Source organism: Cyanobacteria bacterium GSL.Bin1 (genome assembly GCA_009909085.1).
Classification (GTDB): Bacteria; Cyanobacteriota; Cyanobacteriia; order Cyanobacteriales; family Rubidibacteraceae; genus Halothece.
This window is the reverse complement of sequence record JAAANX010000037.1, coordinates 1-52401: the sequence shown is the minus strand read 5'-3', so window position 1 is coordinate 52401 and position 52401 is coordinate 1. Positions and strand designations below refer to the sequence as shown.

The 52401-nt window shown below is 43.6% G+C and carries 50 protein-coding genes and 2 pseudogenes; 31 read left to right on the top strand and 21 right to left on the bottom strand.

The genetic code is table 11. The features are described 5' to 3' along the window. Window positions 1-184: 184 nt before the first annotated feature. The gene (locus GVY04_03445; GenBank protein ID NBD15215.1) at window positions 185-634 is read right to left on the bottom strand and encodes a hypothetical protein; all 450 of its coding nucleotides are present in this window, start codon (window positions 632-634) and stop codon (window positions 185-187) included. 332 nt (window positions 635-966) lie between these two features. Here GVY04_03445 and GVY04_03440 point away from each other — a divergent pair. The 3 genes and pseudogenes from GVY04_03440 (at window position 967) to GVY04_03430 (ending at window position 4018) form a co-directional block, all read left to right on the top strand. Beyond that, window positions 967-2371 (top strand): annotated as a pseudogene (locus GVY04_03440) (IS701 family transposase). Window positions 2372-2391: 20 nt separating this feature from the next. After that, window positions 2392-2556: a hypothetical protein gene (locus GVY04_03435; protein NBD15214.1), complete on the top strand. Its 165-nt coding sequence runs from the start codon at window positions 2392-2394 to the stop codon at window positions 2554-2556. A gap of 61 nt (window positions 2557-2617) precedes the next feature. Continuing rightward, window positions 2618-4018: a cytochrome P450 gene (locus GVY04_03430; GenBank protein ID NBD15213.1), complete on the top strand. Its 1401-nt coding sequence runs from the start codon at window positions 2618-2620 to the stop codon at window positions 4016-4018. 38 nt (window positions 4019-4056) lie between these two features. On the opposite strand, the gene GVY04_03425 is transcribed toward GVY04_03430, so the two are convergent. From GVY04_03425 to GVY04_03410, 4 genes are all read right to left on the bottom strand, one after another. Beyond that, window positions 4057-5778, bottom strand: coding sequence for a DUF87 domain-containing protein (locus GVY04_03425; GenBank protein NBD15212.1), 1722 nt, complete (start codon window positions 5776-5778; stop codon window positions 4057-4059). 220 nt (window positions 5779-5998) lie between these two features. Then, on the bottom strand, window positions 5999-6706 hold the full coding sequence (locus GVY04_03420; GenBank protein NBD15211.1) for a hypothetical protein: 708 nt from the start codon (window positions 6704-6706) through the stop codon (window positions 5999-6001). A 368-nt stretch (window positions 6707-7074) separates the two neighbouring features. Beyond that, a complete protein-coding gene (locus GVY04_03415) occupies window positions 7075-8682 on the bottom strand; it encodes a 2-isopropylmalate synthase (protein ID NBD15210.1) in 1608 nt (535 codons plus the stop codon). A 43-nt stretch (window positions 8683-8725) separates the two neighbouring features. Beyond that, entirely contained in the window at window positions 8726-9241 is a 516-nt protein-coding gene (locus GVY04_03410) for an NYN domain-containing protein (protein ID NBD15209.1), read from the bottom strand. 450 nt (window positions 9242-9691) lie between these two features. Between GVY04_03410 and lnt the strand changes: the two genes are divergently transcribed. Both lnt and GVY04_03400 read left to right on the top strand, forming a co-directional pair. Beyond that, complete coding sequence (lnt, locus tag GVY04_03405; protein ID NBD15208.1) at window positions 9692-11299, top strand: apolipoprotein N-acyltransferase; 1608 nt, start codon at window positions 9692-9694, stop codon at window positions 11297-11299. A gap of 144 nt (window positions 11300-11443) precedes the next feature. Then, window positions 11444-11695 (top strand): annotated as a pseudogene (locus tag GVY04_03400) (ADP-ribosylglycohydrolase family protein). Between the two features lie 34 nt (window positions 11696-11729). On the opposite strand, the gene GVY04_03395 reads toward GVY04_03400, so the two are convergent. After that, the gene (locus GVY04_03395) at window positions 11730-12935 is read right to left on the bottom strand and encodes a transporter substrate-binding domain-containing protein (protein NBD15207.1); all 1206 of its coding nucleotides are present in this window, start codon (window positions 12933-12935) and stop codon (window positions 11730-11732) included. 238 nt (window positions 12936-13173) lie between these two features. On the opposite strand from GVY04_03395, the gene GVY04_03390 reads away from it, so the two are divergent. The 4 genes from GVY04_03390 (at window position 13174) to GVY04_03375 (ending at window position 15192) form a co-directional block, all read left to right on the top strand. Then, entirely contained in the window at window positions 13174-13590 is a 417-nt protein-coding gene (locus tag GVY04_03390; GenBank protein ID NBD15206.1) for a hypothetical protein, read from the top strand. Window positions 13591-13869: 279 nt separating this feature from the next. Beyond that, on the top strand, window positions 13870-14070 hold the full coding sequence (locus GVY04_03385; protein ID NBD15205.1) for a hypothetical protein: 201 nt from the start codon (window positions 13870-13872) through the stop codon (window positions 14068-14070). 200 nt (window positions 14071-14270) lie between these two features. Further along, window positions 14271-14507 carry a DUF4351 domain-containing protein gene (locus tag GVY04_03380; protein ID NBD15204.1) on the top strand — a complete coding sequence of 79 codons (237 nt, stop codon included), beginning with the start codon at window positions 14271-14273 and terminating at the stop codon, window positions 14505-14507. Between the two features lie 88 nt (window positions 14508-14595). Then, window positions 14596-15192: a Uma2 family endonuclease gene (locus tag GVY04_03375; protein ID NBD15203.1), complete on the top strand. Its 597-nt coding sequence runs from the start codon at window positions 14596-14598 to the stop codon at window positions 15190-15192. Here GVY04_03375 and GVY04_03370 read toward each other — a convergent pair. From GVY04_03370 to GVY04_03360, 3 genes are all read right to left on the bottom strand, one after another. Beyond that, window positions 15177-16469 (bottom strand): O-antigen ligase domain-containing protein, encoded by a 1293-nt coding sequence (locus tag GVY04_03370; GenBank protein ID NBD15202.1) that lies wholly within the window; start codon window positions 16467-16469, stop codon window positions 15177-15179. The genes GVY04_03375 and GVY04_03370 overlap by 16 nt on opposite strands. Then, on the bottom strand, window positions 16424-17827 hold the full coding sequence (locus GVY04_03365) for a hypothetical protein (GenBank protein NBD15201.1): 1404 nt from the start codon (window positions 17825-17827) through the stop codon (window positions 16424-16426). The genes GVY04_03370 and GVY04_03365 overlap by 46 nt, the downstream gene beginning before the upstream one ends. A gap of 78 nt (window positions 17828-17905) precedes the next feature. Then, window positions 17906-18886: a glycosyltransferase gene (locus GVY04_03360; GenBank protein ID NBD15200.1), complete on the bottom strand. Its 981-nt coding sequence runs from the start codon at window positions 18884-18886 to the stop codon at window positions 17906-17908. An 89-nt stretch (window positions 18887-18975) separates the two neighbouring features. On the opposite strand from GVY04_03360, the gene GVY04_03355 reads away from it, so the two are divergent. The 4 genes from GVY04_03355 (at window position 18976) to GVY04_03340 (ending at window position 23917) form a co-directional block, all read left to right on the top strand. After that, on the top strand, window positions 18976-22287 hold the full coding sequence (locus GVY04_03355) for a response regulator (GenBank protein NBD15199.1): 3312 nt from the start codon (window positions 18976-18978) through the stop codon (window positions 22285-22287). Further along, window positions 22280-23149 (top strand): response regulator, encoded by an 870-nt coding sequence (locus GVY04_03350; GenBank protein ID NBD15198.1) that lies wholly within the window; start codon window positions 22280-22282, stop codon window positions 23147-23149. The genes GVY04_03355 and GVY04_03350 overlap by 8 nt, the downstream gene beginning before the upstream one ends. Before the next feature lie 75 nt (window positions 23150-23224). Beyond that, the gene (locus tag GVY04_03345; GenBank protein ID NBD15197.1) at window positions 23225-23518 is read left to right on the top strand and encodes a hypothetical protein; all 294 of its coding nucleotides are present in this window, start codon (window positions 23225-23227) and stop codon (window positions 23516-23518) included. After that, a complete protein-coding gene (locus tag GVY04_03340) occupies window positions 23519-23917 on the top strand; it encodes a PIN domain-containing protein (protein NBD15196.1) in 399 nt (132 codons plus the stop codon). On the opposite strand, the gene GVY04_03335 is transcribed toward GVY04_03340, so the two are convergent. The 8 genes from GVY04_03335 to GVY04_03300 form a co-directional block, all read right to left on the bottom strand. Further along, window positions 23906-26266: an NACHT domain-containing protein gene (locus GVY04_03335; protein NBD15195.1), complete on the bottom strand. Its 2361-nt coding sequence runs from the start codon at window positions 26264-26266 to the stop codon at window positions 23906-23908. The genes GVY04_03340 and GVY04_03335 overlap by 12 nt on opposite strands. 66 nt (window positions 26267-26332) lie before the next feature. Continuing rightward, window positions 26333-27091 (bottom strand): Uma2 family endonuclease, encoded by a 759-nt coding sequence (locus GVY04_03330; GenBank protein NBD15194.1) that lies wholly within the window; start codon window positions 27089-27091, stop codon window positions 26333-26335. A gap of 199 nt (window positions 27092-27290) precedes the next feature. Further along, window positions 27291-28025: a Uma2 family endonuclease gene (locus GVY04_03325; GenBank protein NBD15193.1), complete on the bottom strand. Its 735-nt coding sequence runs from the start codon at window positions 28023-28025 to the stop codon at window positions 27291-27293. A 41-nt stretch (window positions 28026-28066) separates the two neighbouring features. After that, a complete protein-coding gene (locus GVY04_03320) occupies window positions 28067-29116 on the bottom strand; it encodes a polysaccharide export protein (GenBank protein NBD15192.1) in 1050 nt (349 codons plus the stop codon). Beyond that, a complete protein-coding gene (locus GVY04_03315) occupies window positions 29116-29943 on the bottom strand; it encodes an ion transporter (GenBank protein ID NBD15191.1) in 828 nt (275 codons plus the stop codon). The genes GVY04_03320 and GVY04_03315 overlap by 1 nt, the downstream gene beginning before the upstream one ends. Window positions 29944-29961: 18 nt before the next feature. Further along, window positions 29962-30990 (bottom strand): AI-2E family transporter, encoded by a 1029-nt coding sequence (locus GVY04_03310; protein NBD15190.1) that lies wholly within the window; start codon window positions 30988-30990, stop codon window positions 29962-29964. A gap of 12 nt (window positions 30991-31002) precedes the next feature. After that, window positions 31003-31185 carry a hypothetical protein gene (locus GVY04_03305; protein NBD15189.1) on the bottom strand — a complete coding sequence of 61 codons (183 nt, stop codon included), beginning with the start codon at window positions 31183-31185 and terminating at the stop codon, window positions 31003-31005. An 86-nt stretch (window positions 31186-31271) separates the two neighbouring features. Further along, on the bottom strand, window positions 31272-31826 hold the full coding sequence (locus GVY04_03300) for a response regulator (protein ID NBD15188.1): 555 nt from the start codon (window positions 31824-31826) through the stop codon (window positions 31272-31274). Between the two features lie 418 nt (window positions 31827-32244). On the opposite strand from GVY04_03300, the gene dnaK reads away from it, so the two are divergent. The 13 genes from dnaK to GVY04_03235 all read left to right on the top strand — a co-directional run bounded on the left by dnaK (window position 32245) and on the right by GVY04_03235 (window position 43369). Next, entirely contained in the window at window positions 32245-34173 is a 1929-nt protein-coding gene (dnaK, locus tag GVY04_03295; protein ID NBD15187.1) for a molecular chaperone DnaK, read from the top strand. Window positions 34174-34278: 105 nt separating this feature from the next. Next, window positions 34279-34416: a 50S ribosomal protein L34 gene (rpmH, locus tag GVY04_03290; protein ID NBD15186.1), complete on the top strand. Its 138-nt coding sequence runs from the start codon at window positions 34279-34281 to the stop codon at window positions 34414-34416. 20 nt (window positions 34417-34436) lie between these two features. Next, on the top strand, window positions 34437-34811 hold the full coding sequence (locus GVY04_03285) for a ribonuclease P protein component (protein NBD15185.1): 375 nt from the start codon (window positions 34437-34439) through the stop codon (window positions 34809-34811). After that, the gene (locus tag GVY04_03280) at window positions 34801-35196 is read left to right on the top strand and encodes a PH domain-containing protein (protein ID NBD15184.1); all 396 of its coding nucleotides are present in this window, start codon (window positions 34801-34803) and stop codon (window positions 35194-35196) included. Before GVY04_03285 ends, GVY04_03280 begins: the two co-directional genes overlap by 11 nt. Window positions 35197-35283: 87 nt before the next feature. Continuing rightward, window positions 35284-36444 (top strand): membrane protein insertase YidC, encoded by a 1161-nt coding sequence (gene yidC, locus GVY04_03275; protein ID NBD15183.1) that lies wholly within the window; start codon window positions 35284-35286, stop codon window positions 36442-36444. A gap of 2 nt (window positions 36445-36446) precedes the next feature. Next, window positions 36447-36947, top strand: a complete 501-nt coding sequence (locus GVY04_03270) for an RNA-binding protein (GenBank protein ID NBD15182.1) — start codon at window positions 36447-36449, stop codon at window positions 36945-36947. 24 nt (window positions 36948-36971) lie between these two features. Next, the gene (locus tag GVY04_03265; GenBank protein ID NBD15181.1) at window positions 36972-37493 is read left to right on the top strand and encodes a DUF177 domain-containing protein; all 522 of its coding nucleotides are present in this window, start codon (window positions 36972-36974) and stop codon (window positions 37491-37493) included. Further along, the gene (locus GVY04_03260; protein NBD15180.1) at window positions 37490-38983 is read left to right on the top strand and encodes an AAA family ATPase; all 1494 of its coding nucleotides are present in this window, start codon (window positions 37490-37492) and stop codon (window positions 38981-38983) included. Before GVY04_03265 ends, GVY04_03260 begins: the two co-directional genes overlap by 4 nt. Window positions 38984-39008: 25 nt before the next feature. Next, the gene (locus GVY04_03255) at window positions 39009-39530 is read left to right on the top strand and encodes an SH3 domain-containing protein (protein ID NBD15179.1); all 522 of its coding nucleotides are present in this window, start codon (window positions 39009-39011) and stop codon (window positions 39528-39530) included. A gap of 132 nt (window positions 39531-39662) precedes the next feature. Then, window positions 39663-40208, top strand: a complete 546-nt coding sequence (locus tag GVY04_03250) for a hypothetical protein (GenBank protein ID NBD15178.1) — start codon at window positions 39663-39665, stop codon at window positions 40206-40208. 106 nt (window positions 40209-40314) lie between these two features. Then, window positions 40315-41394, top strand: coding sequence for a 3-isopropylmalate dehydrogenase (leuB, locus tag GVY04_03245; protein NBD15177.1), 1080 nt, complete (start codon window positions 40315-40317; stop codon window positions 41392-41394). 250 nt (window positions 41395-41644) lie between these two features. Then, window positions 41645-42553, top strand: coding sequence for a tRNA (adenosine(37)-N6)-dimethylallyltransferase MiaA (miaA, locus tag GVY04_03240; GenBank protein ID NBD15176.1), 909 nt, complete (start codon window positions 41645-41647; stop codon window positions 42551-42553). A gap of 87 nt (window positions 42554-42640) precedes the next feature. Next, complete coding sequence (locus GVY04_03235) at window positions 42641-43369, top strand: hypothetical protein (GenBank protein ID NBD15175.1); 729 nt, start codon at window positions 42641-42643, stop codon at window positions 43367-43369. On the opposite strand, the gene GVY04_03230 is transcribed toward GVY04_03235, so the two are convergent. Beyond that, entirely contained in the window at window positions 43366-43683 is a 318-nt protein-coding gene (locus GVY04_03230; protein ID NBD15174.1) for a hypothetical protein, read from the bottom strand. The two genes, GVY04_03235 and GVY04_03230, sit on opposite strands and share 4 nt — an antisense overlap. 168 nt (window positions 43684-43851) lie before the next feature. Between GVY04_03230 and GVY04_03225 the strand changes: the two genes are divergently transcribed. From GVY04_03225 to GVY04_03215, 3 genes are read left to right on the top strand one after another with little or no spacing between them, the layout of a single operon-like run. Beyond that, complete coding sequence (locus GVY04_03225; GenBank protein ID NBD15173.1) at window positions 43852-44391, top strand: GIY-YIG nuclease family protein; 540 nt, start codon at window positions 43852-43854, stop codon at window positions 44389-44391. A 24-nt stretch (window positions 44392-44415) separates the two neighbouring features. Then, on the top strand, window positions 44416-46092 hold the full coding sequence (locus tag GVY04_03220; protein NBD15172.1) for a protein kinase: 1677 nt from the start codon (window positions 44416-44418) through the stop codon (window positions 46090-46092). 44 nt (window positions 46093-46136) lie between these two features. Continuing rightward, window positions 46137-46742: a precorrin-8X methylmutase gene (locus GVY04_03215; GenBank protein ID NBD15171.1), complete on the top strand. Its 606-nt coding sequence runs from the start codon at window positions 46137-46139 to the stop codon at window positions 46740-46742. An 82-nt stretch (window positions 46743-46824) separates the two neighbouring features. Here GVY04_03215 and GVY04_03210 read toward each other — a convergent pair whose 3' ends face one another. Further along, complete coding sequence (locus GVY04_03210) at window positions 46825-47142, bottom strand: hypothetical protein (protein NBD15170.1); 318 nt, start codon at window positions 47140-47142, stop codon at window positions 46825-46827. Window positions 47143-47344: 202 nt separating this feature from the next. Beyond that, a complete protein-coding gene (locus GVY04_03205; GenBank protein ID NBD15169.1) occupies window positions 47345-49273 on the bottom strand; it encodes an ATP-binding cassette domain-containing protein in 1929 nt (642 codons plus the stop codon). A 113-nt stretch (window positions 49274-49386) separates the two neighbouring features. Between GVY04_03205 and GVY04_03200 the strand changes: the two genes are divergently transcribed. Together GVY04_03200 and GVY04_03195 are read left to right on the top strand one after the other, a co-directional pair. Continuing rightward, window positions 49387-50277, top strand: a complete 891-nt coding sequence (locus GVY04_03200; GenBank protein NBD15168.1) for an alpha/beta fold hydrolase — start codon at window positions 49387-49389, stop codon at window positions 50275-50277. A gap of 108 nt (window positions 50278-50385) precedes the next feature. Beyond that, window positions 50386-50946 (top strand): DUF3727 domain-containing protein, encoded by a 561-nt coding sequence (locus tag GVY04_03195; GenBank protein ID NBD15167.1) that lies wholly within the window; start codon window positions 50386-50388, stop codon window positions 50944-50946. Window positions 50947-51044: 98 nt separating this feature from the next. Here the strand turns inward: GVY04_03195 and GVY04_03190 are convergent, their stop codons facing one another. Next, window positions 51045-52247, bottom strand: a complete 1203-nt coding sequence (locus GVY04_03190; protein ID NBD15166.1) for a methyltransferase domain-containing protein — start codon at window positions 52245-52247, stop codon at window positions 51045-51047. Between the last annotated feature and the right edge of the window lie 154 nt (window positions 52248-52401).

Sequence of the window (52401 nt, the reverse complement as noted above, 5' to 3'; positions counted from 1 at the left end):
AGAGAAACATCTGGAAGTGTTTACTCGCTAACCGCTCATGGCTCTATTCGCAGCTACGGGGAGGTTATCTCTCCCCAATCCCCCACCTCACGAAGTAGGTGGGGGTCATTGAAGCGCTGACCAACGGTCAAAGCAGGCGCCTTCCGTTTAGGAAGGCGTAATCTTTGACTACTCCTCAATCAATTTACTCAAAAGTAGCCACTTGCTCTGATTCGGATTCTACCCGACGAGAAACAGGGGGCATTAGTCCAACACTAATCAGTAATACTGTAATAGCCAGTGGATTAAAGAAGAACCAAATCAGTTTAATTCCCATTGGTGCGGGATTGGTGACAATCGGATTGTCTGGAGTCCCAAACGTGTTGACGCTGGCAATGAGATTAACCACTGAGAAAATGACTGCCAACCAAGCCGCGGGTTTGCGATAAAACTCGAAAATAATTGCTAGCGCGATCGCGATTTGAACAATTCCGAGTAGATAGACGAGTAACACAGCATTAAACGGTAAGGCACCGTAAAATGCGTTTTCATAAGGATCCACCCAATCGTTAACAAACAGTAACTTCGATAATCCCCAGAAACCAACTGCTAAACCTGCAGCCAGGCGCAGTGTAATGATGAAAGCTCGTTCCATAGTTTAGCTCCTTTTCAAAGCTATGTAATATTTTCATCGTGCAAACAATTAATTTTTGTCCTGAAAATGTTCATACTTAACAGAAATCTTTATAGTATTTATAATAACTCGCTCGCGAAAGAAACTAGAGCATCGGTTCAGTAGAAGGGGTTGACAAAAAATAGTGTTTGTGAGTAGGGAAAATCTAGGGTTTAAGAGACTTGTGATTGACCTTTCCAGAAATCGGAACGCATCACCACATGAAGATTATGAACGATCACCATTCTATCTCTCTTTTATCACTCTAGGGAAAGTAGAATAAGGAAAATCCTCCTCAAAGCTAGAACAAGACTATGGTAGAGCCAAGAGCTGCGAGTCCGACCGTAAGATTTGTGGATACTTATTGCCAGCTATATAAAGATTTATTTTCAGAAGTCCGAGCCGACGAGAGCTTTAAATATCTTCATGTCGGTCTAATCAGTGAAATCAAAAGAAAAAGTTTGCCAGCAATCGCGAAAATAGTAGGATTAGAAAATCATCAAGGATTACACCATTTCCTAACCGAGTCACCTTGGTCAGGGAAAGAACTCGAAGCCAGAAGATTGTCCATTCTTCTTCAAGTATTAGAAGGAAGAAAAATACAAGTTATTATTGATGAAACAGGAGATAAAAAGAAGCGATGCGACCCCGCGCCTTTGTAAGGCGCAAGGGAACGCGCATCAAGACGGGAAAACTACTGACTATGTCAAGCGACAATATATTGGAAATTTGGGAAAAATAGAGAAGGGAATTGTTTCGGTAAATGCCTATGGTTATTATGAAGGGATAACGTTTCCTCTGATCTTTAAAGTTTTCAAGCCCAAAGAAAGATTAAAGGAAGGAGATCATTATCAAACCAAGCCAGTTTTAGCAGCTGAGATCATTAAAGAACTCAGAGAAAAGGGGTTTCAGATTCAACGAGTCTTAGCAGATAGTCTGTATGGAGAAAGTGAAAGCAATTTCCTCTCTGTAATTGAGGAGTTCAACTTAGAATATGCAGTGGCAATTCGGAGTAATCATGGAGTCTGGCTACCGAAAGGACAAAAAGTAAGAACCAATAAATGGAGAAAATTTGAACATCAAAATTGGGATGGGACCACTAAAACGAGATATATTAGAGAAATTATTTTTGGCAAGAAAAGAGCCAGACAATATTGGGAAATTACTACTGATCCAGAGCAAGTGCCGGAAGAATCAACTTGGTTAGTCATGACTAAAATTCCCAATCTAACCTATAAAGATGTCGGAAAAATTTATCAAATCCGAACTTGGGTTGAGTATGGCTTTAAACAAAGTAAAAGTGAATTAGGTTGGGCTGATTATCGGGTCACTGATTATTCTTATATTGAAAAGTGGTGGCAACTCGTTATGTCGGCTTACCTGATGATATCTCTCCATAGTGAAATTTTGAACCCCTTGGTTTCTCCTGTGGAAGAGAAGTTCCAAAATCATGATTGGTGGGATGAAGAAAAAGGTTGGAAAAGCGCACCGCCCGCGAGTCAAGTTTCCTCAGCGTAAGGACGGAGCAAGTGGCTCAATAACCTTCGTTTAATTCTACAACCATTGATTAGTTTTAATTTAATTTTACGATGGCTTGAAGTTTTTCCAATTCCACAACTTTCTTTAGGTTTCCCCAGATTAATTGCAATCATGAATGAGTTCGATTGTTTAAGCAGTTTAGTTGATTGTTGGGATAGTTTTCATTATTCTTCTGCCTAGAGTGATAAAAGAGAGATAGTGTGGGATTTTTTCTTGGCGCGATCGGGATTTTTTACTCTGTTACGAAGGTTGTACAATATTCCCTTGCGTCTTGCACCGACGCGGGGTCGCTTGCCAATATTGGGGACTTTATCTTTCCCGCGATCGCGCATAGCAGTCGAAATAGTAAAAAAGATTTTCAATAGTAAAGCAATTTTCCTAATTCAGAACTGCTATAGATTGATAATGATGACAAAGTTTGTAAAGATGGCTACCCAAATCAATCACTCCGAACATCAAGAAATTGACGGTCCGAAAGGGAAAGGTCTACGACGGACATTGCGACTGTTGCGCCTGATTCTTCAGCCAACGGCTTACATGGAGGACAATGTTCGGCGATATGGTCCCGTGTTTAAAATTGGCGGGGAGACTTCGCCACCACTAGTTTATGTGGGCGACCCCAATTTGGTGCAAGAAATCTTTGCTTTAGATTCCACTCAAGTGATAACGGGGCAAAACAATGGTATCCTGCGGGCAATGGTCGGCGATCGCTCCATCTTACTGCTTGATGGTCAGCCTCATCAGCGACAACGCAAACTCTTGATGCCTTCGTTCCATGGTGAACGCCTGCGGGCTTACGGGCAGCTCATCTGTGACATTACCCGAAAAGTAAGTGCGACCTGGCAACCCGGTCAGTCGATTGTGGCGCGTCCTCCAATGCAAGACCTAACCTTAGGTGTGATGCTGCAAGCTGTTTTCGGTCTGCGGGAAGGGGAGCGATTATCGCAAATTCAACATCGGATGAGCACGATGCTGGACGCCTTTGCTTATCCAATTAGTTCCAGCTTTTTGTTTTTCCCCTTTCTCCAGAAAGATTGGGGGGCTTGGAGTCCTTGGGGAAGATTTATCCGCTTACGGGAACAGTTACGACAGTTAATTTACGAGGAAATTCGTGATCGCCGTCAATTTTTGGAGCAACCAGACGCTAACCCCGAGGAAAAAACTGATATCTTGACGCTCCTCCTCCAAACCAGAGATGAAAATGGGGAAGGGATGAGTGATGCAGAACTCCATGATGAGCTGGTCACCTTACTCTTAGCCGGACATGAAACAACGACTTCCGCCTTGGTTTGGATGCTGTACTGGATTCATTACATACCGGAAGTGGAAACCCAACTCCGGGCGGAATTGGCAACGCTCGGATCGGCACCCGATCCAATTGCGATTACCCAACTGCCTTATTTAACAGCGGTTTGTCAAGAAACACTGCGGATTTATCCGATTACACCAACAACATTTGTGCGAGTGTTGCACGAACCCATGTCAATCGCTGGATATTCCTTTGTTGCCGGTACGGCGCTCATGCCAGCCACTTACATTATTCACCAACGGTCCGATCTCTATCCTGATCCCAAGCAATTTCGCCCAGAGCGGTTTTTGAACCATCAATATGCCCCTCATGAATACTTGCCGTTTGGTGGGGGTCATCGGCGCTGTATTGGCTCAGCCCTGGCAATGATGGAACTCAAGCTAGGCGTTGCAACGCTATTACACAACTTTGAGTTTACCTTAACCCGTTCCCGTCCTCTCCAACCGACTCGGCGGGGTTTAACGATGGCACCACCCGCTTCCATGAAACTTAAGGTCAAAGATTACGCCTTCCGTTGAGGAAGGCGCCTGCTTTGACCGTTGGTCAAAGCAAAACTTTAAAACCCTAAATCGGCTTTTGCTGCGTCGGCGGCTTCAAATAATTCCTGATTATCCATTTCTTGCCAATCGGGATCGGCAATTTCTGCGTAGAAGATTTGATCAAAGGCACGGGTTCGCACAACCACTGGCATGGGGACAGCGTGACCTAAAATTAAGGCTTGTTGTTTGGAATCCAATTTCGCTAGAACAGATCGCAGGTTAGCCCCACCCGAAACGCCGGTAAAAATGGCATCAATATCTTTTTCATCGTTAAGTAAACAGGTGACACGGGTTCCCACTTGTGACATCACCTCAGGATCAATGCCAGAAGGACGTTGATCGACGACAAGTAGGGTGACAAAATATTTACGCATTTCCCGCGCGATCGTGCCAAAAATGGTTTGCTGAACCGTTGCTGAATCCAGGAAGCGATGAGCTTCCTCAATCGTAATCACCAGTTGGCGGGGACGTAAGCTTGGATTTTTGGATTGAAGAAAGTCCTCGGATTTTTTCACATAAGAAGCGTGAATGCGCCGTGTAATCATGTTGGTCGCCAACATATAGGACAACATATTCGATTGCGACCCAAACTCGACAACGACGTGCTTACCGGCATCTAAGGATTGTAGAATTTGATCGATGTAGTTGTGAGGACAAGTGGATCGGATATATTTTAAGCCCTCTAGGCGCATTAATTTCCGTTGCAGTGCACTAATTGACCCTTTATGTCCCTGCTTCTGTTCACAAAATTCCTGGATTTCCTCATTACTCATCGTAATCAGTTGCGTAATCCAGTGTTTCCCAAACTCGGAATATAAAATCTGGGCATTGTCTAGCGCCGCTTCCGATAACCCTAATTCTTGTCCCACTAAGCGTAGGTCTTCAATGGTAATTTGGTCATAACTGAGATAGAGTTCTTGGGCGTCATTCACGCCGCGGCGTTTCGTGGAGTCTGGATCGAGGGTATAAATTTCGACTTGTCCGGGAAAGAGTTGCCGCAATCCTTTAACGGTATTAAAACCTTTTCCTTCTTGAATTGCTTCCCACCCGTATTCCGAGTGCATATCAAAAATGAGATTGACCGCCGCTTGTTGGCGGATAATTCCAGAGAGTAATAGGCGGGTGAGAAAGGATTTTCCCGTTCCGGATTTCCCAAAAATCCCGTTACTGCGTTCCACAAAGGTTTCTAAGTTGAGACAAATGGGAACCTCCATATCTAAAGGTTGTCCCACCGAAAAGTTTTTTCGCATCGGGTCATCTTCCCAACCAAATACCGCCCGAAAATCGGCTTCACTCGCTTCATGAACCTGGCTAAAATGACTGGGAATCGTCTTCACCGGTAACAGTTCCATATCCGTACTCGTCTGGGCTTGATAGGATGCGAGCGGACTTTTCCCGTTCTGTTCTTGTGGCTTGGGTAGCGTTTTCTTTCCCTCCGGATCGGTGAACATCAACATGGGAGAGAGTTCAATGGTTCCGTACGTACTGCTTCCTGCTAAGACTTGTCGCAGTAAATCATCTCCTGGTGAGGGGGGATCCGAGACAATCCGACTACTTGAAGTTCCTAAAGACACATCGGTGAGGAGACAGAAAAAGCGCGATCGCGTTCCTTGGACAACTAAAAATTTCCCGACTCGCATTTCTTCTACTGACACATCAGGATGGAGTCGCACTTCTAATCCTTCTGTAAGAGAACCACCCACAACTGAACCGAGAGGAGAAGAAAATTGTTCTTCCATAAAGAATTCACATCCGGTAACTTGTTGTGATTTTAACAAGAATATTCTTTATTTCCCAAAAAAATTTATCTCTTCCCGATTGAGAAAGTCTCTTTTTGAGTATTGCTGATCTTTGGTGTAACAGCAGAATCGATGTAACTTTGATGATCGGTTTTTTTAGTTTCAGAAAAGGACTCATCCCAAACAAACAGATTTTTCTTGAGCAAGGAGGAAGCTAATTTTACAAATCGCGATCGCGTTTTTCTTGGAGTTTTATTTCTCTCAAGTAATTTTGCAATTTTCTACTATCGCCTGACAATACTGCCTCTCGACCTTGTTGATCGCCTAATGCTTGCAAGATTGACAAAGGTGGAACCCGAAGAATCGCACTCGGTAATGTCAACAAGAAAATCAGTGCTGCTGAGGCTGTATAAAGTACTGGGTAGGACAAGATAAATTTGCGTGTTCGTTTCCCCTGAGAGAAATTAGAGGGTTCACTACCAACCGCATAAAAATTTAGTCCTTGTTGATCGAGCTGAAATATTGTTTCTCTTTTCCGTTTCAAGAAAATTTGTTGATATTTGTTTAACGTGCCTTTGAGTGTATCTAATGTACGGCGCTGACCAATCAGGGTTTTCGCTAAAAGGTGACAACGATTTTCTTCCTCAAGTAATTCATCCAGGACTGCCGTGTGTTCTTCACCCGTAGCAGTATCCAATTTTTCTCGTAATTTGTCGATTTCCTCTAATTTTTCAAGAACTTCCTCTTCTTGGTCACGAACAAAATCAATTGCTTGTTGCAATGATTGTCCTAACTCATCCATTTTTTGTTCTAACAGGTCTAGAGGCATTTGTTCTAAGTATTGCCAGCTTTCTTCTGCTTGTTTGAGTTGAGTTGGATCATCATTGTTCGCTGTAGAGTGGTTGAGATGAGTAGAAAGGCGTTTCATGATCATGATGCTACAGGAATTGGCTCAAGAAAATACTTTGATCTTAATGCAGTCGCTTGAATTAGGAGCTGAAAAAATTACGTACATCATAATATGATTTACGTATAAATAAATAAATTATGCCAAATTTAAGAAATATCACTTAGACCGAGATCGCCAAAATGATTTGAAACAAGTCCGATTTTGACCAACGGTCGCCGGAGCTAAGCGTGAGGACAGGCGCCTTCCGTGCCGCAAGGTGCGCTTTCCAAGTTCCGCTTGGGTCGCACTTCTTTCTGCGGTTGAGGAAGGCGTAATCTCTGACTAATAACCAATCAATCATCAATTGTTAATTATCCTGTCTGATTACTGGTTACTAGTCATTACATTTACTGGATAGCTGTTGCGGTTTGCGGATTTAATTTATTCCCTTCTTGCAAGGAAGCAGAAAGACGGTTGAGGGCATTAATATAGGCTTGTGCGGAAGCGACAATGACATCTGTATTCGCTGAATGACCGGAGTAAACCTTTCCTTCATGGCGCAAGCGAATGGTCACTTCGCCAATCGCATCAATCCCAGCCGTTACTGATTTAACCGAATACTCAATCAATTCGTTGGGAACTTTAACCACCCGATTAATGGCTTCATAAACCGCATCCACGGGACCGGTTCCGATCGCGGCATCAGTTAATTCTTCCCCTTCGGGCGTGCGAATAGTCACCGTAGCCGTAGGACGGGCATGATCCCCACAAGACACTTGCACTAACTCTAAACCAAAGATATCGGGGGCTTGTTGGGTTTCGTCGTTGACAATCGCTTCGAGATCCCAATCGGTGACCACTTTTTTCTTATCGGCTAGGTCTTTAAAGCGCAAAAAAGCTTTGTTCAATTCAGTTTCTGAGAGTTCATAACCTAAATCTCGCAGACGGCTGCCAAAGGCATTGCGTCCTGAATGCTTCCCGAGAACAATTTGGTTACTGGTCCAACCAATGGATTCGGCATCCATAATTTCATAGGTTTGCTTATGCTTAAGAACGCCATCTTGGTGAATCCCAGATTCGTGGGCAAACGCATTGCCACCGACAACAGCTTTATTCGGTTGAATCGGCATTCCGGTGAGGTTAGACACCAAGCGGGAGGTTTTGTAAATTTCTTTGGTGTTGATGCTGGTTAACGGTTCTTCCGACTCCGGTTCTCGTCCCAAAAAAGGATTATAGAATTGACGGCGGACGTGGAGTGCCATTACTAATTCTTCAAGGGCAGCATTGCCAGCGCGTTCTCCAATCCCGTTAATAGTGCATTCTAACTGTCTTGCGCCATTTTGAATCGCAGAGAGGAAGTTTGCCACCGCTAAGCCGAGGTCATTGTGTCCGTGAACAGAGATAATCGCTTGTTCGATGTTGGGGACGTTTTCTTTTAAGCCACGGATTAAAGCGCCAAATTCTTCAGGTGTGGTATAGCCAACAGTATCAGGAATATTAATTGTGGTTGCGCCAGCCGCGATCGCGCTTTCTACCACTTGATACAAAAATTGCGGATCAGACCGTCCTGCATCTTCTGCAGAAAATTCCACATCATCGGTAAAGGTTTTGGCATACTCCACCATTTTGGGCACAGTTTCTAGCACTTGTTCCCGCGTCTTCCGTAGCTTATATTGCAAATGAATATCAGAGGTAGCAATAAAGGTATGAATTCGTCCTTTTGCGGCTGGGGCAATGGCTTCCCCGGCGGCTTTAATATCATTTTCCATTGCTCTGGCTAAGGCACAAATGGTTGGACCATCAGAGGTTCCAACCGTTTCGGCAATGGCTTTCACCGCTTCAAAATCCCCCACACTGGAGTAAGGAAACCCCGCTTCAATGACATCAACGCCTAAGCGAGACAAAGCGCGAGCAATCGTTAATTTTTCATCTCCATTCAATGTTGCCCCCGGAGATTGTTCACCATCGCGCAGTGTTGTATCGAATATTATAATGCGATCGCGTTCGTTACTCATAGATTATTTTCTAACAATTAAGCACACTGTTTGATCTTCAATTTTAATCGATTTTCTCGATACTTTCTCGAATATCATTCAGGTCAATATAGCGGTCAGTTGCATTGCGCAGTTCCCGTGCAATCATGCCTTCAGTGGAGACAACCGTAATATGCGTATTTTTTGACCGTAACAACTCAATCGCGCGTTCAAAGTCGCCATCCCCGCTAAATAAGATCACACGGTTATACTGCTCAACCGTGTTAAACATATCAATAACAATTTCTATATCTAAATTTGCCTTTTGGGAATAGCGCCCCGAGACATCATCATAATATTCCTTTAAGATTTTTGTCCGTACTGTATAACCTAAACTAATCAAGGCATCACGAAAGCCTCTTTGATCTTGAGAATCTTTTAATCCGGTGTACCAAAACGCATTGACAAAACTAATCGTCGGTTCATTTTTAAAGTAGTCTAAGACACGCCTCGGATCAAAAAACCAGCCATTTTTTTGTTGAGCATAAAACATATTATTTCCGTCCACAAAAATTGAGAGACGGTTCGGATTACAATTCATAACAAAAACACTAAATATTTACAATAAATTGAGCACAATCTAGTAACTGTAAAATCTTACTTCCGCTAAGCAATTTGCCCAGCAAAAGCAGAGTTCTTCATGCTTCTAATATCCCTAGATTTAATCTAGACTCAACAGAAGCTCAACTGTGCCAGGGAATTAATACATAATAAAAGTGGTAAGCCCAATTGCTATCACTGGCAGCAAAAGCCGTTAGTTAGATAAAAATTACGCTTAAATAAAATGAAGATAATTAGAGACATTTAGAGGCAATAAGTAATAAATTTTTCAACGGAATAGAAGCAATAATAAATTAATAGAAGGCTAACCTTCTAAACTAAAATATAAAAATTGACTTCCCCCTTAGGAAGCAAGGGCAAAGCGTCAGTCAAATCTGACTAAAACGTTCCCTAATCCATAATACCTAATTTTTTTAAATAGAGGAGAATAATGTTGCCGAAAATATCGCAAAAACTGAGTCCATTCCCCTTTCCCTGGCTGATTTGCCTTTTTGCAGGCATTTTGATGGGAATAACTTGCGATCCAGTCAATGCTTGGTTTTTCGCCTGGATTGCTTTTGTTCCGTTATGGATCTGGGTCATTCAGCAACAGCATTTCCAGATTAAACAAATTATACCCGCCCTCACTTTCGCGATCGGTTATTACGGAGTGACTCTCTTTTGGATTACGGGCGTACACCCGATGACTTGGATGGGCGTTCCCTGGTTCAACAGTTTGCTGATTGCAATTGCTTGTTGGGTTATTTTGATCGTTTGGGGAAGTGTTTTAGTCACCGTATGGTCGTTGGCAATGATATTTTTAAATCGTTGGCTGTATCATCCCTTACAACGAGTTGTTATTGGAGTGACTCTCTGGTGCAGTTTAGAAACCCTCTGGAGTTATACGCCCCTCCATTGGACAACCTTCGCTTTCACCCAAAGTCCCTATAATCTTCCAATTCTGCAGCTGCTTTCTATTTCTGGAACCACGACGGTTACCGCAGCAATTGTTGGCTTTAATGGCTTAGTTGCCGAAGCGATCCTCCTCAACTATGGAAGGAATTCGTCTCGTCTAGCTGGCGGGTTGATGAAAGGCGCGATTGCCTCTGGCAGCGCCCTTTGGGCGATCGCGCTGTTAGTCACTTTACATCTTGCCGGTTGGTTACTCTATCTGCAACCCGTGGAAACCTCTCAAAACCAAGCGATCCGCGTTGGCATTATTCAAGGGAATATTCCGAATACCATTAAACTCTATCCCGAAGGTTGGCGCAAAGCGATCGATGGTTACACCACAGGATATATTAACCTTGCCCAAGCCGGTGCTGAAGCCATTCTCACCCCAGAAACTGCCTTGCCCTTCCAGTGGAGACAACAAGTGAATCAGCGTAGTTCCTTCTATCAAGCGATTTTAGAGGAAGGCGTTCCGGTATGGGTCGGGGCATTTGGCAGGAAACAAGGGCGGATGACGAACAGTTTATACAGCATTGGTGCCAACGGAGAAACTCTGAGTCGGTTTGATAAAGTCAAGCTAGTCCCCTTAGGAGAATATATCCCTTTCGAGGACTGGTTAGGAAAAGTGATTAACCGCCTCTCTCCTCTCGACTCGCATTTAGCGAAAGGAGATCCGGATCAAACGTTTCTCACGCCCTTCAGTCAAGCAATTGTTGGCATCTGTTACGAGTCGGCTTATGGCGAACACTTCCGCCGTCAAGCTGCCAATGGCGGCGAATTTATTCTCAGTGCTTCCAATGATGCTCACTATAGTGAAACCATGCCCGCCCAACATCATGCTCAAGATATCATGCGCGCCATTGAAACGGATCGCGCAATGGTTCGCGCCACCAATACGGGGTATTCCGCCATTGTCGATCCGCGAGGCAATACCTTGTGGTTATCCGACATGAATGAATATCAAACCCATCTGGGGACGATTTACAAACAACAAACAAAGACATTATATGTTCGTTGGGGAAATTGGTTAAATTGGGTTTTATTGGGTTTAGGAATCATGATCATCATTAAGAGTGCTGCAACAAATAAACCATCCATAATGTCTTGAAATTTCCCTAAGCAGCCTATAGCTACTGGATGATCATTTTCTTGGATTACTCTAAGAATTTTAGGCAAGAGAGAAGCTAACACTAATTGGGATATAACCACAAAGACACAAAGAACATAAAGAGGAAAAAACAGAATTCTATTTATGGTTTTAGGGGCAATTACTGGGGATATTATTGGTTCAATTTATGAATTTCCCCTGAACAATATCAAGACCAAATCGTTTCCGCTTTTTCAGCCGGAAAGTTGGTTTACTGATGATACAGTTCTGACCGTCGCGATCGCGGATGCACTTTTAAACAATGAAAATCACACCCAAAAATTAAAAGAATACTATCACCGCTATCCGAAGGCAGGCTATGGGGGAAACTTTCAGCGTTGGGCGGCTTCTGATCAACCTTTTATCAAGGAAATTCCTACTTAATGTATATCTATGGAGACTCTGTGGCAGAATTAATCCCCCGTAACCAGCGATCAGTAATACTGTTGAGGGTGCCATCTTCCCTAAATTTGACAATTGTTAGGTTAAGCGGAACGCTAAGGGGGCTATCATGCGGTAAGACAAAGCCAAGATTTTCTTCATTAATCCTGAAATCAACAAGTTGTAACGGGACATCAAGATGCTGGGATAAATAGTATTCAAGAGTGGGACGGCCAAAAATCGCGCCATCGGTTTTTCCTTCAACCACCAGTGAAATGGCCTCTTCTAAGCTAGAGCATTGAACTAGTTTTGCCTGATACTCCGCCGCCCAAGTTTCCCCCGTTGTTCCGGTCACCACAGCCATCCGTTTCCCTCGCATGTCTTCTGGCTGAGTTAAGCGATCTGCTGGAAGCTCTGACAGGGCTAACGTAAATGCAGATGCTAAGCCTCCAATGAGAGAGGAGACAGCAATGAGCGAAATCAGCATCCAGATGCCACTAATCAACCGCCCGTAAGAAGTTTTCGGCGTCTGATCACCGTAACCAACTGTTGTCAGAGTAACCAAGGCAAACCACATGCCACTGGCGACACCACGGAGATAGTGTCTCGGAAATTGCTCTGGGTTTTGACGACGTTCCGCCAACCATATCCCATTACCGACTAAAAACAAGCAAATGAGCAATGCCCCGACAGAAGAAAGCGCTGCCTTGGTAAAGAAGGGTCTGACACGATTCCAAATGGTTGGGGATCCTTGTTGAACAACGACTCCCAAACTAGAAACGAAAAAAGGTTGCGTGAAGTTAACTTCTTGTAACCGTTCAGCGGTAATGGTAAAAGGTCCGACCAATAAATCTAACTCACCTGTAGCAACCGCATCTAGCGCATCTTGAGTTTCTGTGTACAAACTCAATTCATACTCAAAATTATTGATAAAAGCGATTTCTTCCCAGAGATCAATCACAATTCCACGAAAATTATCATTTCCTCGTTGAATCAGAAAGGGAGGTGTGCCACCAACGCCAACTTTCAGCACTTGCGATGCATTTTTTTCCTTTCTTAGCTCATCAGTTTCTTGAGCCACAGGAAATGATTCTATATGATTCAAGGTTGGTTGTGCTTGTGCCGCAACAGATGAAAAAGCGAGAGAAAGAAGCCAAATTCCTTGCACACCAAATCTGACTAAACCATTGAACCTATTCTTGTTTTGAACGATCACGCCCTATCTCCAGACACCTAATTTTTCTCTGAGCAAGATTGCGATTTACCCTGATTGCACTGTTTCAGTAGCTTTAAATTGGGCAACAATTTCACCAGAAGTTCCTACCTATAAGAATCAGGGTATCATCTTCCGTACTTTTTTTACTTGCCGAATATTGGTTTAATTATCTTTATTACTTCTTCCAATGATCAACTTCTTTAAAACTAAAATTCTTCCTTGTCGATCCACTCAACTATTGATCAAAACTTTTCTGAAATGGCAAAAAGATCAATGTTTAGAGATGGGAGCGGCACTCTCTTACTATGCTCTATTTTCTCTATTTTCTATTTTTTTAGTGATTGCTAGTATTTTAGGATTCTTGCTGGGACCAAACACCCATATTTTCTCCAAGATACTTGCATTTACTCAGGATTCTCTCCCTCCAGAAGCCGTTGGTCTAGTGAGAGGAACCTTATTGAAATTGAATAATCAAAGTATCACGGCAGGTGTGATTGGATTCCTGCTCATGTTTTTAACAGCGAGCAATATATTTGGCGCCCTTGATCGCTCGGTGGATAAAATCTGGAAAGCGGATGATGATCAGGCAAAATCTCATACCGTAGTGTCAACTGCCTCACGGGGTGACAACGAGTCTAAAGCCCTTGCTGTATAATTTTCATGGCTCTCAAGCCTCTTTGATAAAAGGGAAGTTTATTGACATTTAAGCTCATCAATTCTTCTATACCATCTTGCTTGGACAAAAGTTTGGGCAATTATCCAAACTTGACCATATAACCCTCTTTTGTCACTCCTGGGAAAGAATTTCTGACATAGAGTACTGCAATAAATAAATTATCCGACTATAATCAAGGGGATATCATTCATGGATCGATGAAAGGCTGATGAACGCAAACCCAATTGAATTGAACTCACCGATTTCCTGAAATCTCTATTGAAAGAAACAGCGCAACAATTAAAGGGCAGCGAACGCCGTCAGTTGATGGCTAAAATCGTCAAAGAGTTGGGAGTCGGAGGTCAAACCCGAGCCGAAAGGGAACTGGGATGGAATCGTGGCACCATCCGGAAAGGGATGAAAGAATTAACGAGTGGGAAAGCGATTGAAGATGCTTTTCATCGTCGAGGACGCAAGTGAGTCGAATCAAAACTCCCGAATTTATGCCAAGACATGCGCTCGATAGTTGACCCAGAAACTCAAGCCGACCCCACCTTAAAAAGTGAACGACTATATACTCGCCTCAGTGCTGCTCAAGTGCGTCGTCAACTCATCAAACAAAGTAGCTTTCGGATGACTTTTTTCTTGGATTACTCTAAAATAAAGATGAGGTAAGGAGAATGGTTGAGCTAGTTCCTTTTAACCAAACACGGTTTTATCGAGAAGTGAAAGAAGAAGCCCGTGAAGAGGAGGCGCGATCGCTGGTAATACGATTATTATCCCGTCGATTTGGAGAAGTTCCTGCACCAATCAAAGCTCAAATTGAGCAGCTTAACCTTGAACAAACCGAATCTTTAGCAGAAGCCCTGCTGGATTTCAGCGCGATCGAAGATTTATCGGCTTGGTTGCAACAGTAGGTTAGCATACTCCTATCCTCTCAGGTGACAGGTAAAGGTGCCGAATGTGGATTATGATTAGAACCATCAATGCTAGGGAAAGTTAGTCGTGTTCACCGATTTATTGAATCTTCCCCTCGATCGCGATCGCGCAAGTCATGGGGATCAAACTCTGAGTCTCTCTGGTATGACTTGGGAGGATTATGAAAGGTTAACTGAAGAAGATTTTGGCTATCGCATCTCTTATTTGAATGGAGTAATAACAATTGTGTCTCCCAGTAAAAATCATGAGAGGGTAGCCGAGGTGATCAATGGTTTAATTAAAACTTACTGTCGCAAGTATCAGTTAGCTTATTTTCCAATGGGGGCGACGACTTTAAAAAATCCTCCTTTAGCCGGAAAAGAACCCGATCATAGCTTTGCTTTTGAAACAGATCAATTAATTCCCGATTTAGCAGTGGAAGTTACTTATACAAGCGGTGGTGTGGCGGATTTGGAAAAGTATCAATCCTTAAAAGTCAAGGAAGTTTGGTTTTGGAACGACAATGAAATTACTTTTTATCATCTTGTTAATGGGACATATCAAAAAATAGAGGAAAGTGTTTGCTTGCCAAAACTAAAAGCTGATTTCTTGGTTACCTTTATTAATCGCGGATTAACAGAAACACCACTCACGATTGAGGAAGATTTTTATTCTTCCTTATGATGACGGACAAAGGGATTCCGTAGCGGTTCTTTAAAAGCAATTCCCAGCAGAACTAAACCGGGCCAAAATAAATAAGCAAGAATTTCTAGATTTTCGCCAAAAGTGTAGAGGAATAAAATCAGAACGATGCTGAGTCCTACCCGCGCAATGGAACTGGCTTGTCCTTTGACGACCATCTCTAGGAAACTCCACACCATCGGTATTGCTAACGCTAAAAATCCCACTAATCCTTTCACAAATAGCAAACCGTACCAACTGTGATGAGACCCAATGGGCATATATTCCACTAAATGGGGACCGCGTTCAACAATGCCATGACCCCAAATCGGCGCTTCATTCCGCCATCGTTCTAAGGCAATGCGACCCAATGTGTTCCGAACCCGTGTGGAATCCGCCCGTGCTGCTTTGAAGGCTTCCCAAAAACTGTCTGCAAATTGAATCATCATGGGGGCAAAAACTCCGCTAATGGTAGAAGCAAATCCAATTAAAAACAGCAGAAACGGTCGCGTCAGACGGCTTAAACCCCACGTTATCATCGCCACAGAAACTAACGCCACTAACGCCAGTCGCGACTGAGAAATTAAACACATCATGACACTGCCAACTAGCCCAAACCAGCGCCATTTTGGATCGGTTTCTTTCAGGGCAAAAATAAAGTAGATATTGGCAACAAATCCTAAAGCGGGTGCCCAGGGGGTAAACAGTCGCCAACGGGGGGTTCCGCTACTGGGGTCAATTTCATACAAACTAAGCGCGAAAAATTCGGGACCAGGACCACCAATGGCTTGGAGGGGAGAAACAAAGGGCGTTTCAGGGAGATTCAGCAGGTAGGCAAGGAAAAAGATGGGGAACAAGAGAATGGTTTGGAAACAAAGCACACAAGCTGCTCGATACAGGATTTGAGGACGGATTTGTAAGCAACCTAAGAGCGGAAAAATTGCCATTAATGCCCATCCTTTTGCCCAACCAATGGAAGATTTAATGGTTTTTGCCATTCCCAAGTCAAAATTAAAATGACCCGCGATTAACGCCACTTCCATAACCAACATTGCGATAATCCAAACCCAAACCCCAAAAGGAATACGAATCTTTTTTTCTGGGGGAAGATCATCTTGTTGTAAAAATAATTTGAGCGCAAGATAGAAAAAGAGAATCCACGCTAAAACCGGACCTAAAACATACAGTCCGCCTACTAAATAAAACGCATACGTCCAAACAATGGCAATCCAGATTAGACGCTCTTCAAAATTTTCTGGAGTAAGGGTTTCCTTAGCCATAGCAAGATTAAAGCAGTGGAAATAAAAAATGTTCCTGCCCCTGCCCCTAAAAAGATAAACTTTTTACTAGGAAAGGTGGGTTCTTCCGGTAATGTTGGCGCTGCTAACATTTGTACTAAGGGATAAGAGGCATAAATATCTAAATTGCCAATATTAGAACTTGCCAGGGCAGAACTAAACTCGGCTTCTGCGATTTGTAAATCCCGCTTCAGTTCCCCTAAGGTTGCCACTTGTTCGGATAAGCCTGAAAGTTGCGCTTCGAGTTGCTGGATTTGGTTTTTTAGGGCTTGGGCTTGGGAGGTAATTTCGGCTTGGCGCACCCGACTGGAAATCAAGTCTCGAAATAGAGTTCCCCGTTGGTTATCTTCAGGATTAAGATTGATAAAACGCAAGATTTTTTCTTCTTCTTCTCCGATGAGGGCTTTTCCTTGTTCCAGCATGGCTTCCCGTGCTGCATCGCGTTTGGTTCTTTCTTTGATAACACGGGGATGATTAACCCCCCAACGAGACAGATAAGTGGAGAGAGTTGCTTCTGCTTGGGAATAGTCGGCTAAATGCTTTTGGAATTGCTGATCGTTTTGCAGGATAAAGGCATCGGCTGCGAGTTCTGGGGAAATCTCCATGTTTTCCGCGAGACGAGAGGCTCTGGTGGTTGCGCCTTCTTGCTGGGCGAGGAGTTCAGCTTGCTGTTGTCGCAGTCGTTCAATGGTCAGGGCAAGTTCTTCAAATTGAGCATTGGAAACGACACCAGACTGAGATTGATATTCCACCAGGCGCGATCGCGCGGTCTCAACTTTCTTCTGAAACCGTTCAATGGCGGAACGATAGCCTTCTTCTCGTCTTGCCAGTTCATCCGCCCGGGCTTGTTGCAGTTGTTGCCGAAACGCATGATCCAGCGCGATCGCTTTTTCCCGTGCTTCTGTGGGACTTCCGCCTGCAATCTCAAAATACATTAGTGAAGTTTGATCCACCAGTTTAATGCGCGGTTCTCCAAACTCCTCACGAGTAAGATCTAAATCACTGGCAGCGACTTGTAAAACCGGACGACTGCCAGCAATCATTTTGTAGGTGACTTTCGGGCTAAGTTCGCTTCCCGCATAGGGAGAACTGGTTGCAGAAGAGGTTTGACCAATATCTTGCAGATTAACACTTGCCCCAGCACCCGCCCCCGGCAGAATCAAGATCCACTCACTGGTGTAACTAGGAGGAATCGCTTCTAAAGCAGCGATCGCGCCGAGCCAAATCGCACTATTGGTCGCAATAAAAATCACTCCGTAGCGTAACCAACGCCAAGATTTACGCTTTTCCTGTTTCCACTCACGAGGGGGAAGGGCAGATTGTTCAGTTTCCAAAACCATATTGTTTGCCCTGAGCGCGTTTGTTCACAAATCAAGTATCAAGTGGATCATCTGTTTTTTTTTAAGATAACAAACTCTTTATTCTGAAAGTAATTCTGTGAACAGTTGTTCCCAAGCGGAAAGATGCTGTTGCCAAGCCTTTTGTACGGATGAGCGTGCTTTTTGCCCTAAAGTTTGGCAATCGAGATGAGGAAGTTGCGCGATCGCGCTTGCCCACTTTTCCACATCACCCACCGGAAGCAATATGCCGTGGTCTTGGGCTTGTTCTTTTAAGCCATCCACATCAGAGACGAAAACCAGCTTTCCGGCTGCTTTTGCTTCTAAACAGGTTAAGCCCCAAGGTTCCCATCGCGAAGGAACTACAACCGCATCAAGACTTTTGAGAAAAGCCGGAACATCTTTCACCGCGCCCACAAATTCAACATTCGGCAATCCTTGGGCTAACTGTCTTAATTCTGCTTCCTGACTCCCGATTCCTCCTAATTTAAGGGTGACTGGTACATCTTGAATCTCCCGCATTGCCCGAATTAAAATATCAAATCCCTTCTGAGACGAAAAGCGACCATAAGCGCCTAAGCGTAGAGGAAAAGAAGCGGTATGTAACGGTAAGGTTAATAACTGATCTAAGTTTCTGCTGGCGGGAATCACAGTGAGTTTTTTGGCAGAAAGGAGTTGATTGGCTTCTAACCAACGACCTTGTTCATGGGAAACGGCAACAACACGATCAACTAAAGCATAAGAAAAACGCAACATCAGGCGAAAGCGGTTGGGAAAAGGAACATTAAATTGTTCAAAGCCCTGGCAATAGTGATGTTCTTGAATAATAATTTTTAATTGCCGAAAGCGCGATCGCAGCCAGAATAAATTCAAAAGCCACCGCCAATTCGAGGCTTTATGAATAACTAGCATCTGAGGTTGCCATTGCTGAAGTAACGGGTAAACTTGACCGCTACTGACATGAATCTCATACTTTTGTGTTAAATCAGAATCAGTTTGGCTATCCAAAACGGTTTTGATGCCTCCCATTTCCTGATCGCCGAGCCAATGAAGAATTTTCACGTTTCCAGTCAACTTCCCAATCTTCTGTCTAGAATCTAATCAGTCGAACCTCACCCCATTTCACATTATTCCCACTTAGTCCCGAATTTATGAGCACTGACCGCAACAAAACTTGGAGTTTCGGAAAATTAGAAGTCCTGAACAGGTTAACGACTCCAATTTGGATTTTTGATTTGACTCAGAAGCAATTGCGGTGGGCAAATGACGCGACCCTTCGTTTATGGCAGGTTGAAAACCTAGAACAATTGCTGAAAAGCCAAGACCACCTGTTTCCAGAAAAATACGATCACTATCTTTGTTACCAAGAGCGACTCAAGACTGGAGAAATCATTACCGAGACACGGGAATTTTTCATTAAAAATCATCTCCTTCGCCTCCATTGCCACTATAGCCAAGCGGGGATTGAACTGGGAAACGGCGCAATTTTAGTAGAAGTCAAACAAGTCGAATCTTTAGCTCAAGAACAACCTCAAGGGGAAGCCAAGGGAGAAACGATCAATCAAGAAAATATGCGATCACCTGCCTTGGCGCAAGAGTGTGTCAATTGGGATATCCAAAATGCTCAAGAAGCGAGAGAGCAACTACGCGCTGTTTTGGATGCAGTACCGGGTTTGATTTCTTGGATGGACTGTCATTGCCGTTATATCGGTGTCAACCAGAGACTAGCCGAGGCATTGAACTTATCAGTCCATGATTTTATTGGGCAAGAAGTCGGCTTCATTGGCAATAGTTCAGAATTTGCACAAGCGATTCGAGACTTCGCTGCAACTAACCAGCGAGAAATGACCTGCGAAATTATGACCCAAATGGCAGGAGCACCTCGCTATTATCTTTTGGTAGCGCGCAAATACCAAAATAGGCAAGGAATTGTCTCTGTCGGAATTGATATCACTGCCTTAAAGCAAACTCAAGCGCGATTGCAGACCACCAGTTCCCGTTTGAGTGCTTTGATTGAGAACTTGCAAGCGGGAGTCATAGTGGAAGACGAGTTCCGACAGATTGCCTTGGTCAACCAGCAGTTTTGTCAAATGTTCGGAATTGACGCTCCCGCCAGTGCTTTGCTGGGAACAGATTGTTCTCGATCAGCAGAGCAATCGAAAAGATTATTTACTGAACCGGAGAAATTTGTAGAGGGGGTTGCTCGCCTCTTAGTCGCACAAGAAGTAGTGGCAGGAGAACAGTTAACCCTTGTTGACGGTCGCGTTTTTGAGCGAGATTATATTCCAATTCATGTTGAGGAAGAATATCGGGGACATCTGTGGCAGTATCGCGATATTACAGAGCATCAACAGGCAAAAGACATCTTAAAAAGCCAACTTCAACGCTCCTTACTCCTAGGACGAATCACCCGTGAAATTCGCTCTTCCCTTGATCCGCAACAGATTTTTCAAGTCGCCGTAGAGCAACTGGGTCAGTCTTTGAGAGTCAGTCGTTGCAATATCTACACTTATAGCAGCCAACCTCATCCCCATCTCTCTTTAGTGGCAGAGTCTCTACAGCAGGGAGCTTGGTCGGTTGCACACTTAGCTGGGAACATTCCCATCCAAGGCAACGCTCATGCGCAACAAGTTCTTGCTGACGATCGCGCGATCGCGTCTCCCAATGTTGATCAAGACCCCCGATTGCAGTTGATAACAGGTTTGTGTCAGCAAATGAATCTCAAGTCCCTACTCGCCGTTCGCACCTCCTATGGAGGAAAACCCAATGGAGTCATCAGTCTTCATCAGACAGATCGCTATCGGGATTGGAGTGAAGAAGAAATTGAGTTAGTTGAAGCCGTAGCCGAACAAGTGGGAATTGCCCTTGCGCAAGCCCAACTGCTGGAACGAGAACGCCAACAACGCCAAGCCTTGGAACAGGCAAAGCAGGAAGCAGAAGCAGCGAATCGTGCTAAAGATGAATTTTTAGCGATGATGAGTCATGAAATCCGTGCGCCTCTCAATGCTGTATTAGGAATGACAGGTTTGTTACTCGATACCTCTCTTGATCCACAGCAAAAAGAGTTTGTAGATACCATTCGCTCCAGTGGGGATGCGTTATTGGCGACGATTAACGATATTTTAGATTTCTCCAAAATTGAAGCGGGAAAACTGGAGCTAGAAACCTATCCTTTCCCCCCAAAATCCTGTATTGAGGAAGCGGTTAATATCCTGAATATCACCGCAGAAGGAAAAGGAATCACCCTCACCACAGCAATTGATGCCTCCGTTCCGGCAATGATTGCGTCTGATGCAACACGGTTAAGACAAGTCCTCGTTAACCTGATTGCCAATGCGATTAAATTTACGGATCAAGGGGGCGTTCAAGTTTTTGCAAAGGCAAGTTCCTTCCAAGATCAAACCTGTGAAATTGAATTTGCGGTTCAAGATACAGGAATTGGGATTTCCCCAGAACAACAGCAACGACTTTTTGCCCCCTTTAGCCAAGCTGGGGTAGCAACTGCACGAGAACGCGGGGGAACTGGCTTAGGGCTTGCCATTTGCCAACGGTTGGTTAATGCAATGGGAGGGCAAATCTGGGTTACTAGTGAATTAGGAGAGGGTGCTATCTTTTATTTCACCATTCAAGCCCCGATTGTTAAGGAAGCAGTCAGAATTGAATCTGATTCTGAACTCAATTCGGGAGAGGAAACGGATCTCGCCCTTTCTTCACTACGGGTTCTACTCGCAGAAGATAATCGAGTGAATCAGCGCGTTGCATTATTGACCTTGCAAAAATATGGGGTGAGAGCAGATGTTGTGGGGAATGGGCTAGAAGTGTTAGCTGCCTTACGTCGTCAAGTCTATGATGTGATTCTCATGGATGTGGAAATGCCAGAAATGGATGGTCTTGTCACGACAAAACGAATCAGAGACAGTGATTTCGCTTCTCCCTACATTATTGCTCTAACTGCTTATGCGACTTCAGAACATCGAGAGCGTTGCATCCAAGTCGGGATGGATGATTATTTAACAAAGCCTCTTCGTCAAGCCGAAATGATTTCCGCCTTAAAGCGAGCCTGTGGTCAGATTGCGGATGCTTCTATTTCCACGCAAGGGCAACCCGAAAGAATCATTCTAGACCATGAAATTCTCAATGGGATTCGGGAAATGGGCGGAAGTCATGGCAATCAGATTTTAACGCAAGTGATTGAGGAGTTTTTAGAAGATTTACCGCAACAAGTCAAAGCCATTGAAAGCGCGATCGCGCAACTCGATGCAGAAGCCCTCAGAAAGTCGGCTCACTCTCTCCGTTCCAGTAGTGCTAATTTAGGAGGAATCGCTTTATCAGAATTCTGTGCAGAGTTAGAACGTTTGGCTCAAGCGGGCGAAGTCACTTCTGGAATGAAACAATTAGATCAACTTTACACCGAACGCGATCAACTCAAAGCACTTTTAAGACAGGAACTTGCGAATGGATGAAAATGCTTCACTCCCAGTGATTTTGGTAACGGATGATGATCGTTCTACGCGGTCACTTTTGCGGTTTGCCTTGGAAGAAGAAGGCTATCGGGTCATTTTAGCCGATGATGGGGAGCAATGTTTAGCCGAAATTGCGCGATCGCTGCCTGATATGATTCTGATTGATGCCGTGATGCCGGGGATTGATGGCTTTGAATGTTGTCGTCGCGCCCGAAACCTGCTTGGTGCGGAAGATATTCCGATTTTAATTGTGACGGTATTAGATGATAAAGAATCTGTAGATAAAGCCTTTGCTGCGGGTGCAACAGACTATATTACAAAGCCGATTCATTGGGGAGTATTACGTCAACGGGCGCAACGTTTATTAGCAGCACACCGTACCTTAAAAGAAGCCAGACAAGTGGCAAAATGGGAAGCCCTTTTCCGGGAGTTGGTGCGAAAAGAAAATAATCAGTTGGATTCCCCAAAAGAACATTTGCAGACCATAATGGTGATGGCACAGGAAGCTCTCCAAGCAGATCGGGTGCTGATAGAAAAAGAAGGAGAAATTATTGCCGAAGCGGTTGATTCAGAGTTAGCAAAGGGGGAAAGTGCTGCTCTTAAATACTTATCCTTGCTGTCTCAAGAAGAGAGAATCGTAAGAGTTGATGATGTCGCCAGCGCAGACTTACCCCCAGCCCTAAAAACTTCATTTAACAGTGCAGGTGTGCAAGCCCTGTTAAGGATTTCGATACGAGTGCAGGGGCAAATTTGGGGCGGATTACAAGCAGAACAAAAAACAGCGCGATCGTGGTCAGATGTAGAACGTTTTTCTGATTTAGCAGATGCTCTCGCGATAGTCATAGAGAACAGTGATTTATGAAGTCCTGTAGCCAGTGTTAACCTATAAAAAAGGGTTTTTTATTTCTGAATTATTTCAAGATCAAGGTGTTAGAACATGAGTCAAATTTTAAGTTTAGAACTCAGTGATGAACTTTATACCAGCCTCAAACAGCAAGCCGAAGTTTTTGGTTTATCTGTTCAAGAATTAATTGTCTCTTCTCTTATGGAACAATCCAGTCGTAATCAGTCCGAACGTTCATTAACAGTTGCAGAAAAAGAAGCTGTGCGCGAACGTTTCCGTCGTCATGCCGGTTCAATTGATTTGGGTTATGCAACAGGTATCGATAACGAAGGAATTGATGCTGATTTAGCTAGAGCCTATGATAGTAAGGATGATCTGGGAGAGTAAGTGTTACTTTTAGATACATCAGGTTTACTTTGCTACCTCCATAAAAATGAGCCTCAACATAAAAAGGCTGTTCAACTCTTAAATCAAGCAAATCAAAGTCTAACTCATAGCTATGTTTTTGCAGAACTGATTGCTCTTGCTCAAGTCAGACGGTTTCCACGATTACCTACTTTGAATTTTATGAATGACTTATTGGAAAACCCAGACATTGAAGTTATTTGGGTTGATGAATCATTAAATCGAAAGGCAATTACGCTATTGATGGCAAGAAGAGATAAAACTTATTCACTTTGTGATGCTGTCAGTTTTATTTTAATGCAAAACCATGGAATAACAGAAGCCTTAACAACTGATCGTCATTTTGAACAAGAAGGTTTTCAAGGTTTGTTAATTAATTGATGATAACCGAGTTAATTCATCTTTTTTAGGGAGCAGTAACGTTTCCTCACTTTCCTTTTGTATTTCTGGTGCAATTTGACACTCATTCCGCAAACATTCCATCAAAAATAAATTCCCCTGATAATATCGCTGTAATTTATCCTGTTGTTCTGGTGTAAATTGCCAATCATGACCGATTCCACGACACTCAATCATCATCACTTGGAATTGCTGCACCCAATTTTGACCCTTCTCTTGCCACCATTGCTCTAATTTTTCTCGTCCCATTTCTAAGTCTGGAAGTTGATATTTGAGAGATTGCAAAGATTGTTTTGTGGTTTCATCGAGAGAAAACGAACGTTCAATATCGAGGGTGAATTCTAAATTTAGAATTTCCTCCATATTTGGTGTTTTTGCCAAACTCGAAGCAATAGATAAAGCCCGAACTAATGTGCGATCTAATGCTAATTCAGAGGGGAGTTCTTCTCCTAAATTTTTATCGATCGCAAGAGCAAGTTTTAAATCTCGATCTTGAAATAACGTAAAATAAAATGCTCTGGCTGCTGCAGGTTGACAAGACGTTTTTAAGGTCTGAACCTTTTCATCGAGAGAGGCGAGAAAGGCTTGACATTGGGAATCCGTTTCTAGAATGTGATTAATTTCTTGTTGAATTCCTGATAGTAAAAAGGTTGCCTCAGGAAGCATACTTCCTGTTAAAGCAATAACGTTGCGCCATTGCGGATCATGAACTCGACTGGCTAAGGCTGCTGAACCTTCTTTTAAGCCTACTGTATCCATGCGGGCGACAATTCCAAGGGCGGTTAGGTATTCTTGAAAGGTGATATGAGAGAAGGAATAAATTGCTTTGGCACGTTCTACCAGTAAACCATGTTGCAGCGCGATCGCGTTGAGAACTAATTCACTCTCTCGCCATAAAGTTTCTGGATCAGTCTCAAAATTTGGTAAAGTTTCCCCATCGGTTGCATTCAAACGGACAATTTCTGTATTCTCTGAGGCTAAAGTCTTCAAATCCGCAGCAATTAAGCGCACCACTTCATTTTTTTCAAACGCATAATGTCCTTTTTCAAAGGTTGCAGTGGCAATATTGACCAGCAGTTTTAACTTTCGTGATACGGATAAACGGCGATACACTTGTTCCCGTTGCACCCCTCTCGCTTCATCCCAACGACTCAATAAAATATCTAAACCCACTTGATACAAGCGCGATCGTTTTTTAGGAAAAGTATCTCGCTCTGCAAAAACTGAACACAGCAAATCTAATAATATTGGTGTTACGGCAAGTTCTCGCAACGGCTGATTATTGTCCCGTCGCAATTGTTCAAGAAAGCGGGTTGCTTTGGCTTTCTCTCCTCCAGAATTGGCGATAAACCACTTCTGAGCAAAGGTATCAATCTGGGTTGCATCAAAATCAGCGATTTCAACGTAGGTAAAGCCTTTAAATCGGTATAGTTGGCTGGAAATGCGACAAGTAATGAATATAGGGTTTTGATAATAGGTTTGAGCAAAGGCTTGAATCTGATTGACAACTGTTGGTACGTGCTGACTCGGAATTTCATCTAACCCATCTAGTAGCACTAAAAGATTCCCTCCTCGCAACAAGGTTTCCACTTGTGCTTGCGATAAGGAAAGATTTTGCAAGGGTTGCGCGATCGCGCTGAGAAGATTAAATTCGGTTTGGGATTGATTGAACCAATGTCGTAGTTGCAGAAAAACTGGGACACATTGCGCTCGGAATTTTCCCTGAATACATTGTGTCGCCAGATGCTGTAAAAAAGTTGTTTTTCCCGCCCCGGGTTTCCCTAAAATAAAGACTTTATCAGTGCTTTCCGCCAAGCGATCACCGCCAACCATCTCTCCGGAAAAGCGCAAAAAACTCGCTCGTTTCTCCTCGGTTGCAACCACTTCTGAAGTTTCCAGCCATCTCTGATTACTCGGTCGAGTCAGAAATTGAAGATCAGTATAAACTTCTTCTAAGGGACGAGGACGACTCATATCCAGAGACGATTGCAACTGACTGCAACGGGCTAATATTGAATCTTGAGAGCGCGATCGCGCAACCTTAACTAAATCATCGCAATCATTAGCCACAGTTGAGACTTCCTCAGTTGTGGCAGAAGGCGCTTGCTGTGGCGATTCGGTAATCTCTTGCCATTCCAAACCAAGAAAAAAGCAAATATCAATAAAAATATACCGCTCGATCGGTCGTCCCGTAAAAAATTTCCAAACCGATTGTCGGGTTTGTAACCCCACTTCATAAGCGAGGGCTTCTTGAGTTAACCCAGTTCGATCAAAGGCACGTTTTGCCTTGATTTGTCCCACCTCCGACGCTTTTAGGGATCGCTTTGCCATAGAAAAAGTCCTCCTCTATGGTGATCCTAACCGAAGTTGTTCGCCTGTGAGCTAGAAATCAATAACTCAAGAATGATTCTCCAAAACTTTGTCCACTGGAATATTTAAAGTTTGTGCAACCTGTTCAGGAGAAAGCCCCATCGCTAGTAACTGGGGAATTGCTTGTTGGATTGTACCTTCTGCTGCTTGAGCACGATTTTCTGCTACCTGAGCGCGATCTTCTGCTGCCTGAGCGCGATTTTCTGCTTCTTGGCGCAACTGTCCCAACTCCACAAAAGTATAAAACCTTTCGCCATCGGGACGGTAGATAACTAGGGTATCCGGATTCAGATCAAAGCGAATTTGTAAACGAGGACTTACCCAACCTTGCATTGACTCAATCACCTTTAAGTTCTCTCCTGAACGGATCCAACCGGTTAAATCCACTCGCTCAGGGTCATAAAGATAATACTCCTCAACGCCGAAACGCTCATAAAACTCCAACTTTTGCATCATTTCCGTCAGGCGATTACCAGGGGAGAGCACTTCAAAGACCACTTGCGGGGCAATATTATCTTCCTCCCACTGTTTGTAAGACCCCCTGTCCCCTTTCGGTCTCCCGAAAACGACCATGGCATCTGGTGCTCTGCGTGTTTTATTATCTCCTTCGATGGGATACCAGAGTAAATCCCCCGCCACGAAAACCTCTTCCTTGTCAGCGAACAGTAACTCTAGATTCTCTTTGATAACGACAATCCAACGAAACTGCTGCGTATTCTCCGCCATCGGTTGACCATCACTGTCGGGGTAAATAATTTCAGGAGCAGAGGTCAGTTCTTGTACCATCGTTGTTACACTCACGCTTCAACTTCCTAACTGTATTGTAGGGCTTGCTGAAGAAATTGCTTAATCCAAGACAGATTATGGGTTTCACCCTTAAGGTTGACTAAAAAAGTGCAAGGAAACTACAGATCAAACGGCAAAAACCTGACATTTTTGTGGGAATGCAGAGTTGGTTTGCTATGGACTTACGCCCTCTCAAGAGTCACCTTGTCTCCAGAACTTTGTCCACTGGAATATTTAAAGTTTGGGCAACCTGTTCCGGAGAAAGCCCCATCGCTAGTAACTGAGGAATTGCCTGTTGAATAGTATTCTCTGCTGCTTGAGCGCGGTTTTCTGCTGCCTGAGCGCGATTTTCTGCTTCTTGGCGCAACTGTCCCAACTCCACAAAAGTATAAAATCTTTCGCCATCGGGACGGTAGATAACCAGGGTATCCGGATTCAGATCAAAGCGAATTTGCAAACGAGGACTGACCCAACCTTGCATTGACTCAATTACCTTTAAGTTCTCTCCTGAACGAATCCAACCGGTTAAATCCACTCGCTCAGGGTCATAAAGATAATACTCCTCAACGCCGAAACGCTCATAAAACTCCAACTTTTGCATCATTTCCGTCAGGCGATTACCAGGGGAGAGCACTTCAAAGACCACTTGCGGGGCAATATTATCTTCCTCCCACTGTTTGTAAGACCCCCTGTCCCCTTTCGGTCTCCCGAAAACGACCATGGCATCTGGTGCTCTGCGTGTTTTATTATCTCCTTCGATGGGATACCAGAGTAAATCCCCCGCCACGAAAACCTCTTCCTTGTCAGCGAACAGTAACTCTAGATTCTCTTTGATAACGACAATCCAACGAAACTGCTGCGTATTCTCCGCCATCGGTTGACCATCACTGTCGGGGTAAATAATTTCAGGAGCAGAGGTCAGTTCTTGTACCATCGTTGTTACACTCACGCTTCAACTTCCTAACTGTATTGTAGTTAAAAAATCCAATCGATAATAATCGAAAATGGCGATAGAATATCAGTGATGGTTCTGGAGACATCTCGGGCATTTGTCACCGTCGAATCATAGCAAGCAACGGCATCACCGGGCATCAATAAGGGATTTTCGTTGCTATCTCCTGGTTGTTCGAGTAAAGTTTCAATATCGCGCTCAACCGAACGAGTTAAGCCAGTAAGCCGATCCGTTCCTACGAGTAAAACTTTGCGATCGGCATTGGTGGCTTGGGTTCCCCCAGCGCAGTTGGCAGCAACTACCGCTTGCGATAAACGGGAACCATAGGGAAAACGAGTGGCATCACGACCAATGGCTGAGTTGGCATTACTATTAGCCGGAATTGTCAAGTTAGACAGAAAAATCCGAATCCCTGGTGGTGTAATTTGAGACGGACGAGCCAATTCATCTTGAAAATAGCCAACGGTGGGAACTTCAACGCGATCGCCGCTAATGAGGGGGATATCTTCAACCCTCTCCCCAGAAAACACCCCAGACAGGTCAAATATCTCTACAGTCTGCCCTCGAATCACTCGAATTTCATCCAATTTGGCATCCGGTCGTATCCCACCTACGGCTTGTAAGGCTGAGGTTAAATAACGCCCTTGTGGGTTATCGCCAGAAACAAGATTCTGTTGACTAGCTAATTCTTCAGGAGAGCGATTATTAATCAAGATTCGCCCGGGTTCAAAAACAGCACCAGAGACAGTAATTGGAACCGGGGCGCGTTCTAAGACCAGCACGCTCACTTGTAGAAACTCCGGCTGAAAAAATCCTTCTTCAATCAACATCCGAGTTAGTAATAATTCCACAATTTCTGGTTCTAAGCCCCGCACGGGTAACGGATCCAGATAGGGAATGTTAATTTCCCCTTCAACATCAAGTTTGTAAGTTCCGCTAAATTCTTCTCCTTCAGGGATTAAAACTCGAATCTGATCCCCCGAAGATAAAGGCAGCGCCCAACTTGGCATCGCTGTCATCAGCGCGATCGCTGCTACTGGCAAACTCGATATTAATCCGCCAATTACACTCATCAATCTTTCTGAATTGCTTTACCACAATGGGGACAAACACTAGCATTTTCTTGTTTTCTTTTGGCTTTACGCGCTTGTAACTCTTCCGAAAAACCTGAAGCTAAAATTCCAGCAGGCAAGGCAAATAAACCAATCCCCAAAATAGCAAGAATTGCTCCTAAAATTCTTCCAATCAGAGTAATCGGATAAACATCACCATAACCGACTGTTGTTAAAGTAATGGTTCCCCACCACATTGCTTCCGGAATACTCGAAAACGCTTCCGGTTGGGCTTGATGCTCGGCAAAATAAATTAAACTTGACGCGATCGCGAGAAGAATGGATAATACAAATAAGGAGAGAATAAGCTCCTCTTGTTTTAACCGTAGCACCTGCACCAAAATTGTTAAAGAATCCGTATAACGATTTAACTTGAGGACGCGAAATAATCGGAATAGCCGCAACGCCCGACCCACTCGCATCTGAGGAGATAGGAGTGGTAGATAGAACGGAATAATGGCAAGTAAATCGATTAAAGCCAGTGGCGTAATCATGAACCTTAATCGTCCCCAAAGGGGATGTCGATAGGATTCTTTGACCGTGCAACTCCAGACCCTCAGGATATATTCAACCGTGAACACAGCCACGGAAAAGATATCAAACGCTCGAAACCAGAAAAAATATTGTTCAAATAATGAGTCAACGGTTTCTAGGGCAACAGCAATTAAATTTAAAAAAATTAATCCCAGAAGAAAAATATCAAAATATTTACCCACTGCATCTTCTGGTTCGGCTAAATCCAAAAATTTATCAACTCGATATTTCAGGGGCGAGCGTGAGTTTTTCATAAGTGAGTATTGATCCCATTAAGATTTAACTTCCCATCGATCAAGAACATCTTTAATCAAAACTTCTTGCAACCAAATTTGCAAAATAACCGTTAAAGGGAGGGCAAGAAATAACCCTAAAAATCCGAAAAATGTGGCAAAAAAGACTTGTGCTAGTAACGTAAAAGCAGGAAATAAAGACACCTGTTGTGCCATTACTAAGGGCGTGACCAACCCTCCCTCGACCTGTTGGAGAACAATATAAAAGAGTAAAACGGCTAAACTTTTCCAAGGCGCATCTAGCAGCGCGATCGCCATTGGCGGAATCACACTCAAAACCGGACCAAAGTTCGGAATAAAGGTTAATAATCCCGTTAACATCGCTTGTGCTAATGCTAAATCAATATCGAGTAATAACAGCCCAATGAAACTTAGCACTAATAAGAAAACAATACTAAATAAAGTACCCACTAACCATCCTTGCAACGCTTGTTCGCACAAGATTAATATTTCATCAACCCGGCGACGATAAAAGGAAGGAAATAGACGAATAAAGCTTTTTCGATAGGGAGTTGGGTCAGCAAGAAGCATAATGGTTAAAACTAACACCAATAAAATATTCAAAATAATCCCCACTGAGGTAGAGAAAAAGGTAAAACCTCCTCCGAGTAAACGATTATATAAGGGTTGAATCTGTTGGGAGATTTGGGTGAAGTTCGGGAGTAACTCTAAAAGTTCTGGCGAAAGTCTTTCCTCTAACAAACTTAACCAACTATTGAGTTGATTAATGCCTTTTGGAACTAAGTCGATTAATTGCTGTAACTGCTCAAAAAAAGGCGGGACAATCACCCACACAAACGTAATAGCGGCTGAGAGCAAAACTAATACGGAAAGAAAAACAGCATAACTCCGTCGCAATTTCAATTTTTGAAATTGCTTTACCAGCAGATTCAAGGCATTCGCAATGACTACTGCTGTAAATACAAGTAAGAGGAGCTGTTTAATTTGCCACAGAATATATAACGCAACTGTGAGGGCAACCACTCCCATCCATTTCCCAAGCGTCATGGTAATGAGTCCTTACGATTCAAATTTTAGAAATCTTTGCCATAACACGATACCTAGGGCAACAATCGGAGTAAAAACAATACTAATGGCTAACCAACCCACAGGTTGACTTTCAACATAGGGAGCGATCAACTTAATCAGTACAGAAACGACCGTTGAAAAAAGAAACACTTTGAGAATAAAAACGATTTTCATAATTATGCTCACCTGAATTAACTTGGACTAAGTTGAGTCTAATTTCACTTAGCCAACGTCCCCTTTCAGAGGCGCCATTGGCTTCCTTAACCCATTTTCTTCTTGATAAAGTTAACCAATTGATGCATTTGTTTGCGCAATTGATCAATTTGACCTTGCATCGTTTGGACTTGTTCAGTTAACTGAGCAACTTGGGCTTTCAAAGCAGCAACCTCTTCTCCATCTTGACCTGATGCTGCTGGTGCTGCAGAAGCAGTTGTCTTCGCTTTGCGAGTCACTTTAGTTTTTGCCTCTTTAATTGCTTTGACGAGTTGTTCTCGTTCAAAAGGTTTCTCCACAAATGCAAACTCTTCAAATGGCTCGGAAATTTTTTCAGTAACTTCCTCTTTCCGTCCCGACATTAAAACTAAAGGAATGGCTCTTAAATCGGAGCTTTTATGGATTTCTTGATACACTTCCCAACCACTTTTCTTGGGCAGTAAAAAATCCAAAATAATTAATTGCGGTTGCTCGGAATGAATTAAGTCAAGACCTTCTTGCCCATCTCGAGCTTCAATAATTTGAACATTATCAGAAGGCAACATATCCTTGACTCGCATTCTGATCATTCTGCTGTCATCAATGACCAGTATTTTTTGCATCTTGAACTTGCTCCTTACATTGAAAACATCATGCTAATTTCATGATTCCCTACTCTTCTCAACGAATGGTCAAAGCAAGTGTATTCTTCAACACCAACCGTGATCTCTGGCTCCTGAGTGAGAGCAAAGCATTGAGTCAAGTAGGAAAATAATCTCCCTTAGTTTAGCCTTATCTGGGATGGGTTTCATTAACCGCTTCCCAATTTGACCAAGTCAAAAATATCACTTTTAATATTGACCCATTTCCTCAGTAACGCCAACTCCTGCTGCAAATCGTGAGTGTCCCCCTTTTCTAACCGCCATCCCTTTGTTCGGTATCCTGCACTTTATTAAGCCTGCTTTTGCCTCTCATCATGGAGGATAGAGCAGATAAAAAATAAGCGTGAATTATTGTAGTCAGTAAAGGAGAAATACTCTTATGGCAAAAGTAGTCGGTATTGACTTAGGAACCACCAACTCCTGTGTTGCCGTGATGGAAGGGGGAAAACCCACAGTGATCTCCAACGCAGAAGGATTTCGGACAACCCCCTCTGTTGTTGCTTACGCCAAAAACGGCGATCGCCTCGTTGGGCAGATTGCGAAACGCCAAGGGGTCATGAACCCTCAAAATACATTTTATTCGGTTAAGCGGTTTATTGGGCGTAAATATGATGAAATTCAAGAAGAAGCAAAAGAGGTTTCTTATGAAGTCAAACGGGCAAGCGATGGTAATGTTAAGTTAGAAAGCCCCAACCAGGATAAACAGTTTGCACCGGAAGAAATTTCGGCACAAGTTTTACGAAAGCTTGTTGAGGACGCCAGCAAATACCTCGGGGAAGACATTACCGAAGCAGTGATTACCGTTCCCGCTTACTTCAACGACTCCCAACGTCAAGCAACGAAAGATGCTGGGAAAATTGCCGGTCTTGATGTGAAACGGATTATTAATGAGCCCACTGCCGCCTCTTTGGCTTATGGCTTAGATAAAAAAAGCAATGAGACAATTCTCGTCTTTGACTTAGGGGGCGGAACCTTTGACGTTTCCATTCTGGAAGTGGGCGATGGCGTGTTTGAAGTTTTAGCAACCTCTGGTGATACTCACCTCGGTGGGGATGACTTTGACAAGAAAATTGTCGATCATCTTGCCGCAGAATTCAAAAATCAAGAAGGCATTGATCTCCGTCAAGACAAACAAGCCCTGCAACGCTTAACCGAAGCAGCAGAAAAGGCAAAAATCGAGCTTTCTAGCGTTAGTCAAGCGGATGTGAACCTCCCGTTTATTACGGCGACGCAAGAAGGTCCGAAGCACTTGGATATGAGCTTAACGCGGGCGAAGTTTGAGGAACTTTGCTCAGATCTCATTGACCGTTGCAGTGTTCCCGTCGAAAATGCCCTCAAAGATGCCAAACTGGACAAGAGTAAAATTGATGAAATTGTCATGGTTGGGGGTTCGACGCGAATTCCTGCAATTCAAGAACTGGTCAAACAGAAGTTAGGCAAAGATCCCAACTTGAGTGTCAACCCTGATGAAGTGGTTGCTGTCGGGGCTGCCATCCAAGGGGGCGTTTTATCGGGAGAAGTGAAAGATATTCTCTTGTTGGACGTGACCCCGCTTTCCTTAGGTGTGGAAACCCTGGGCGGTGTTATGACCACGATGATCCAACGCAATACCACCATTCCCACCAAAAAAGCAGAAACCTTCTCCACAGCAGTGGATGGGCAAACTAATGTCGAAATTCATGTTCTACAAGGGGAACGGGAATTTGCCAAAGATAACAAGAGTCTTGGCACCTTCCGCTTAGACGGTATCCCGCCAGCGCCTCGGGGTGTGCCTCAAATTGAAGTGACCTTTGATATTGACGCCAACGGTATCCTTAACGTTACGGCGAAGGATAAAGGGAGTGGTAAAGAACAGTCCATCAGTATTACGGGTGCTTCGACTCTTCCCGAAGATGAAGTCGAACGCATGGTCAACGAAGCCGAGAAAAACGCCGAAGAAGATAAGGAACGTCGGGAAAAAATCGAGCGGAAAAACCAAGCTGACTCCTTGGTTTATCAAGCTGAGAAGCAAATCAATGAACTCGGTGATAAAGTTCCCGCTGAAGAGAAAAGTAAAGCAGAAGACCTCATCAGTCAACTGAAAGAAGCGGTTTCTCAAGAAAATGATGAGCAAATTCAAAAGCTAATGCCTGAGTTGCAACAAGTTCTCTACAGCATTGGTTCTAATGTTTATCAACAAGATGGAACAGCAGCTGCGGATGCGGCAGCTGGTAGTGGTGCGGCTAGCGGTGATGAGTCTAGCGAATCTTCTAGTGGTAAGTCTGATGGTGATGATGTTATTGATGCTGAATTCTCAGAAACTAAGTAACCATTGGCCAATTTCAGAATAAAGTAACGGGGGGCGATTCGCTCCCCGTCTTTGAATTTTGTTAAAATACTAATTCTGGAATTTGAGAATGGAGGAAATCAAGCTATGGCTCAACAAACGTTGCAGGGAACCCGCTTAAAACAAAAACGCAAATCGGGGTTTCGTGCCAGAATGCGAACCCGTAATGGCAGAAAAGTGATTAATGCTCGCAGAAGGAAAGGACGTACGCGGTTGTCAGTTTAAGGGCAGCAATCAGGTTAATTGTGAGCTTGCCCAAAGCCAATCGACTGCGACATCGCAATGAATTTCAAGCCGTTTATCAAAAAGGGGGACGCTGTTCCGGAAAATATCTAGTCCTTCGCTTCCTGCAAGAGATTTCGCCAAGAAAGGGAGACGGAACGCTCCCTCCTGCCAAAATTGGCATTTCGATTAGCCAAAAGGTCAGCAAAAAGGCGGTCGTCCGAAATCGCATCAAACGGCAGCTCCGAGCAATTGTACGAGAACTTTTACCTCAGTTGCCTCGCGGTTGGAAGATAGTTGTCATTGTGAAATCACATGCCCAGGAGTGCAACTATGAAGATTTTTTGCGAGAATTAAGGCAGTTATTAATCAAGTCAGAGGTCTTATATGGGGATTAAAGAAACCGTTTATTATGAGGGGGGTCCTCACAAAGGGGACTTAATTTTGAATCTGTTACTGGGGTTAACGGTGATTTTTCTACCGTTTACGGTGGGAGCAATTGTTCGGGCCTTGTGGTTACGCTATCGAATTACCGACCGCCGACTTTCGGTAATTGGGGGTTGGCGGGGGCGCGATCGCACGGATGTGGTTTATACAGAAATTACTAAAATTGTTAAAATCCCCCGTGGGATTGGGTTGTGGGGTGACCTAATTTTAACTTTGAATGATAAAAGCCGTTTAGAAATGCGGGCAGTGCCTCATTATCGAGACATCCATGATTATATTGCAGAAAAAGTGGCAAAGAAAACTGGAAAACCCTTAGAAGCAATTACAACTCGTTAAATTGGTAATAAGACCTTAACGGAATCATATAAGATTCGATACATTAAAACAGAGAAAACAGTACGCGCAGGACGCTGAAAAAGACGCATGGATTTTGGGATCGGATTTATTTCTAACAACATAATGCTGCCAATCCTGGATTTTTTCCACGGGATTGTTCCGAGCTATGGCTTTGCAATTATTGCTTTGACACTGGTGATTCGGTTTGCTCTCTACCCCTTGAGTGCCAAGTCAATCCGGAGTATGCGGCGGATGCGAGTTGCCCAGCCGGCAATGCAAAAGCGGGTCAAAGAAGTACAGGAACGCTATAAGGATGACCCAGAAAAGCAACGGGCAGCCATGAGCGAAGTTTATAAGGAGTATGGGAATCCCTTGGCGGGATGTTTTCCCGTGATTCTGCAAATGCCGATTTTATTTGCTTTATTTGCGACCCTGCGGGGATCGCCGTTTGCGGATGTCGATTACACAGTGGATATGCAGATTCTTCCCCAAGAGCAAATTGAGTCGGTACAACCCGAAACTTTAACGACCAAGGCAGAAAATGTTTATATTACTGATGACATTCACTACAAAATTTTAGGCGTGCTGCCCAGCCAAAATTTGGGGGTTGGGCAAAGCACCCAATTAGAATTCCAAACGGAAGAAGGAAAGTCACTCCAACAGTTAACGACTCAGACCGAATCTAATTTAACGCCGAAACTAGAAGTGGTAAAGGGGGAAGAGCGCGTTAAGATTGAAGAGAATGGTACAATCCGCGCGATCGCGCCCGGAGAAGTTTCCTTGAAAGCGAGCCTCCCTGGTGTTGCCAAAAATGAAGGCTTCCTCTTTATTGATGCTCTCGGTCGGGTTGGTGCTGTAGGTGAAGACGGTACCATTCACTGGGATATTCTCGGCATGGTCATCTTCTTTGGAATTAGTTTGTATGCCAACCAACAACTATCCGGTCAGCAAAACAAAAGTGGGGATAACTCCCAGCAACAACTAGTCAGCCAAATTACTCCCATTCTCTTTACAGGGATGTTCTTATTCTTCCCCCTTCCGGCGGGAGTATTAATGTATATTGTCTTGGCAAACGTGTTCCAAACCCTACAAACCTTAATTCTGATGCGGGAACCCTTGCCCGAAAATCTCCAGAAAATTGTGGACGAACAAGAAAAACAGGAGAAAAAAGAAAAAGGACAGGAAAGCTTGCCCTTTGAGAAACAAAAACGCTCACGGAAAAAAGAAAAAGAAAAAACATCTGGATAACTATGCAGCAAAACCTCAATCGGGGTCAGCAGTGGCTTGAACAAGTGCTCGCCCTGATGGGAACCCCGACTTCTGTCCAACTGTCTTATCCCCAGCCAACGGATGAAACGACTATTGCTGAAACCAATCCTTGGTTAGTCATTGATGAAACTGATTTAAATGAGCAACAGGTCAAAGCCTTGTTGAAAGATCAAGGACGGACCCTTGATGCGTTGCAATATCTGGCCAATACCTTACTCAACTTAACGCTGGAACCGGAAGCTCAGACTTCCTTTACCATCGAATTTAAAGGTTATCGTCAGCAACGAGAAAAAGAGTTACGCGTCCTTGCCGAAAAAACGGCTTGGCAAGTCCTAGAAACGGGGGAAAGTGCAGAACTGAGTGCGCTATCGGGTGCGGAACGACGGCAAATTCATCAGTTTCTGCAGCAGTATGAGGGCTTAGAATCATGGAGTCGGGGTCAAGAACCGGACCGCCGTTTGGTGGTGCAACGCAAAAGCTAATTGTGTACCCTTGCTTGAATAGCGATGATCGAACCAATTTATATTCCACGACTGCTCAAAGCACCAGGGAAAAGTGAACAACTTGAAATTAATACCTTTCTCCCTGGTTTAGAGACACTCACCCCAGTGCGAGGAACACTTGTGGTGATGCATTGTGGGACCTATTTAAACGTTTCGGCCAGTGCCGAAACCATTAAGACCTTAATCTGTGATCGCAGCCTCCAGCAATATAACCAGCGTCTAGTGGTTGATACCAGTGAGTTGATTTGGCTCAAAGACCACCCAGAAGAAGAAGGGACAGGTCATAAAGAAGTGGAAACCCCATTAGAGGAACTGACGGAAAGTTTACCTGCCCAAGGCTATTTTGAACCAGCAACTTGGCTTTACGAACAGTTTTGTTTGCAAATGCCGATCCGTCAGTTGAGTAGTGAGTCCACGGTTGGAGAATATAACTACAGTGATCCCCCACCGCTAGATCAACGCTGGGCCGCTTTGGCAGCATTGAAAGAGAAATTGCCGGATCGCAACGGAGCGGAAGAAGGATGAGTTTTCGAGAAGAATTTGAACTCCTATTGCGGGCCTGTTATCCTTTAATTTATATCCCCACTTTTGAGGAAGAACGAGTGGAAAGCGCGATCGCGCAATGTGCTAAAGAGGTGGGGAATCGTGCCGTTTATATTTGGGATTTCGTCGATGGCTACCAAGATAACCCTAATAACGCAGGAACCGCTCGGCGCAACCCACTACAAGCCCTAGAATTTGTGGAAAAACTCCCGACCGGGAATGGGGCAGTGATTATTCTCCGAGACTTCCATCGCTTCTTAGAAGATATCTCTGTTGCTCGCAAACTAAGGAATTTGTCTCGGAAGTTAAAATCTTTACCGCTAAATGTGGTTTTGATTTCCCCAGACGTTTCCATTCCGTCTGATTTAACTGAAGTCTTAACAGTTGTCGAATTTCCCCTTCCCGATAGCCAAGAAATTAAAGCAGAAGTCGAACAACTCATTAGCGGGATTCCGCAGCGTTTGCCGGAGAAGCAAATTGAAGCCATTGTTCGTTCGGCGCGGGGATTGTCTCTAGAACGGATTCGCCGAGTTTTAACGCGCGCGATCGCGGATCACGGGGCATTACAACCGGAAGATGTAGATCTGGTGCTCGCAGAAAAACGGCAATCGATTCGCCAAACCCAAATTCTCGACTTCTATCCCGCTACGGAAGAAATTTCTGACATTGGCGGCTTAGATAACCTCAAAGATTGGCTTTTACGTCGTGGCGGTGCCTTCAGCGATCGCGCCCGTAGTTACGGATTGCCTCATCCCCGAGGACTGCTTTTAGTGGGCATTCAAGGGACGGGGAAATCCCTGACCGCAAAAGCGATTGCCCACCATTGGCATCTTCCTCTTCTCCGCTTAGATGTCGGGCGTTTATTTGGCGGTTTGGTAGGGGAATCCGAATCTCGTACCCGGCAAATGATTACGTTAGCCGAAGCCCTTGCTCCCTGTGTGCTTTGGATTGATGAAATTGACAAAGCCTTTGCCGGGTTAACTGGGCAAGGAGACTCAGGAACCAGTAGCCGTGTTTTTGGTACTTTTATTACCTGGCTCGCGGAGAAAACCTCCTCTGTTTTTGTGGTTGCCACAGCTAACAATGTCGGTGCGCTTCCTCCAGAAATGCTCAGAAAAGGGCGATTTGATGAAATCTTCTTTGTTGATTTACCGACACAAGCGGAACGAAAAGAAATTTTTTCCGTTCACCTTTCTCACTTGCGCCCCTATAACCTAAAAGATTATGATTTAGAGCGACTCGCTTACGAAACTCCAGATTTTTCCGGAGCAGAAATTGAACAAACTATAATTGAAGCGATGCACATTGGTTTTAGTCAAAATCGCGACTTTACCAATGAGGATATTTTACAAGCTGCCAGTCAAATTGTTCCGCTTGCTCGTACTGCTCAGGAAGAAATTCAATTTCTTAAACAATGGGTAAGTGCTGGCAAAGCTCGTAAAGCCTCTCGTGATAATGCACTTACTCTCTAAACATCATTTCTAATTCAAGCCGCTTATGAGTATTTCTGGTTTAATACAGTTTGTTCTCGGATTTGTTCTTGGTGTTTTCCTACTCACCAGTGCTGGCGCTGCTGCTGCCTACTTTTTTTTCAATCGTATGTCTGATGTTCCTTCACAACCAGTGTTCTCGGAATCAGAAGAAGAGTCTTCAGAGCCGACAGCAAAGGACCAATCTGCCGCTTCTGGCTCAGATCAGACGGCTACAGAAACGACCCAGACCAGTCAGAGTGAGCCTAAACCGGAACCGGAACCGGAATCGGAACCGGAACCGGAACCCGAAGAACCAAAAACTCTTGCCGACCGTTTTGGCGAACAGGCTTATGAAGCACGTGTAACTTGGCCCAGTGGTTTAAGTTTACGAGCAAACCCAAGTTTGGATGCTTCGCGAGTGGGTGGTGTTTACTATCAAGATAAATTAGTCATTATCGAAACTCAAGGAGATTGGCAGAGAGTTTATGTCCCGGAGAGCGGTCAACAAGCTTGGGTGAAAGCTGGCAATGTAGAGAAGATTAACTAGCTTAATCAATTATCAATCAAAACATCTATAGCAATTCTGATTCTTATCAAGTACATCCTTTATTCCCTGTTCCCTAAACCGATCATTTTGTCCCTTACCCGCTTAGGAAGTGGCTATACCTTTTTACGAAGGATAGAAAACAACATGAACTGCCGATCAATGCGATGGGTTGTTGGCTTGCTCATTACTCTCACTTTCATCTTTGCTTCTCCTGACATTGTTTACAGTGAAGAGACCTTGATGGGTCATCACATGAGGAGTGGTTGCATGAAAAGCGCTCAGATGAGCCGATGTGACGGAAAAATCATCCATCAGCTGTTTGACAATCACCATCAAATTCGCCGTTCAGTTGAGGAAATTCCCGGTGGGATCCGTACCGTAACCGAATCAGATCATTCCGAAGTTGCTGCTTTGATTCAAGAACACGTTTCCAGAATGTACAAACGGATTGAGAAGGGCCAGCGGATTCCAATGATGATGATGAGTTCAACGCTTCCGATAATGGTTCAAAACTCCGATCTTTATCATCGAAAATTGGAAATGACTTCCCAGGGGATTGTGGTGACTGAAACCTCTAGCGATCCCGATTTAGTCAGTGTCATCCGGGAACACGCGATGGAAGTGACTGAGTTTGTAGACGAAGGAAGACGGGGAATGAAGAGTGGCATGATGAGATAGCAGCCAATCAAAGCTTAGTCAAAAAAGAGAAAGAGCGCGATCGCGCTGGGAGATAATCCGGTAAGATAGCTGCTTAGTCCAATTGAATAAAGCTATAAGATCAGCAATGACAAAAACTTACCGGATTACCCTGCTGCCGGGAGATGGCATTGGTCCCGAAATTATCGCCGTTGCGGTGGAAGTTTTAAAAGCAGTGGGCAAACAGTGCAACCTTGAATTTACCTTTACCGAAGCGCTCATGGGGGGTGCGGCAATTGATGCTACTGGCGAGCCCTTACCGCAAGAAACGTTAGATACTTGCCGCAGTAGCGATGCCGTCTTACTCGCTGCCATTGGGGGTTACAAATGGGATAACTTACCCCGTCATCAACGTCCTGAAACGGGCTTACTGGGATTACGCGCCGGCTTAGAGTTGTTTGCCAATTTACGTCCCGCTAAAATTTTGCCGCAACTAGTTGATGCGTCAACCTTGAAACGGGAAATTGTCGAGGGGGTCGATATCATGGTGGTGCGAGAATTAACCGGCGGTGTTTATTTTGGGGAACCGAAAGGAATTTTTAGCACCGAAACGGGAGAACAGCGTGGGGTGAATACCATGGCTTATACCGATGCTGAAATTGATCGGATTGCGAAAGTTGCCTTTGCAATTGCCCAGAAACGAAACCAGCAACTGTGTTCGGTAGATAAAGCCAATGTTCTAGAAGTGTCTCAATTATGGCGCGATCGCATTACTGCCCTTGCCTCCTCCTATCCCGAAGTTGAACTTTCTCATCTGTATGTAGATAATGCCGCCATGCAATTGGTTCGCGCTCCCAAACAATTTGATACGATTGTGACTGGCAATCTCTTTGGAGATATTCTCTCTGATGCCGCTGCGATGCTCACCGGGAGTATTGGTATGCTACCGTCAGCGAGTATGGGCGCAGGAAAACCGGCTGTTTTTGAACCGGTGCATGGCTCTGCTCCTGATATTGCCGGAGAAGATAAAGCCAATCCTCTCGCGCAAGTGTTAAGTGCAGCGATGATGCTTCGGTATGGCTTAGATGAACCCACCGCAGCCGATAAAATTGAACAAGCGGTGTTCCAAGTCTTGGACCAAGGCTATCGCACTGGCGATATTATGTCGGAAGGGATGAGGTTTGTCGGGTGTAAACAGATGGGAGAAGCTTTATTAAAAGCGTTATAGGGCAGCTTGATTGATTCATGGCAAGGCTAGAAACATGAATTTAGGAAAGGGTAAGGGTGAAAGGTTAAACAGAGATGGATATCCTTTTTCCTTTGCCCTTTCCACATTCTCTTTAATCCACAATCCACCGAAAAGGGAGTAGAGCATCAAGTTTAACTTGAGAGAGCAATATCGTTAAATTATCTCCTTGTCTCCCTTTCACCCCCTTGCACTCCCAATAATTATTGACTCAGATTCAGTTTAGAAAACGATGACTCCTCCCTTGATCGTTATTTGTGGGGCAACCGCAACTGGAAAATCTCATTTAGCCCTGCAACTGGCACAATATTTCAACACAGCTATTCTCAGTGCTGATTCTCGCCAAGTCTATCGCCAATTTGATATTGGAACGGCGAAGCCTACAGCAGAAGAACAAGCGTTAGTGCCTCATTACCTCATTGATATTTGTGAACCAACCGAAACCTTAACCGTTGCTGAATATCAAGAACAAGCCAATCACTTCATTCATTCTCTGCCGCAATCACCTTTACTGTTAGTGGGTGGAACCGGTTTATACATTAAAGCCATTACTAAAGGTTTAAAAATTCCCCGGGTTGCCCCTCATCCTGAGCTGCGATCGCGCCTGCAACGTCTTGGTCAATCTCAACTCTATGCCTTTTTAGAGCAAGTTGATGCGCCCGCTGCTCGTAAAATTCATCCCCATGATCAAGTACGCACCTTGCGCGCCCTAGAAGTCTTTTATGTGACAGGAAAACCGATTAGTGAACAACAAGGAGAAAATCCACCGTCTTACCCGATTTTACAAATTGGATTAGATTGTTCTCCTGAAAATTTAGACCAAAGAATTCGCCATCGCACGGAAAAAATGTTAGCCGCCGGATTAGTAAAAGAAGTGGAAAGATTAATTGAGCAATATGATTGGTCGCTTCCTTTATTAAATACTCTGGGCTATCAAGAAATTAAAGATTACTTAGCGGGAAAAACTGACTTAACAACAGCAAGAGACTTAATTATTCTCCACACGCGTCAGTTTGCAAAACGACAACGCACTTGGTTTCGATCGCAGCCGGAAATCCAATGGTTTGAGCCACAGCAACCGCAATTCTGGGACGCAATCTTAGAACGATTACAGAGAACATTGGAACTAAGGAATTGCTAGAATAAGCTAACTAGCCCCGAAATGAAACTGTGGTGATTTCAAGGTTCTATGTCCAATCAAAACCAAGACAGTACCAACGCCGAAAAAATCTTACAACATCCCATTCCTCCTCCCACTCATGATACTCAATATCGCGCGATCGGGCTGGTTTGGGGGGTTTATCAGCCTCAAGATAAACTGACTCGCGGTGAAATGATCCTATCAGAAAACACCCGTTTAGAAACAGTTCTTCTGGGACGAGTGATCAGTGTAGTGAAGAAACATATTAACTTAGATGAACCTCATCTCTGGGTCGTGTATCCCCGCACTAGACAAAAACAAGATTACCTTCACTTACAAGTGGTTGGGGTTTGGGAACCAAAAACCCTCAAAGAATCCTCGCAGCGGGCAGAACAATTAGAGGAAGAAACGGTTTCCCACGTCAACGCGCAAGCTGGATATTTTTCGATTCGCGGAGAAGTTATTTTTTACTCGGAAGCTCAACAAAAAATTATTGTTAAAATTAAGCGATTCACCTCAGAAAAAAACAGCTTTTTTAAGTTGAAACTTAATGGCACGCTCCCTGATGAAAAAGAAAACTTAGGGTGGTTTTGGGATCTCGATACCCAATTAAAAGGAGAAGAGTTAGTGGTCACTCGCGCGAAAAAGATTGCACCCCTAAATCCTAACTTTAAGCGGAACCGTCCCCCGAAAAAGATTATTAAGACGTCTCGCCAAAATAAAGAAATGCCTCCCCCAACTGAAAATAAGCCGAAGCCTATTCTTCGTCGGAGAAAGCAGCGATCGCAACGTCATCAAAACTCAGGAGAAAGTTAAGCAATTCCGAGGAGTTGTCGGAATTTATGAGGCGCAAAAATAGCGTAACTATTAATACTAAAACATGTTACAGCTAACGACAATAAAAGATAAGTTGGTGTCATGACAACACCAATTGCTAACCAAGTGGCGACATGAAAAACCATAGCGCAAGCGGATATCATTGCCAATGCTGCATTCCAACGCAGTTTCATCGTAGGGAATTGGCGGACCAATAGTAACAACGTCACTGAAGTTAATAAAAGATTAGCGGGAATCAGCATTCCACAGATGGTGACACAGTATTGGCGAGAAAATGCAAATAAATCGAACAAGGTAATCACTATCCTCCTGTCGATAGGCGAATTAAAAATTATCATAAACGTTAAGCAGAAGTGCTGAGTGAAAACTGTTAAATCTCGTTACATACTTTTCGCCACAGATGAAGTGAACTCTTCTAAACTAGATTGATGTATCGTTATCGGTAATGAATTGTAAAATTAATGACTGCTCAAACTGAATTCACTACTTTAGCAAACTTACCGTTTCTTCCCTACCTCAATCAACAGGGTGAAATCGATCCCAACTTCGAGAAGAAAATTGGAGTTTATAGCATTTTTGATGCGGAAAAAACTCTACAATTAGTCGCATATTCTCGCGATATTTATACCAGTCTCAAGCAACATTTAGTCCGCCAACCCCAAGCCTGTTACTGGTTAAAAGTGAAAACAATTGATCGTCCTCGGCGCAGTACCCTCGCAGAAATTCAACAAGCCTGGATTGAAGAAAATGGAACAATCCCGGCGGGAAATAGTCATCAACAATCAGCGTGGAATGATCCCATTGATGCAAAATTAACTATGACCGATGCTGAGCAAGCAGAATATGCCAATGCTGATGAATTGGCGCAAGCAAAATTGCTAAAAAATATTGCCCGACGGGTGGAAGCTGAGATTAAAGAAACGCTTAAGGAACGCGGAGTAACCATGGAGATTCGGTTTAACCCGAAATTGAAAGAACAAGGACGGCTGGACTTAAAATAGTTTTCAATAGGCGCTGAATCAAGAATGGATGTGGGAATGGCTGTTGTTGTTTTAAATAATCGATATCGTGTGGTTCGGGAATTAGGGCAAGGGGGATTTGGTCGAACCTACCTAGCAGTGGATACTTATTTGCCTTCAGAGCGATATTGTGTCATTAAGCAACTCTATCCCATTGTTTCTAAACCGAAACAGTATCAGTGGGTCAGAGAGCGCTTTCAACGAGAAGCAGCCATTTTAGAAACCTTAAGTCGAGGGAATAGCCAAATTCCCCAACTTTATGCCTACTTTGCAGAAGCAGAAACATTTTATCTGGTACAAGAATATATTGAAGGCTGTACCCTAACCGAAAAAGTAGCGCAAACGGGGGTGATGTCAGAGCAGGAAGTGAGTGACCTTTTGATTAGCCTCTTGCGGGTTTTGGCGTATGTCCATGATCAGAAAATTATTCATCGGGATGTGAAGCCCGATAATATTATTTTGCGCGCGGGAGATCATCAACCGGTATTAATTGATTTTGGGGTGGTGAAGGAAGCCCTAGAAACGGTAGTCAATTCTGAACGCACCCATTCCATCGCGATCGGTACGCCCGGCTATATGCCCTCTGAACAAGCTGCCGGACGACCGGTTTATTCCAGTGATTTATACAGTTTAGGGTTAACCGCTATTTTCCTCCTTAGTGGTCAAGCCCCCCAAAATTTAGAAAGTGATCCGAATACGGGGGAATTGCTGTGGCGCAAAGCGGTTCCCCATCTCCATGGTCGCTTAGCAACTGTCATTGATCAAGCGGTGCGTTTTCATCCGCGCGATCGATTTACAGATGCCAACGCCATGTTATCCGCACTGACTCGTCGTCGTTCTTCATTCACTCGTGAAGCGACCTCAGAAAAAACGGAGAAAGCAGGCAATTTGACGAATTATCCAACTGTTGCTGCCGTCTCTCCCGCCGCTTCAGTGAGGAAGAGAAAGGGCAATCCTTTCTGGATGGGGAGCGCGATCATGCTGTTAATGATTTTCAGTGCGGGCTTTGTCGGATACGGAACGGTCCAGTTTTTACAAAATTTCTTGCGAGAGAGCACTCGTAATCCAGTGGTATCAGAACCCAGTAATCGCGAAGAAACCTCTCCTTCTGAAGACACGCAAACCGACTCTTCCTCGGAAGAACAAGAAGATGTTCCTTCTTTGCCTTCACAACTGGAAAAACCAATCTTAGATTTAGAATTAGACTCTCCGACTGTGATTGTCCCAACCATTCCTCTAGAAGAAGCATCGTCCCGAACCCGAGACTCCAGCCTAGAACAAGTTCCTATTTTTAGTACGGGGGTTCCTAAAACACAAATCATAGAAACCTTAGGCGAACCCACTTCAATGCGTCGAGGTTACTGGAAAAACACACAATCAGTGCAATATAAAGATTATGTTGCGGGAAAACTGGACTTGGAATTTATTTTTGATCGGGTTACAGGAAAATTACGACAAACTGAGGCGTCTTTTGGCAGCTCAGTGGAATTGACCCTTATGGAAGGGAAACTCCAACAAATGCTACAAGGTCAAATGACCCCTGAAATCCGAGACGCGCTTGCCCAAGTTTATCGTCAAGAAACTGATTTACGGTCTTTTGCCATTGCCGATTGGGAAGGTATGATTCAAAGACAGCAAGGAAACAGAATTGTTATTCGGGTTTGGGAAAAAGAGTTACGTTAAAATACGCTTCGGATGACACTGCACCTTATGACGAATCAAAAACAATGGAACTGACAAAGACTGAGGCGAATTGTTTATTGGCAATTGATCAGGAAGTGGGACAACATCGCTTTTCACCTGCTGAATACGAAATTATTCGCCGAGTTATTTACGAAACGGGAGACTTTGACTACCTCTCTCATCTGCATTTTTCTGATCGTGCTCTCAGTGCGGGGGCTGCGGCTTTAGCGGCTCGCACTGCAATTATAGTGGATGTTCCTTTGATTCAAGCCGGTATTGCTGATGCTGCTCAAACGACCTTTGTCAATCCCATTTACAGTGAAGTTGAGGGTCATCATACTCATAACTTAACGCTGTTAACCCAACGTTATCCAGAAGCTGTTTTTATGATTGGTCAACAACCAACGGCAGTGTCTACATTTTTACATTTGCTGGAACAAGATGAGATTCAACCTGCTTTCGCAATTATTACTGCACCGAAATTAGTTGATGTTGAGGCTACTGAAAGTCATTTAGGCACGCTCACAATTCCGCATATTCGAGTAACAGGACGGAAGGGAAGTGCCAGCGTAGCAATCGGAATTTTCAAGGGTTTAATTCACTTAGCATGGCAGGTTTATGCCCATCGAGATCCGATTTCCGGTCAGTAAATAAGGAGTGGTCGCTTCATTCAATTTGTTCGTCTTGTTTTGAATTGAACGAGTTTCCCTGATCATGAGCGAAAAATAGAAATTATTTTACTTGTGGTTTGAGGTGGAGACGCACCACTTGCTGACCTCCTAAACGTTGTAGATAATAGTTAACTGTGTCTGGGGGATCAGCGCAAGCCGAAACTAACTGACCTTGCCAACGAAAATAGTAAATCCGATTAAATGATCCCGAAATCACTTCGTAAGGAGCACTCCAGCCCTGATCATAAATGACTTCACCGAGCTTTAAGCGTGAGTAACCCGCTTCAGCAATGACAGGCATATTCGGAGTTGATGAATCAAAAAATCGCTCTAAAGCCGATTCAAGACGAGTTAAGAATTTCAAGGGATGACGCAGCATTTCTTTTACTATAAGTAAATTAAAAGTCTTTCTTCTTCTAGTGTGCCCAATTTTTTCGCATTTGGTTACTTTTTTGTAACTTTAGTTACAGAAAATCTATTATTAGACTGATATTAATTCAAAGTCAAGTCTATCTAGAGAAAGATCACGCAATAGGCAGTCCACAGCACTGCTAGATTTGCTCTCTCCAATCCCTTTCCAATCACGATTCCAGGTCTGCTAACTCTAACCAGCGGGCGGTTGCATCTTCAATATCTTTTTCCAAGGTTGCCACTTGTTCGGATAGCTTTTGCAGTTCGCTATATTTTGGGGAAGGTGTATTATATAGAGCATTTTCTAATTCTGTTTTTTCTGCTTCCAGTTGCGGTATTTTGGCTTCTAACTCTTCTAACTCTCGTCGTTCCCAGTTGGAGAGTCGCCGTGGTTTATCTTGTTTCTGCTTCTTACTTGTTCCGTTAACTTCCGGTTTATTTTTTGCGACTTTTGGCGCTGCTTTTTCAATATTAACCTGGGCGGCATCTTCTGCTTCTTTATAATCTAAATATGTGGAGTAATTGCCGGGATAAAATTTAATTTTTCCTCCTTCAGAAAACGCAAAAATTTGTGTAACCGTTCGGTCTAAAAAATAGCGATCATGTGAAACGGTAATCACACCACCATTAAATTCTTCCAGATAATCTTCTAAAATGCTTAAAGTTTGAACATCTAAGTCATTCGTTGGTTCATCTAAAATTAAAACATTAGGAGCACTCATCAAAACCTTTAAAAGAAATAAGCGTCGTTTTTCTCCTCCTGATAGTTGATGTAAGGGGAGATACTGTTGATTTGGTGGAAACAAAAACCGCTCTAACATTTGGGAAGCAGTGATTAAGGTTCCGTCACCCGTCTTGACATACTCAGCCACATCTTTGAGATATTCAATGACGCGCTGATTCTCGTTTTTTGCTTTAAGGAGGTTTTCTGAATGTTGGTCAAAGTAGCCAATCTGAATAGTTGCCCCAATCTCTACTTTTCCACTATCAGGTGCAATCCGTCCGGTGACAATATCCATTAATGTTGACTTTCCAGCCCCATTTTCACCAATAATTCCGATGCGATCATCAGGACTAAATTCGTAAGTAAAGTCTTTAATGAGCTGCCGATTTTGATAAGATTTATTAATATTTTCCACCTCAATCACTTTCTTGCCAATCCGACGACTGGGTGTAGAAATATCAACATTACCCTTGGCTGTTTTGAACTCTTTGTTTTGGAGTTCATCAATGGCTTGAATCCGTGCTTTTTGTTTTGTTGATCGCGCTTTCGGTCCTTGTTTTAGCCAAGCCAGTTCTCGCCGGAGTATACTTTTATATTTTTGGTAACTGCTGGCTTCTGCTGCGTCTATTTCAGCTTTCTTTTCTAGATAGTAAGAATAGTTGCCATCAAAGGTATATAAATCAGCACGGTCAATTTCAATAATTCGAGTCGTAACTTGATCAAGAAAATAGCGGTCGTGAGTGACTAATAAGAGTGCTCCCCGAAAGTTGCTTAAATAGTTTTGTAGCCATTCGACAGAATCAGCATCTAAATGGTTAGTTGGCTCGTCCATTAAAAGCGCATCCGGTTCAGCGAGTAAGGCGGCTGTTAAAGCCACTCGCTTGCGTTCTCCCCCTGATAAATTCTTGACAGGAGTATGGGGATCACCTAAGCCTAATTTATTTAAAATAATTTTAGCCTTCGTATCTAAATCCCACGTTCCCATCGCATCCATTTGTTGAGTAATGGTAGAAAAACGAGAGAGGAGTTGATTATTATTGGGATCAGTGGCGAGTTTTTCGGAAAGGGTTTCGTACTCTTGAATCAGTTTAATTTGTTCGCCGCTACTGGCTAAAACTTGCTCTAAAACTGTATTGGTTTCATCTACTTCGGGTTGTTGGGGAAGATAAACACATCGTGCATTTTGGTTCACGTTAAATTCGCCACTGTCAATGGGTTCGAGTCCAGCCAATATTTTAAGAAGCGTTGATTTACCGGAACCATTTGTACCAATTAAACCAACTTTTTCCCTTTCATTTATGCTAAAGGTAGCATTCCGAAGAATTTCTTTAATGCCAAAGTCTTTTTTGACTGATTTCAGCGTAAAAATAGCCATAGTTTATGATTTGTATTCCTGATGAGTGCTTGGCATCCCCACCTTGCCATCACCTCCTCCGATCTTAGATTAAGATAGAGGAAAACTGTTAACAATCCTTTACAAAAACGCTGATGACGCAATCCCTGACAAAAAATACAACCTTAACGCAGTATTCTTGGGAGTGGCAAGGCTACAAGAGTGTTTATACTGTGCAAGGAGAAGGACAACCCTTACTCCTCATTCATGGCTTTGGTGCCTCCATTGGACATTGGCGAAAAAATATTCCCGTTTTAGCGGATGCGGGATATCAAGTCTTCGCACTAGACTTGCTGGGCTTTGGCGGATCCGAAAAGCCTGCTTTAGACTATAGCGTTGAGTTGTGGCAACAACAACTCTATGATTTTTGGGCAAGTCACATTAACCAACCCACAGTCTTTGTCGGCAACTCCATTGGTGGCTTACTGGCCTTAATGATGATGACTGAATATCCTGAATTGACAGCAGGAGGAGTGTTAATTAACAGTGCTGGCGGCTTAAATCATCGTCCAGAAGAATTGCAGTTTCCGCTAAATGTGGTCATGGGAACTTTTACTAAGCTAGTCAGTACACCAGGAATTGGTGAATTTGTGTTTAATCAAGTTCGCCGTAAATCTCAAATTCGGAATACCCTCAAGCAAGTGTATCGCGATCGCGCTGCCATTACTGAGGAATTAGTAGACTTACTATATCTTCCCTCTTGTGATCCAGGGGCGCAAAATGTTTTTGCATCGGTGCTGAGTGCACCGCCAGGACCAAAACCAGACAATTTGTTACCCCATCGCCAGTGTCCGTTATTAGTTTTATGGGGAGAAGATGATCCATGGACACCGATTCAAGGGGCAAAAATTTATCAAGATTTGAGTCAAAATGATCGGGACGTTGAATTTTATCCGATTCCGCAAGCTGGACATTGCGCCCATGATGAAAAACCAGAACAAGTTAATCAATTAATGCTAAATTGGTTAAACCGAATTTTTACTTAACTTGAAGCAGAAAATGACGGGAGACATCGGATAACAAACCACAAACTTATCCATAATTAATAACGAATTATGTGATATTTTGAAGAATGCTATATTCTCTTCTCTGCTATGTCCTCATCTCCTTTTTCTCAAGATCAGCCACCTTCCTCCCCAGAAATTAAAGTTCTGATTGATGAAGATGCGCGTTCATTATATTGTTATGTTGAACAGTCTTTTACTTCTAAAGGCGTTCAATACTATCTTTTAATGCCAATCGATTCTCCCGTTTCAATTATTATGTGGGATGAGGACGAAGATGCAGAACAAGCCATTTTAATTGAAGACGAACCAGAAATTGATCGGCTTTTCTCTAAAGCAGAAGCCAGTTTAGCTGAAGAAGAACTGACGCTGAAGCGTACTTCCTTCACGCTAACAGTTGCAGGCGAATTACCAGAACCAGAAGATGATGATATCTTGACTTTAGAAATTGAAACGGAACGTGCCTGGGAAGCTGAAGAATTCCAACTGCTAGCGACATTCATCCACGATGATCAAGAATATGGGGTTTATACCCCTCTAGTTCCTTTACTTTTCTTTGCAAAAGCACAACCAGATGGTGAATTGGAACTCCTTTCTCTGGATGAGCTAAAAACCATTCAGCCGATCTTAGAAGAATGGATGTTTAATTAACAATTAATTGATATTATCTCTAGCAATAGTGATCAATAGCTTATAAAAAATTGATTTAAAATTAACATTTATTGTAATTAGAATCAAATAAAGCTGACTTAAATGAACCATCCTTGACGAGTAAGCGGTAAGTTCCACTCACTATCCTCTTTTCGCCGCAGCAAGGTTTGATAAATTCCCATCTGATTCCTTTCAAATCCGATGGCGCACCCGATCAAATACAGTTGCCAAATATTGTAGAATTTTTCGCCAATGAGCTGAACAGCTTCTGTTTTCGCTTGCGCTAAGTTCTCTGCCCAACGCCGTAAAGTTAGGGCATAATGAGGACGCCAATTATCCACATTAACCACTTCCCAACGAGCTTTTTCTGCTTCTCGCAACATCGGTGTCAGTTGGATGAGTTCCCCATCGGGAAAAATATAGCAATTAATAAATCGTTCCCCAACACTAGAACCCCGCCATTGATCGGTAGAGGTAATGCCATGATTCAGAAATAATCCTCCGGGTTGGAGACATTGATAAGCGTGTTGGAAATAGGCAGGATATTGTTTTAAGCCCACATGTTCAATCATGCCAATAGAGACAATTTTGTTGAAAGTGGGGGTGTCAGGTAAGTCTCGATAATCCAGGAGTTTAACCTCTAATTGATCCTCTAAACCTTCTTCTTTAATGCGTTTTCGATTGTACTCGACTTGTTTTTGACTCAGAGTAATTCCATATCCTTGAATGCCATAATATTTTGCCGCCCAACGTAGCATTGCCCCCCAACCGCAACCAATATCGAGAAGTTTGTCTCCTGGTTCCAGTTTGAGTTTACGACAGGTAATGTCTAATTTTCGTTCTTGGGCTTCGGCTAGACTCATTAAGGGATGCTCAAAATTGGCACAAGAATAGATCATCCAAGGATCGAGCCACAGTTGATAAAAGTCATCTCCCACATCATAATGGTGTTGGATGGCAGCATGATCGCGCTCTTTGCTATGAACTTCTCCTTTGCGATCACCTTCAGGGTTAACCTTCACAGGTAAACGAGGGAGTAATAAAGACTGTAGCCATGCTTTGATGCCTTGGCTGCGTTTTAATCCTTTCCAAGCTAAATGTTGTCCCAGATTAACAATCGTTTCCGCTTCACCTTGGAAATCAAACCAACCATTGAGATAGGCTTGTGTTAAAACTAAAGGATCGCGCCTTAAAACCAGAGAACGTAAAACACCGGGATGAAGAAACTTTAATTGAATCGCAGAATTTCCCGCTTTTCCTAAATTTAAGGTTTCCCCTTCCCAAAATTCAATGACCCCCACCTACTTCGTGAGGTGGGGGATTGGGGAGAGATAACCTCCCCGTAGCTGCGAATAGAGCCATGAGCGGTTAGCGAGTAAACACTTCCAGATGTTTCTCTAGTTTGGATTAGATGTAAGAGGGCGGAATCTCGCCCAACTGGGTTAGTCCAGGACA

What these genes read in the sequence shown, in the direction of transcription:
- GVY04_03415 (NBD15210.1), bottom strand. Translation starts at nt 8,682, where the DNA reads ATGAGTAACGAACGCGATCGCATTATAATATTCGATACAACACTGCGC.
- lnt (NBD15208.1), top strand. Translation starts at nt 9,692, where the DNA reads ATGTTGCCGAAAATATCGCAAAAACTGAGTCCATTCCCCTTTCCCTGG.
- GVY04_03310 (NBD15190.1), bottom strand. Translation starts at nt 30,990, where the DNA reads ATGACGCTTGGGAAATGGATGGGAGTGGTTGCCCTCACAGTTGCGTTA.
- GVY04_03345 (NBD15197.1), top strand. Translation starts at nt 23,225, where the DNA reads ATGAGTCAAATTTTAAGTTTAGAACTCAGTGATGAACTTTATACCAGC.
- GVY04_03225 (NBD15173.1), top strand. Translation starts at nt 43,852, where the DNA reads ATGACTGCTCAAACTGAATTCACTACTTTAGCAAACTTACCGTTTCTT.
- yidC (NBD15183.1), top strand. Translation starts at nt 35,284, where the DNA reads ATGGATTTTGGGATCGGATTTATTTCTAACAACATAATGCTGCCAATC.
- GVY04_03265 (NBD15181.1), top strand. Translation starts at nt 36,972, where the DNA reads ATGATCGAACCAATTTATATTCCACGACTGCTCAAAGCACCAGGGAAA.
- GVY04_03320 (NBD15192.1), bottom strand. Translation starts at nt 29,116, where the DNA reads ATGAGTGTAATTGGCGGATTAATATCGAGTTTGCCAGTAGCAGCGATC.
- miaA (NBD15176.1), top strand. Translation starts at nt 41,645, where the DNA reads ATGACTCCTCCCTTGATCGTTATTTGTGGGGCAACCGCAACTGGAAAA.
- GVY04_03220 (NBD15172.1), top strand. Translation starts at nt 44,416, where the DNA reads ATGGATGTGGGAATGGCTGTTGTTGTTTTAAATAATCGATATCGTGTG.
- GVY04_03300 (NBD15188.1), bottom strand. Translation starts at nt 31,826, where the DNA reads ATGCAAAAAATACTGGTCATTGATGACAGCAGAATGATCAGAATGCGA.
- GVY04_03410 (NBD15209.1), bottom strand. Translation starts at nt 9,241, where the DNA reads ATGAATTGTAATCCGAACCGTCTCTCAATTTTTGTGGACGGAAATAAT.
- leuB (NBD15177.1), top strand. Translation starts at nt 40,315, where the DNA reads ATGACAAAAACTTACCGGATTACCCTGCTGCCGGGAGATGGCATTGGT.
- GVY04_03365 (NBD15201.1), bottom strand. Translation starts at nt 17,827, where the DNA reads ATGGTTTTGGAAACTGAACAATCTGCCCTTCCCCCTCGTGAGTGGAAA.
- GVY04_03335 (NBD15195.1), bottom strand. Translation starts at nt 26,266, where the DNA reads ATGGCAAAGCGATCCCTAAAAGCGTCGGAGGTGGGACAAATCAAGGCA.
- GVY04_03330 (NBD15194.1), bottom strand. Translation starts at nt 27,091, where the DNA reads ATGGTACAAGAACTGACCTCTGCTCCTGAAATTATTTACCCCGACAGT.
- GVY04_03420 (NBD15211.1), bottom strand. Translation starts at nt 6,706, where the DNA reads ATGAAACGCCTTTCTACTCATCTCAACCACTCTACAGCGAACAATGAT.
- GVY04_03430 (NBD15213.1), top strand. Translation starts at nt 2,618, where the DNA reads ATGGCTACCCAAATCAATCACTCCGAACATCAAGAAATTGACGGTCCG.
- GVY04_03445 (NBD15215.1), bottom strand. Translation starts at nt 634, where the DNA reads ATGGAACGAGCTTTCATCATTACACTGCGCCTGGCTGCAGGTTTAGCA.
- GVY04_03280 (NBD15184.1), top strand. Translation starts at nt 34,801, where the DNA reads ATGGGGATTAAAGAAACCGTTTATTATGAGGGGGGTCCTCACAAAGGG.
- GVY04_03210 (NBD15170.1), bottom strand. Translation starts at nt 47,142, where the DNA reads ATGCTGCGTCATCCCTTGAAATTCTTAACTCGTCTTGAATCGGCTTTA.
- GVY04_03200 (NBD15168.1), top strand. Translation starts at nt 49,387, where the DNA reads ATGACGCAATCCCTGACAAAAAATACAACCTTAACGCAGTATTCTTGG.
- GVY04_03355 (NBD15199.1), top strand. Translation starts at nt 18,976, where the DNA reads ATGAGCACTGACCGCAACAAAACTTGGAGTTTCGGAAAATTAGAAGTC.
- GVY04_03370 (NBD15202.1), bottom strand. Translation starts at nt 16,469, where the DNA reads ATGGCTAAGGAAACCCTTACTCCAGAAAATTTTGAAGAGCGTCTAATC.
- GVY04_03305 (NBD15189.1), bottom strand. Translation starts at nt 31,185, where the DNA reads ATGAAAATCGTTTTTATTCTCAAAGTGTTTCTTTTTTCAACGGTCGTT.
- GVY04_03260 (NBD15180.1), top strand. Translation starts at nt 37,490, where the DNA reads ATGAGTTTTCGAGAAGAATTTGAACTCCTATTGCGGGCCTGTTATCCT.
- rpmH (NBD15186.1), top strand. Translation starts at nt 34,279, where the DNA reads ATGGCTCAACAAACGTTGCAGGGAACCCGCTTAAAACAAAAACGCAAA.
- GVY04_03195 (NBD15167.1), top strand. Translation starts at nt 50,386, where the DNA reads ATGTCCTCATCTCCTTTTTCTCAAGATCAGCCACCTTCCTCCCCAGAA.
- GVY04_03425 (NBD15212.1), bottom strand. Translation starts at nt 5,778, where the DNA reads ATGGAAGAACAATTTTCTTCTCCTCTCGGTTCAGTTGTGGGTGGTTCT.
- dnaK (NBD15187.1), top strand. Translation starts at nt 32,245, where the DNA reads ATGGCAAAAGTAGTCGGTATTGACTTAGGAACCACCAACTCCTGTGTT.
- GVY04_03270 (NBD15182.1), top strand. Translation starts at nt 36,447, where the DNA reads ATGCAGCAAAACCTCAATCGGGGTCAGCAGTGGCTTGAACAAGTGCTC.
- GVY04_03325 (NBD15193.1), bottom strand. Translation starts at nt 28,025, where the DNA reads ATGGTACAAGAACTGACCTCTGCTCCTGAAATTATTTACCCCGACAGT.
- GVY04_03255 (NBD15179.1), top strand. Translation starts at nt 39,009, where the DNA reads ATGAGTATTTCTGGTTTAATACAGTTTGTTCTCGGATTTGTTCTTGGT.
- GVY04_03215 (NBD15171.1), top strand. Translation starts at nt 46,137, where the DNA reads ATGGAACTGACAAAGACTGAGGCGAATTGTTTATTGGCAATTGATCAG.
- GVY04_03350 (NBD15198.1), top strand. Translation starts at nt 22,280, where the DNA reads ATGGATGAAAATGCTTCACTCCCAGTGATTTTGGTAACGGATGATGAT.
- GVY04_03315 (NBD15191.1), bottom strand. Translation starts at nt 29,943, where the DNA reads ATGAAAAACTCACGCTCGCCCCTGAAATATCGAGTTGATAAATTTTTG.
- GVY04_03205 (NBD15169.1), bottom strand. Translation starts at nt 49,273, where the DNA reads ATGGCTATTTTTACGCTGAAATCAGTCAAAAAAGACTTTGGCATTAAA.
- GVY04_03380 (NBD15204.1), top strand. Translation starts at nt 14,271, where the DNA reads ATGGTTGAGCTAGTTCCTTTTAACCAAACACGGTTTTATCGAGAAGTG.